General features: G+C 60.4%; 53 protein-coding genes (2 of these 53 running past the window's edge). 19 read left to right on the forward strand and 34 right to left on the reverse strand.

Annotation, left to right across the window (positions count from 1 at the left end; translation table 11 throughout):
- The 3 genes in view from dnaQ to AC13EY_RS17520 are tightly spaced (at most 2 nt apart) and all read right to left on the reverse strand, a layout consistent with a single transcriptional unit that may run on beyond the window.
- Positions 1 to 65, reverse strand: the beginning of a protein-coding gene (gene dnaQ / locus AC13EY_RS17510; protein ID WP_088276539.1) for a DNA polymerase III subunit epsilon. Its footprint begins 661 nt before the window's first position; only the first 65 of its 726 coding nucleotides appear in the window; the start codon lies at positions 63 to 65; its stop codon lies off the left edge, out of view.
- Between the two features lie 2 nt (positions 66 to 67).
- On the reverse strand, positions 68 to 520 hold the full coding sequence (rnhA, locus tag AC13EY_RS17515; RefSeq protein WP_088276540.1) for a ribonuclease HI: 453 nt from the start codon (positions 518 to 520) through the stop codon (positions 68 to 70).
- Positions 517 to 1,290: a class I SAM-dependent methyltransferase gene (locus AC13EY_RS17520; protein WP_482876968.1), complete on the reverse strand. Its 774-nt coding sequence runs from the start codon at positions 1,288 to 1,290 to the stop codon at positions 517 to 519. The genes rnhA and AC13EY_RS17520 overlap by 4 nt, the downstream gene beginning before the upstream one ends.
- 71 nt (positions 1,291 to 1,361) lie before the next feature.
- On the opposite strand from AC13EY_RS17520, the gene gloB reads away from it, so the two are divergent.
- From gloB to fabI, 8 genes are all read left to right on the forward strand, one after another.
- A complete protein-coding gene (gene gloB / locus AC13EY_RS17525; protein ID WP_482876970.1) occupies positions 1,362 to 2,141 on the forward strand; it encodes a hydroxyacylglutathione hydrolase in 780 nt (259 codons plus the stop codon).
- Between the two features lie 63 nt (positions 2,142 to 2,204).
- The gene (locus AC13EY_RS17530; protein ID WP_482876972.1) at positions 2,205 to 3,767 is read left to right on the forward strand and encodes a lytic transglycosylase; all 1,563 of its coding nucleotides are present in this window, start codon (positions 2,205 to 2,207) and stop codon (positions 3,765 to 3,767) included.
- A gap of 117 nt (positions 3,768 to 3,884) precedes the next feature.
- Positions 3,885 to 5,717, forward strand: coding sequence for an extracellular solute-binding protein (locus tag AC13EY_RS17535; protein WP_482876974.1), 1,833 nt, complete (start codon positions 3,885 to 3,887; stop codon positions 5,715 to 5,717).
- Between the two features lie 17 nt (positions 5,718 to 5,734).
- Positions 5,735 to 7,606, forward strand: coding sequence for an extracellular solute-binding protein (locus AC13EY_RS17540; protein WP_482876976.1), 1,872 nt, complete (start codon positions 5,735 to 5,737; stop codon positions 7,604 to 7,606).
- A gap of 2 nt (positions 7,607 to 7,608) precedes the next feature.
- Positions 7,609 to 8,682, forward strand: a complete 1,074-nt coding sequence (locus AC13EY_RS17545; RefSeq protein WP_088276547.1) for a microcin C ABC transporter permease YejB — start codon at positions 7,609 to 7,611, stop codon at positions 8,680 to 8,682.
- 1 nt (position 8,683) lies between these two features.
- Positions 8,684 to 9,715: an ABC transporter permease gene (locus AC13EY_RS17550; protein WP_088276548.1), complete on the forward strand. Its 1,032-nt coding sequence runs from the start codon at positions 8,684 to 8,686 to the stop codon at positions 9,713 to 9,715.
- 1 nt (position 9,716) lies between these two features.
- Positions 9,717 to 11,351, forward strand: a complete 1,635-nt coding sequence (locus tag AC13EY_RS17555) for an ABC transporter ATP-binding protein (protein ID WP_088276549.1) — start codon at positions 9,717 to 9,719, stop codon at positions 11,349 to 11,351.
- Between the two features lie 13 nt (positions 11,352 to 11,364).
- Positions 11,365 to 12,159, forward strand: coding sequence for an enoyl-ACP reductase FabI (gene fabI / locus AC13EY_RS17560; RefSeq protein ID WP_088276550.1), 795 nt, complete (start codon positions 11,365 to 11,367; stop codon positions 12,157 to 12,159).
- A 190-nt stretch (positions 12,160 to 12,349) separates the two neighbouring features.
- Here fabI and AC13EY_RS17565 read toward each other — a convergent pair whose 3' ends face one another.
- Positions 12,350 to 13,558 (reverse strand): ammonium transporter, encoded by a 1,209-nt coding sequence (locus tag AC13EY_RS17565; RefSeq protein WP_088276552.1) that lies wholly within the window; start codon positions 13,556 to 13,558, stop codon positions 12,350 to 12,352.
- 396 nt (positions 13,559 to 13,954) lie between these two features.
- Between AC13EY_RS17565 and AC13EY_RS17570 the strand changes: the two genes are divergently transcribed.
- Entirely contained in the window at positions 13,955 to 15,118 is a 1,164-nt protein-coding gene (locus AC13EY_RS17570) for an EAL domain-containing protein (protein WP_482876980.1), read from the forward strand.
- Here the strand turns inward: AC13EY_RS17570 and AC13EY_RS17575 are convergent, their stop codons facing one another.
- From AC13EY_RS17575 to AC13EY_RS17590, 4 genes are read right to left on the reverse strand one after another with little or no spacing between them, the layout of a single operon-like run.
- The gene (locus AC13EY_RS17575) at positions 15,119 to 16,432 is read right to left on the reverse strand and encodes a sensor histidine kinase (RefSeq protein ID WP_482876982.1); all 1,314 of its coding nucleotides are present in this window, start codon (positions 16,430 to 16,432) and stop codon (positions 15,119 to 15,121) included.
- Positions 16,429 to 17,100: a response regulator transcription factor gene (locus tag AC13EY_RS17580; RefSeq protein ID WP_335599055.1), complete on the reverse strand. Its 672-nt coding sequence runs from the start codon at positions 17,098 to 17,100 to the stop codon at positions 16,429 to 16,431. The genes AC13EY_RS17575 and AC13EY_RS17580 overlap by 4 nt, the downstream gene beginning before the upstream one ends.
- On the reverse strand, positions 17,100 to 17,453 hold the full coding sequence (locus AC13EY_RS17585) for a PepSY domain-containing protein (protein WP_482877047.1): 354 nt from the start codon (positions 17,451 to 17,453) through the stop codon (positions 17,100 to 17,102). The genes AC13EY_RS17580 and AC13EY_RS17585 overlap by 1 nt, the downstream gene beginning before the upstream one ends.
- Positions 17,410 to 17,721, reverse strand: coding sequence for a PepSY domain-containing protein (locus AC13EY_RS17590; RefSeq protein ID WP_088276557.1), 312 nt, complete (start codon positions 17,719 to 17,721; stop codon positions 17,410 to 17,412). The genes AC13EY_RS17585 and AC13EY_RS17590 overlap by 44 nt, the downstream gene beginning before the upstream one ends.
- A gap of 98 nt (positions 17,722 to 17,819) precedes the next feature.
- Here AC13EY_RS17590 and AC13EY_RS17595 point away from each other — a divergent pair, with 98 nt between their 5' ends.
- Positions 17,820 to 18,899, forward strand: coding sequence for a patatin-like phospholipase family protein (locus AC13EY_RS17595; RefSeq protein ID WP_088276559.1), 1,080 nt, complete (start codon positions 17,820 to 17,822; stop codon positions 18,897 to 18,899).
- On the forward strand, positions 18,896 to 19,561 hold the full coding sequence (locus AC13EY_RS17600; protein ID WP_482876985.1) for a class I SAM-dependent methyltransferase: 666 nt from the start codon (positions 18,896 to 18,898) through the stop codon (positions 19,559 to 19,561). Before AC13EY_RS17595 ends, AC13EY_RS17600 begins: the two co-directional genes overlap by 4 nt.
- Here AC13EY_RS17600 and AC13EY_RS17605 read toward each other — a convergent pair.
- The 6 genes from AC13EY_RS17605 to AC13EY_RS17630 all read right to left on the reverse strand — a co-directional run bounded on the left by AC13EY_RS17605 (position 19,548) and on the right by AC13EY_RS17630 (position 23,404).
- On the reverse strand, positions 19,548 to 19,895 hold the full coding sequence (locus AC13EY_RS17605) for a cysteine-rich CWC family protein (RefSeq protein WP_482876987.1): 348 nt from the start codon (positions 19,893 to 19,895) through the stop codon (positions 19,548 to 19,550). The genes AC13EY_RS17600 and AC13EY_RS17605 overlap by 14 nt on opposite strands.
- Positions 19,780 to 20,289: a C40 family peptidase gene (locus AC13EY_RS17610; RefSeq protein WP_482876989.1), complete on the reverse strand. Its 510-nt coding sequence runs from the start codon at positions 20,287 to 20,289 to the stop codon at positions 19,780 to 19,782. The genes AC13EY_RS17605 and AC13EY_RS17610 overlap by 116 nt, the downstream gene beginning before the upstream one ends.
- Before the next feature lie 108 nt (positions 20,290 to 20,397).
- A complete protein-coding gene (locus tag AC13EY_RS17615; protein WP_482876991.1) occupies positions 20,398 to 21,069 on the reverse strand; it encodes a DNA-3-methyladenine glycosylase I in 672 nt (223 codons plus the stop codon).
- Between the two features lie 15 nt (positions 21,070 to 21,084).
- Complete coding sequence (gene ttcA, locus AC13EY_RS17620) at positions 21,085 to 21,909, reverse strand: tRNA 2-thiocytidine(32) synthetase TtcA (RefSeq protein WP_482876993.1); 825 nt, start codon at positions 21,907 to 21,909, stop codon at positions 21,085 to 21,087.
- A gap of 142 nt (positions 21,910 to 22,051) precedes the next feature.
- Positions 22,052 to 22,651 (reverse strand): Yip1 family protein, encoded by a 600-nt coding sequence (locus tag AC13EY_RS17625; protein ID WP_088276564.1) that lies wholly within the window; start codon positions 22,649 to 22,651, stop codon positions 22,052 to 22,054.
- Positions 22,652 to 22,792: 141 nt separating this feature from the next.
- Positions 22,793 to 23,404 (reverse strand): DNA-J related domain-containing protein, encoded by a 612-nt coding sequence (locus AC13EY_RS17630; protein WP_482876995.1) that lies wholly within the window; start codon positions 23,402 to 23,404, stop codon positions 22,793 to 22,795.
- A 136-nt stretch (positions 23,405 to 23,540) separates the two neighbouring features.
- On the opposite strand from AC13EY_RS17630, the gene AC13EY_RS17635 reads away from it, so the two are divergent.
- The gene (locus AC13EY_RS17635; RefSeq protein WP_482876997.1) at positions 23,541 to 25,394 is read left to right on the forward strand and encodes a choice-of-anchor I family protein; all 1,854 of its coding nucleotides are present in this window, start codon (positions 23,541 to 23,543) and stop codon (positions 25,392 to 25,394) included.
- A gap of 51 nt (positions 25,395 to 25,445) precedes the next feature.
- Here AC13EY_RS17635 and ggpS read toward each other — a convergent pair whose 3' ends face one another.
- Together ggpS and AC13EY_RS17645 are read right to left on the reverse strand one after the other, a co-directional pair.
- Positions 25,446 to 27,722: a glucosylglycerol-phosphate synthase gene (ggpS, locus tag AC13EY_RS17640; protein WP_482877049.1), complete on the reverse strand. Its 2,277-nt coding sequence runs from the start codon at positions 27,720 to 27,722 to the stop codon at positions 25,446 to 25,448.
- Complete coding sequence (locus tag AC13EY_RS17645) at positions 27,700 to 29,031, reverse strand: MFS transporter (RefSeq protein ID WP_482876999.1); 1,332 nt, start codon at positions 29,029 to 29,031, stop codon at positions 27,700 to 27,702. Before AC13EY_RS17645 ends, ggpS begins: the two co-directional genes overlap by 23 nt.
- Positions 29,032 to 29,250: 219 nt before the next feature.
- Here AC13EY_RS17645 and AC13EY_RS17650 point away from each other — a divergent pair, with 219 nt between their 5' ends.
- Genes AC13EY_RS17650 through AC13EY_RS17660 form a run of 3 tightly spaced genes read left to right on the forward strand, consistent with a single transcriptional unit; the run spans position 29,251 to position 30,510 of the window.
- On the forward strand, positions 29,251 to 29,544 hold the full coding sequence (locus tag AC13EY_RS17650; protein WP_088276569.1) for a hypothetical protein: 294 nt from the start codon (positions 29,251 to 29,253) through the stop codon (positions 29,542 to 29,544).
- Between the two features lie 5 nt (positions 29,545 to 29,549).
- Positions 29,550 to 30,017, forward strand: a complete 468-nt coding sequence (locus AC13EY_RS17655) for a flavodoxin family protein (protein WP_228246735.1) — start codon at positions 29,550 to 29,552, stop codon at positions 30,015 to 30,017.
- 4 nt (positions 30,018 to 30,021) lie between these two features.
- On the forward strand, positions 30,022 to 30,510 hold the full coding sequence (locus tag AC13EY_RS17660; protein WP_482877001.1) for a SprT family zinc-dependent metalloprotease: 489 nt from the start codon (positions 30,022 to 30,024) through the stop codon (positions 30,508 to 30,510).
- On the opposite strand, the gene AC13EY_RS17665 is transcribed toward AC13EY_RS17660, so the two are convergent.
- On the reverse strand, positions 30,485 to 31,321 hold the full coding sequence (locus AC13EY_RS17665; protein WP_482877003.1) for a spermine/spermidine synthase domain-containing protein: 837 nt from the start codon (positions 31,319 to 31,321) through the stop codon (positions 30,485 to 30,487). The two genes, AC13EY_RS17660 and AC13EY_RS17665, sit on opposite strands and share 26 nt — an antisense overlap.
- A 563-nt stretch (positions 31,322 to 31,884) precedes the next feature.
- On the opposite strand from AC13EY_RS17665, the gene AC13EY_RS17670 reads away from it, so the two are divergent.
- The 3 genes from AC13EY_RS17670 (at position 31,885) to AC13EY_RS17680 (ending at position 36,449) form a co-directional block, all read left to right on the forward strand.
- On the forward strand, positions 31,885 to 33,750 hold the full coding sequence (locus AC13EY_RS17670; RefSeq protein WP_482877004.1) for a monovalent cation:proton antiporter-2 (CPA2) family protein: 1,866 nt from the start codon (positions 31,885 to 31,887) through the stop codon (positions 33,748 to 33,750).
- 67 nt (positions 33,751 to 33,817) lie between these two features.
- On the forward strand, positions 33,818 to 34,657 hold the full coding sequence (locus AC13EY_RS17675; protein ID WP_335599066.1) for a CvfB family protein: 840 nt from the start codon (positions 33,818 to 33,820) through the stop codon (positions 34,655 to 34,657).
- Positions 34,658 to 35,000: 343 nt separating this feature from the next.
- Positions 35,001 to 36,449, forward strand: coding sequence for an esterase-like activity of phytase family protein (locus AC13EY_RS17680; RefSeq protein WP_088276576.1), 1,449 nt, complete (start codon positions 35,001 to 35,003; stop codon positions 36,447 to 36,449).
- A 64-nt stretch (positions 36,450 to 36,513) separates the two neighbouring features.
- Here AC13EY_RS17680 and AC13EY_RS17685 read toward each other — a convergent pair whose 3' ends face one another.
- From AC13EY_RS17685 to AC13EY_RS17700, 4 genes are all read right to left on the reverse strand, one after another.
- The gene (locus AC13EY_RS17685; protein ID WP_482877007.1) at positions 36,514 to 37,317 is read right to left on the reverse strand and encodes a helix-turn-helix domain-containing protein; all 804 of its coding nucleotides are present in this window, start codon (positions 37,315 to 37,317) and stop codon (positions 36,514 to 36,516) included.
- A 16-nt stretch (positions 37,318 to 37,333) separates the two neighbouring features.
- The gene (locus AC13EY_RS17690; RefSeq protein WP_482877009.1) at positions 37,334 to 37,921 is read right to left on the reverse strand and encodes a LysE family translocator; all 588 of its coding nucleotides are present in this window, start codon (positions 37,919 to 37,921) and stop codon (positions 37,334 to 37,336) included.
- Between the two features lie 136 nt (positions 37,922 to 38,057).
- Positions 38,058 to 40,424 (reverse strand): DUF6351 family protein, encoded by a 2,367-nt coding sequence (locus AC13EY_RS17695; RefSeq protein ID WP_482877011.1) that lies wholly within the window; start codon positions 40,422 to 40,424, stop codon positions 38,058 to 38,060.
- A 121-nt stretch (positions 40,425 to 40,545) separates the two neighbouring features.
- Positions 40,546 to 41,967 carry an aminotransferase-like domain-containing protein gene (locus AC13EY_RS17700; RefSeq protein WP_482877013.1) on the reverse strand — a complete coding sequence of 474 codons (1,422 nt, stop codon included), beginning with the start codon at positions 41,965 to 41,967 and terminating at the stop codon, positions 40,546 to 40,548.
- A 359-nt stretch (positions 41,968 to 42,326) separates the two neighbouring features.
- On the opposite strand from AC13EY_RS17700, the gene AC13EY_RS17705 reads away from it, so the two are divergent.
- Complete coding sequence (locus tag AC13EY_RS17705; RefSeq protein WP_233049365.1) at positions 42,327 to 42,992, forward strand: SGNH/GDSL hydrolase family protein; 666 nt, start codon at positions 42,327 to 42,329, stop codon at positions 42,990 to 42,992.
- Between the two features lie 218 nt (positions 42,993 to 43,210).
- Here AC13EY_RS17705 and pgi read toward each other — a convergent pair whose 3' ends face one another.
- From pgi to AC13EY_RS17770, 13 genes are all read right to left on the reverse strand, one after another.
- A complete protein-coding gene (pgi, locus tag AC13EY_RS17710; RefSeq protein WP_233049364.1) occupies positions 43,211 to 44,860 on the reverse strand; it encodes a glucose-6-phosphate isomerase in 1,650 nt (549 codons plus the stop codon).
- A gap of 1 nt (position 44,861) precedes the next feature.
- On the reverse strand, positions 44,862 to 46,154 hold the full coding sequence (locus AC13EY_RS17715; protein WP_338213520.1) for a UDP-glucose dehydrogenase family protein: 1,293 nt from the start codon (positions 46,152 to 46,154) through the stop codon (positions 44,862 to 44,864).
- Between the two features lie 24 nt (positions 46,155 to 46,178).
- Positions 46,179 to 47,060, reverse strand: a complete 882-nt coding sequence (gene galU / locus AC13EY_RS17720) for a UTP--glucose-1-phosphate uridylyltransferase GalU (protein WP_335599071.1) — start codon at positions 47,058 to 47,060, stop codon at positions 46,179 to 46,181.
- Positions 47,061 to 47,353: 293 nt separating this feature from the next.
- Entirely contained in the window at positions 47,354 to 48,532 is a 1,179-nt protein-coding gene (locus tag AC13EY_RS17725; protein WP_482877017.1) for a DegT/DnrJ/EryC1/StrS family aminotransferase, read from the reverse strand.
- Between the two features lie 59 nt (positions 48,533 to 48,591).
- Positions 48,592 to 49,209, reverse strand: a complete 618-nt coding sequence (locus AC13EY_RS17730; protein ID WP_482877019.1) for an acetyltransferase — start codon at positions 49,207 to 49,209, stop codon at positions 48,592 to 48,594.
- Entirely contained in the window at positions 49,206 to 49,802 is a 597-nt protein-coding gene (locus tag AC13EY_RS17735) for a sugar transferase (protein ID WP_482877021.1), read from the reverse strand. The genes AC13EY_RS17730 and AC13EY_RS17735 overlap by 4 nt, the downstream gene beginning before the upstream one ends.
- Complete coding sequence (locus AC13EY_RS17740) at positions 49,799 to 50,926, reverse strand: glycosyltransferase family 4 protein (protein WP_285677759.1); 1,128 nt, start codon at positions 50,924 to 50,926, stop codon at positions 49,799 to 49,801. Before AC13EY_RS17740 ends, AC13EY_RS17735 begins: the two co-directional genes overlap by 4 nt.
- Positions 50,923 to 52,083, reverse strand: coding sequence for a hypothetical protein (locus AC13EY_RS17745; protein WP_482877023.1), 1,161 nt, complete (start codon positions 52,081 to 52,083; stop codon positions 50,923 to 50,925). The genes AC13EY_RS17740 and AC13EY_RS17745 overlap by 4 nt, the downstream gene beginning before the upstream one ends.
- 1 nt (position 52,084) lies before the next feature.
- Positions 52,085 to 54,013: an asparagine synthase (glutamine-hydrolyzing) gene (asnB, locus tag AC13EY_RS17750; protein WP_482877025.1), complete on the reverse strand. Its 1,929-nt coding sequence runs from the start codon at positions 54,011 to 54,013 to the stop codon at positions 52,085 to 52,087.
- A complete protein-coding gene (locus AC13EY_RS17755) occupies positions 54,013 to 55,122 on the reverse strand; it encodes a glycosyltransferase (protein WP_285677762.1) in 1,110 nt (369 codons plus the stop codon). The genes asnB and AC13EY_RS17755 overlap by 1 nt, the downstream gene beginning before the upstream one ends.
- A complete protein-coding gene (locus tag AC13EY_RS17760; protein WP_482877027.1) occupies positions 55,119 to 56,228 on the reverse strand; it encodes a glycosyltransferase in 1,110 nt (369 codons plus the stop codon). Before AC13EY_RS17760 ends, AC13EY_RS17755 begins: the two co-directional genes overlap by 4 nt.
- An 83-nt stretch (positions 56,229 to 56,311) precedes the next feature.
- A complete protein-coding gene (locus tag AC13EY_RS17765; protein WP_285677765.1) occupies positions 56,312 to 56,893 on the reverse strand; it encodes an acyltransferase in 582 nt (193 codons plus the stop codon).
- Positions 56,890 to 57,671, reverse strand: the 3' portion of a protein-coding gene (locus tag AC13EY_RS17770; RefSeq protein WP_482877029.1) for a lipopolysaccharide biosynthesis protein. 505 nt of this gene lie beyond the right edge of the window; the window shows 782 of its 1,287 coding nt (coding positions 506–1,287); its start codon lies beyond the right edge, outside the window — the gene reads right to left on this strand; it ends in the stop codon at positions 56,890 to 56,892. Before AC13EY_RS17770 ends, AC13EY_RS17765 begins: the two co-directional genes overlap by 4 nt.

Here is a 57,671-nt window from a genome sequence, read left to right on the forward strand (position 1 = left end):
ATGATCCGGTGACCTTCCTTGTGCTCGATACCCGTCGTTTCGGTATCCAGAACCACTTCACGCATGCTCAGCCCTTCCGTTCTTTCAACACGTGTTCAACACCGAGGTTGGCCAACTGGTCGGCCAGCTCGTTTTCCGGGTGGCCGGTATGACCGCGCACCCAACGCCACTCAATCTCATGCTGACTGACCAGCGCATCGAGCTGCTGCCAGAGATCCACATTCTTGACCGGCTGCTTGCTGGCGGTCTGCCAGTTGCGCTTCTTCCAGTTGGGCATCCACTCGCGGACCCCTTTCATGACGTACTGCGAGTCGGTGGTCAACACCACCGAAGCCGGACGCTTGAGCGCCTCCAGTCCGCGAATGGCAGCCGTCAGCTCCATGCGGTTATTGGTGGTCTCCGGCTCACCGCCGTACAGGCGCTTCTCGTGCGGCCCCAGCCGCAGCAGCACGCCCCAGCCGCCGGGGCCGGGATTACCCTTGCATGCCCCGTCGGTATAGATCTCGATTGCTTGACTCATCTACCTTCCCGTTTGTGCGCCCGCCGGCTGCCCGCTGCCAGAGGGGGCATCGTCAACGCCGGAAACACCCGCCCGCGCTCACGCTGCGGCGTTATTCCAAGCATCTGGCGCCGCGCCAGCAGACAATAGAAACCGCCCCCCGGCAGACAGCGACGCTGCCCCAGCGACTCCATGAAATCGAGACGTTGTAACCAGGTGGAGGATGCGAGCGGCGGACGATAGCACCCATCGATGCGTTTCTCCACCGCAAAGCCGAGCAGCTCCAGCCAATCGACCAGCCGGGCCGGACTGACGAACCCCGCCTCGCCAAACCAGCTGCGGCCAAAATAGTGCTGCCAGCCCCAGGTACTCATCGGATTGAAGCCAAAGATCAGCAGATGACCGCCGGCACGCACCGCCTGACTTGCCTCGCGCAGCAACGCCCTCGGCGACAGACTGAAATCCAGCCCGTGATGCAGCACCACCACATCCAGGGCCTGCGGCGCAAACGGCCAGCAGGCCTCATCCACCGCGATACTCTCGCCCTGGCTGAGCATATCCAGATGCCAGCAGTGACGCAGCACCTTGACCTCCGGTGCCAACAGGCCCGGGGCCAGGCCGTACTGAACCAGATGCTGCCCAAAGCAATTGGGCAGCAACTCGCGCTGCGCGCTGCACTCGGCCTGCAACAGCATGCGTCCGGCCGGCTGCTCCAGCCATTGCCGTGCCTCCTGCAGCAGACGCAACATGTCCGCCTGACTGATCGAGCGCTTGGCTTCGCTGATCTCCATTACCTCTCCACGGTACTTGCCATCGACACAATTCGCTAAGATAGCTCTACACGTTAAGGAAAAGCTGCCTCATGTCCACCTTTATCGCGCTACCCGCTTTCAATGACAACTACATCTGGCTGCTGGTCGACGAACAACGCCAACAGGTTGCCGCCGTCGATCCCGGTGACGCCAAGCCGGTCATCGCCTGGCTGGGCCGCCACCCGGAATACAGCCTGAGCCATGTACTGGTCACCCATCACCATCCTGACCACGTCGGCGGCATCAACGCACTCAAGGCCGGCACAGAATGCAAGGTCTGGGGCACCGCCGCCGAAACCATCCCCGGCCGTGATCGCGCCCTGAACGACGGCGACCGCGTTACCCTGTTCAGCCACACACTCGAGGTGATCGCTGTACCCGGCCATACCCTCGGCCACATTGCCTTCTTCTGCGACAACACAGGTGACCCCTGGCTGCTCAGTGGTGACACCCTGTTCGCGGGGGGCTGCGGCAGGCTGTTCGAGGGCACCGCCGAGCAAATGCACCAGTCGCTGTCGCGTCTCGCTGCACTGCCCGACAACACCCGCATTTACTGCGCCCATGAATACACCCAGTCCAATCTGCGCTTTGCCCGAGCGGTCGAGCCCGACAACACCGATATCAAGATTCGACTGGAGGTCGTGGATGACCTGCGCGCGGCCGGTCGCATGACACTGCCAACCGACCTGGCACTGGAAAAACGCACCAACCCCTTCCTGCGCTCTGACTGCGACGCTGTGACGCAAGCGGCCAGCCAGCAGACCGGCGCAGCCGTGGCACCCGGGGTTGAGACGTTCGCCGCAATTCGGGCCTGGAAAGACCGCTTCTGACCGAAGGCGCCTTGACCCTCCCCCGACTGGTCCATAGAATCGACCTCATTTTGGGGGTCGTTCATGCGTCGTGTGGTATCTGCCATCTTGCCCAGAGTGCTGTCAGCAGCGTCCCTCGGTGGTCTGCTGCTGATTGCCGGCTGTCAGACCACCGACCACAGCGGACTGAGCCAGAGCGAAGCCGATTACCGCTCACCGGTCACAGAACGCACAGCATCCCCATTCCGCACGCCCAGGGCACAAGCCGCGGCATCGCAAGCCGTACAGACCAAACCGCATACCCTGTGGGGGCGTATTCGAGCCGGTTTCAGCCTTGACCCGGCGACCATCGACAACCCCCGAGTCGACCAGCAGCGCATCGCCTTCGCCAACCAGTCACGCTACTTCGAGCTGACCTCCGCGCGAGCGCAGCGTTACCTCTATTACGTTGTCGAGCAGCTGGAAAGCCGCGACATGCCGCAGGAGCTGGCACTGCTGCCATTCATCGAAAGTGCCTATAATCCGCAGGCCATCTCCAGCGCCCAGGCCGCCGGCCTGTGGCAGTTCATTCCGTCCACCGGACGCAACTTCTCGCTGCGTCAGGACTGGTGGTACGACGGTCGCCGCGACGTAACCGCCTCCACCCAGGCAGCGCTTGATTACCTCAGCCTGCTGCACGACTACTTCGATGGCGACTGGCTGCTCGCACTGGCCGCCTACAACTGCGGCGAAGGCTGCGTGGGCCGTGCGATCAAGCGCAACGAAGCGCTCGGCCTGCCAACCGACTACTGGAATCTGCAGCTGCCGCGCGAAACCATGAACTACGTGCCCAAGCTGCTGGCTCTGGCGCAGATCGTCGACAGCCCGACCGCCTACGGCACCGTGCTGCCAAGCCTGGCCAACGAACCCTATTTCGCCGAGGTTACCCTCGATCAGCAGATCGACCTGCGCAAGGTCGCGGAGCTGGCCGACGTCTCCACCGACGAGCTGCTGAGCCTGAACCCCGCGTTCAACCAGCGGGTCACCGCGCCCAACGCCGAATACCAGTTGCTGATTCCGGTCGACCGGGTCGACCAGTTCACCGAAGCGCTTGCCGAGCTGCCGGACGATGAGCGCATCAATTACCGGCACTATCGCGTTCGCAGTGGCGACACCCTCTCGCAGATTGCCCGTCGTCACCAGCTGACCGTCAGCGCCATCCGCGACGTCAACGACATCAACGGCAGCCTGCTGCGCGTCGGCCAGACCCTGATGCTGCCCCAGTTCAATGATGCCCCCGTCAGCGAACCGGTCAGCAGCCAGCGTATCGCCGGCGTCGAGCAGCTGCGCTACCGGGTGAAGCCAGGCGACAACCTGTGGAGTATCGCCCGCAGCCACGGCACTACCGTGAATCGCATCAAGCGCGACAACAATCTGCAGGACAGCGCCCTGACCGTCGGTCACACCTTGATGCTGGCGTCGGCAGCACAGACGCAGGCCCAACCCGCCACAGCCAATGGACGGCGCATTGCCTATACCGTCAAATCGGGTGACTCGCTGTACACCATCGCCCAGCGCTTCAATGTCAACGTCGAGCGGATTCGCGACTGGAACCAGCTTGGCCGCTACCTGCAGCCGGGCCAGCAGTTAACCCTGTTCGTCCCCTGAGCCGTCGGGCTTCCGCCCGGCTGCATCAGCATGGTAGCGTTGGCACATTGCTGACGGCTGCCGCTGATTCAAATGCGCCAGCCGTTATCCCACGGCCCTACCACCGCGCGGAAATCCATGTCGCTGCTGTCCCGCTCACTTGTCCTGACACTGCTCCTTGCAACCGCTCTACCCAGCTGGGCCACGCTGTATCGCCAGCACGGCTACTCCCTCTACGGTCAACCCCGCTACCCTGAAAACTTCGAGCACCTCGACTATGTCAACCCGGACGCACCGAAGGGGGGCACCCTGCGGGTCATGGGCAGCGGCACCTTCGATACCCTGAACCCCTATACCCTCAAGGGCACCAGCCCGATCAACACCGGCGACTTTGCCCAGCTCGGCATCAGTGAGCTGAACGAGCCACTGATGGTCGGCAGCGGCCTGTATGACCCGTCCGGCGACGAGCCCTACTCCGCCTACGGTCTGATCGCCGAAAGCCTGGAGTTTGCCGACAATCGCAGCTGGGTAGTCTTCAACCTGCGCCCCGAGGCACGCTTTCACGACGGCCGGCAGATCACCGCCGAGGACGTAGCATTCTCCTATCGTCTGCTCAAGGAACAGGGCCACCCCAACTATCGCTCCGTACTGCAGGATGTCAGCCGCATCGACATTCTCGGCGAACGACGTATTCGCTTTGTCTTCAAGCGCCCCGGCAATTCGCTGCTGATCCTGCGCCTGGGCGAGCTGCCGGTGCTGCCGTCGCATTACTGGCAAGGCCGCGATTTTGCCAGCACAACCTTTGAGGCCGGCCTGAACAGCGGCCCGTATCGGGTGGTCAGTGTCGATCCCGGCCGCCGCGTGGTGTTCGAGCGGGTCAAGAGTTACTGGGGGCGAGACCTGCCGATCAACCGCGGCAAGTACAACTTCGATCGCATGGAGGTCGAGTTTTACCGCGACAACAACGTCGCCTTCGAGGCTTTCAAGGCCGGCGAGTTCGACCTCTACAACGACCACAAGGCCAGCAACTGGGCCAATGCCTACCAGTTTCCGGCAGTCGCGCGCGGCGACATCATCAAGCGCGAAATAACCCACCAGATTCCCAGCCCGACCCAGGCGATGTTCTTCAACACCCGGCGAACGCCCTTTGACAACCTGCCCCTGCGCAAGGCGCTCGGCATGCTGTTCGACTTCGAATGGTCCAACCGGGTGCTGTTCTACGATGCCTACCAGCGCTCGCAGAGCTACTACCCGAACAGCCCCTTCAGTGCCACCGGCATCCCGGCAGGACAGGAGTTTCTCTACCTGTCGCCGCACCGCAATCAACTGCCACCGGAACTCTTTCTTGAGCCATTCAGTCTACCTGTGACCGACGGCCGGGGAATCCCGCGCGAGACACTGCGCGAAGCGGTGGAGCTGTTTGCCGAGGCCGGCTGGAAACTGCGCAGAGGGCGCCTTGAAAATGCCGATGGTGATCCGTTGCGCTTCGAGGTACTGCTGGTCAACTCGAGTCTGGAACGGATCCTGCAGCCTTATCGAGCCAATCTTGCACGGCTGGGTATCGACATGCAGATCCGCACCGTCGACCGGGCGCAATACAAGGCCCGGCTGGATCAGTTTGATTACGACATGATTCTGACTACCCTGCCGCAGGGGCTGTCGCCCGGACTGGAGCAGATCAGCTACTTCCACTCCAGCCAGCGCAATGTCAAAGGCAGTCGCAACTATGCCGGCATCAACAATCCGGTGGTCGACGAACTGGTCGAACGCCTGGGCGCCGCCAGCAGCCGCAGTGAGCAGATCGCGGCCGCGCGCGCCCTCGACAGGGTACTGCTGTGGAATCACTATACAATTCCGAACTGGTATATAAACTACCACCGCATTGCCTATCGGAACTGGCTGCGCACCCCGGACATACCGCCGTATACGCTGGCCATCCGCAGCTGGTGGAAAGACCCGGCAAGCAACTAGAAAAACAAGGGATCTGAATGCAACACTCGCTGAAATCCTGCTGTCTGGCACTGCTGACCTGTTGGGCAGGTGCCCTTAACGCCGCACCACAGCACGCCCTGACGCTCTACGATGAAGCACCCAGGTACCCCGCCGACTTCAGCCACTTCGAGTACGTCAATCCCGATGCCCCCAAGGGCGGTACCCTGCGGCTGTCCGGCTTCGGCGGCTTTGACTCGCTCAATCCCTACATCAGCCGCGGCACCTCGGCCGACCAGCTCGGTCTGATCTACGACACCCTGACCTTCCATGCCCTGGACGAGCCCTTTACCGAATACGGCCTGGTTGCCGAAAGCATGGAAAAGGCCGATGACGGCAGCTGGGTGCGCTTCACCCTGCGCCCGGAAGCGCGCTTCCATGATGGCGTCGCCATCACCGCCGACGACGTGGTATTCACCTTCAATACCCTGATCGAACACGGTGCCCCGTTTTATCGCGCCTACTATGGCGATGTGGATCGCGTGGTCGCCGACAACCCGCAGAGCGTCACCTTCCACTTCAAGCATACCGGCAACCGCGAGCTGCCACTGGTACTCGGTCAGCTCCCGGTGCTGCCCAAACACTATTGGCAAGGCCGCGACTTCAGCAAGGGCTCGCTGGAACCGCCACTGGGCAGCGGTCCCTACCGCATCGGTCAGGTGCGCCCCGGTCGCAGCATCAGTTTTGAGCGCGTCGAAGACTACTGGGCCAAAGACCTGCCGGTGATGCGCGGCTTCTACAATTTCGACACCGTGGTGGTCGACTACTACCGCGACGGCAACGTCACCCTGGAGGCCTTCAAGGCCGGCCAGTTCGACTTCAACCAGGAAATGGCCGCCAAGAACTGGGCGACCGGCTATGCCAGCCCGGCGCTGGACGCCGGCCAGATCGTCAAGGAAGAGATCCCCAACAACAATACCCAGGGCATGCAGGGCTTTGTATTCAACCTGCGCAAACCCTACTTCCAGGACGCCCGGGTGCGCCAGGCGATCACGCTGCTGTTCGACTTTGAATGGTCCAACGCCACGTTGTTTCACAACGCCTACACCCGCACCTCCAGCTACTTTGACAACTCCGAGCTGGCTGCCCGTGGCGAGCCCGACGCCAGTGAGCTGGCACTGCTGGAACCGTTGCGCGACCAGTTGCCGGCTGCCGTATTCGGCCCGGCATGGGTGCCGCCGAAGACCGATGGCAGCGGTGCCATACGCGAGCAGCGCCGCACTGCCTACGCCCTGCTGCAGGACGCCGGCTGGCAGATCGTTGACGACCAGTTGGTCAACGCCGACGGTGAGCCCCTGCAGTTCGAGTTTCTGCTGGTGCAGCCCGAGTTTGAGCGGGTTCTGCTGCCATTCAAACGCAATCTGGCCTCGCTCGGCATTACCATGGAGTTGCGCCGGGTCGATGTCTCCCAGTACATCAATCGGCTGCGCTCACGTGAGTTCGACATGGTGGTCACCGGCTTTGGCCAGTCCAACTCGCCCGGGAACGAGCAACGCGAATACTGGCACTCCTCCAGCGCAGACAATCCCGGCAGCCGCAATCTCATGGGTCTGAAAGACCCGGCCGTTGATGCTCTGGTCGAGGGGCTGGTGCAGGCCGACTCCCGCGAATCGCTGATCACCCATACCCATGCGCTGGACCGGGCCCTGCGTTCGCTGCATCTGCTGGTGCCCAACTGGTATACCAGCGTCTATCGGGTCGCCTACTGGAACAAGTTTGGCCATCCGGCGACGCCGCCAAAGTATGATCTGGGGCTGTTCACATGGTGGGTCGACCCGGACAAGGAAGCGCGCCTGCGCGGCGAATTGGGCACCCAGCAAGACGACGGCGCCGGGCAGCAGCAAGGCGACCAGCCGGCAGGGGCTGAATAAGCATGCTGGCCTACATCGTTCGTCGACTGCTGCTGATCATCCCCACCCTGTTCGGCATTTTGCTGATCAATTTTCTGATCATTCAGGCCGCCCCCGGCGGGCCGGTCGAACAGATGATCGCCAACCTTGAAGGCTTTGAAGGCGGCGCCACCAGCCGAGTCTCCGGCGGCGGCAGCGAGGTTGCCAGCGGCGGCAGTTACCGCGGCGCACAGGGCCTCGACCCGGACATCATCGCCGAAATCGAACGCATGTACGGCTTCGACAAGCCGGCCCACGAGCGCTTCTGGCTGATGATCAAGGGTTACCTGCAATTCGACTTCGGTGACAGTTTCTTCCGCGACGCCAAGGTCACAGACCTGATCATCGAGAAGATGCCGGTCTCGATCTCGCTAGGGCTGTGGACCACCCTGCTGACCTACCTGATCTCCATTCCGCTGGGCATCCGCAAGGCGATCAAGCACGGCTCGGCCTTCGACGTCTGGACCAGTTCACTGATCATCGTCGGCTACGCCATCCCCGGCTTTCTGCTGGCCATCCTGCTGATTGTGCTGTTTGCCGGCGGCAGTTATCTGGACTGGTTCCCGCTGCGCGGGCTGACCTCCAACAACTTCGATCAGATGAGCACCGGCGAGCAGATCCTCGACTACTTCTGGCATCTGGTGCTGCCGATCTTTGCCATGGTGGTGGGCAGCTTCGCCACCCTGACCATGCTGACCAAGAACTGCTTTCTCGATGAAATCGGCAAGCAGTACGTGGTCACTGCCCGCGCCAAAGGGCTTTCAGAGCGCCGCGTACTGTATGGTCACGTGTTCCGCAACGCCATGCTGCTGATCATTGCCGGCTTCCCGTCCGCGCTGATCAGCATCTTCTTTACCGGCGCGCTGCTGATCGAGGTGATCTTCTCCCTCGACGGCCTCGGCCTGCTCGGCTTTGAAGCGGCCATCAATCGCGACTACCCGGTGATGTTCGGCACCCTGTACATCTTCACGCTGGTCGGTCTGGTGGTGAAGCTGATCGGTGACATTACCTACACCCTGGTCGATCCGCGCATTGACTTCGACAGCAGGGAGGGTTGAGATGAAATTGTTCAACCTCTCTCCGCTCAACCAGCGCCGCTTCGCCCGTTTCCGTGCCAACCGCCGTGGCTGGTGGTCACTGCACCTGTTTCTGGTGCTGTTCGTGCTCAGCCTTGGCGCCGAACTGATCGCCAACGATAAACCGCTCGCTGTCGGCTATCAGGGCGAGCTGTATTTCCCGGTCTTCAAGCGTTATCCGGAAACCGCCTTTGGCGGCGAATTCCCGATTGAAGCGGACTACCGCAGCCCCTATGTTCAGCAACTGATCACCGAGGACGGCGACGGCTGGATGCTCTGGCCGCCAATCCCGTACCACTACGACACCATCAACTACGATCTGCGCGTTCCGGCGCCGGCGCCGCCCTCGGCGGACAACTGGCTGGGTACCGACGATCAGGCCCGCGATGTGATGTCACGGGTGATTTACGGGTTCCGTATTTCGGTACTGTTCGCCCTGACCCTGACCATTCTCAGCTCCATCATCGGCGTCATCGCCGGTGCCGTGCAGGGCTTCTACGGCGGACGTATCGACCTGATCGGCCAGCGCTTTATCGAGGTCTGGTCAGGCCTGCCGGTGCTGTACCTGCTGATCATTCTGGCCAGTTTCGTTCAGCCGAACTTCTGGTGGCTGCTCGGCATCATGCTGCTGTTCTCGTGGATGGCACTGGTGGACGTGGTACGCGCCGAGTTTCTGCGCGGCCGCAACCTGGAATACGTGCGCGCCGCACGCGCCCTGGGCGCCAGCAACCAGACCATCATGTTCAGGCATATCCTGCCCAACGCCATGGTCGCCACCCTGACCTTCTTCCCGTTCATTCTGACCGGTGGCGTCATCACCCTGACCTCTCTCGACTTCCTCGGCTTCGGCCTGCCGCCGGGTGCGCCGTCGCTGGGCGAGCTGATCGCCCAGGGCAAAGCCAACCTGCAGGCACCCTGGCTCGGCATTACCGCCTTTGTCGTGCTGTCACTGATGCTCAGCTTGCTGGTGTTTATCGGCGAGGCCCTGCGCGATGCCTTCGACCCAAGGAAATGAGATGAGCGAACAACCGTTGATCAGCATCCGCAATCTCAGCGTCGCCTTCCGTCAGGGCAACGATCAGACCATGGCGGTCAAGGACGTCAGCTTTAACATCCGCCCCGGCCAGACCCTGGCACTGGTCGGCGAAAGCGGCTCGGGCAAGTCAGTGACCGCGCACTCCATCCTGCGCCTGCTGCCCTACCCGACCGCATCGCACCCGAGCGGCAGCATCGAGTTCGGCGGGCAGGACCTGCTCAAGGCCAACGAGAACACCCTGCGCAAGGTACGGGGCAACCGTATCTCCATGATCTTTCAGGAGCCAATGAGCTCGCTGAACCCATTGCACACGGTCGAACGGCAGATTGGCGAGGTACTTGCCCTGCACAAGGGACTGAACAAGCTCCAGGCGCGCGAGCGCACCCTTGAGCTACTGGAACTGGTGGGTATCCCCGAACCACGCAAACGCCTCGGTGCCTACCCGCACGAGCTGTCCGGTGGCCAGCGCCAGCGGGTAATGATCGCCATGGCGCTGGCTAACGAACCGGAACTGCTGATTGCCGACGAACCCACTACCGCGCTTGACGTCACCGTGCAGCTGAAAATCCTCGAACTGCTGCGCGAATTGCAGCAGAAACTGGGCATGGCACTGCTGCTGATCAGTCACGATCTGAATCTGGTGCGTAAAATTGCCCACCGGGTATGTGTCATGTACCGCGGTAACGTCGTCGAAGAAAACGATTGCGCCACCTTGTTCAGCTCACCGCAGCATGAATATACCCGTCAGCTGCTTGCGGCCGACCCGCGCGGCGAACCGGTCCCCGTTGATCCGGACGCCCCGGAGATTCTGCGGACAGAGCAATTGCGGGTCTGGTTTCCGATCAGGAAAGGGGTGCTGCGGCGCACCGTGGATCACGTCAAGGCAGTGACCGACATCAGCTTCAGCCTGCCCCGCGGGCAGACTCTGGGCATTGTCGGTGAAAGCGGCTCGGGCAAGACCACGCTGGGCATGGCCCTGCTCAGACTGATCGACAGCCAGGGGCTGATCGAATGCGACGGCACCCGGCTTGATGGCCTGAGCCAGCAGCAGGTTCGCCCGCTGCGCCGTGAGTTTCAGGTGGTCTTTCAGGACCCGTATGGCAGTCTGAGTCCGCGCATGTCGGTGGGCCAGATCATCAGCGAGGGGCTGGAGATTCACCGTATCGGCACTGAGGCCGAGCGCGAACAGATGGTGATTCAGGCGCTGGAAGAAGTCGGCCTGGATCCGGAGACCCGCCACCGCTACCCGCACGAGTTCTCCGGCGGCCAGCGGCAGCGGATCTCGATTGCCCGGGCACTGGTGCTCAAGCCCAAGCTGATCCTGCTCGACGAACCAACGTCGGCACTGGATCGCACCGTGCAGGGCCAGGTGGTAGAACTGCTGCGCAGTCTGCAACAGAAGTACAATTTGACGTATTTGTTTATCAGTCACGACCTGGCAGTGGTCAAGGTTCTCAGCCATCAATTGATGGTGATCCGCCAGGGCGAAGTAGTCGAACAGGGACCGGCAGGTGAAATCTTCGCTTCACCGCAGCATGACTATACTCGTCAGCTGCTGGAAGCGGCCTTTGCCCTGCCGCAAACCGATAACAGGGCCGATACGGCCATGCACTAAACAGGAAAGTACTATGGGATTTCTCAGCGGAAAGCGCGTACTCATCGTTGGCGTTGCCAGCAAACTGTCCATTGCCTCCGGCATCGCCGCGGCCATGCACCGCGAGGGCGCCGAACTGGCCTTCACCTATCAGAACGAAAAGCTGAAAGGCCGGGTTGAAGAATTCGCTGCCGGCTGGGGCTCCGGTCCTGAGCTGTGCTTCCCCTGCGATGTCGCCGATGACGCCGAGATCGAGCAGGTATTCGTCGAGCTGGCCAAGAAGTGGGACGGCCTGGACTGCATCGTTCACTCCGTTGGCTTCGCTCCGGGCGACCAGCTGGATGGCAACTTTGCCGAAGTCACCACCCGCGAAGGCTTCCGCATCGCCCACGACATCAGTGCCTACAGCTTCGTCGCCCTGGCCAAGGCCGGCCGTGAACTGATGAAAGGCCGCAACGGCAGCCTGCTGACCCTGTCGTACCTCGGCGCCGAGCGCACCATGCCGAACTACAACGTGATGGGTATGGCCAAGGCCAGTCTGGAAGCTGGCGTTCGCTACCTGGCTACCAGCCTGGGCCCGGAAGGCACCCGCGTCAACGCGATCTCTGCCGGCCCGATCCGCACCCTGGCCGCTTCCGGCATCAAGAGCTTCCGCAAGATGCTGGCCCACAACGCTGCGCAAACGCCGCTGCGTCGCAACGTTACCATCGAGGAAGTCGGCAACGTCGGCGCCTTCCTCTGCTCCGACCTGGCCTCCGGCATATCCGGTGAAATCACCTACGTTGACGGTGGCTTCAACATCACCGCCATGGGTGGTCTGGAAGAGTAAGCCGCCGCTTTTTGCGGACAATAAAAAACCGGGCCCAACCAGCCCGGTTTTTTTGTGCCCTCAGGGTCTGTACCGCGTGGCCCCGATGGCGGACACGCTTCGCTTAGTCCGCCCTACCATACCGCCCCGCCCCGCACCGCACCGTAGGGCGGACTAAGCCAAAGGCGTGTCCGCCAGCCCCCGGCGCAGCTCAGTCGACCGAGGTCGCGCCGATCTTGTGGATCGACAGGTCGGCGCCCTGATATTCCTCTTCATCTGTCAGGCGCAACCCGGCTACCGCCTTGATCACGCCGTACACCAGCAGACCACCGGCAAAGGCGATGACCACACCGGCCAGCGAGCCAATCAGCTGCGACATGAAGCTCACGCCGCCCAGACCGCCCAGCGCTTCGGTGCCAAAGATACCGGCCGCCAGACCGCCCCACACACCGCACAGGCCGTGCAGCGGCCAGACACCCAGCACGTCATCGATCTTGAAGCGGTTCTGGGTCAGGATAAAGGTCCAGACAAACAGGCCACCAGCGACCGCACCGGTCGCCAGCGCGCCCAGCGGATGCATCAGGTCGGAGCCGGCACACACCGCCACCAGCCCTGCCAACGGGCCGTTATGAATAAAGCCCGGGTCGGCACGCCCCACCAGCAGCGCCACCAGGGTGCCACCGACCATCGCCATCAGTGAGTTGACTGCCACCAGACCGCTGATGCCCTCCAGCGTCTGCGCCGACATCACATTAAAGCCGAACCAGCCAATCGTCAGAATCCATGCGCCCAGTGCCAGAAACGGGATATTGGATGGCGGCATCGCCACCACATGACCACCGCGATAGCGGCCGTTACGCGCTCCCAGCAGCAATACCGCCCCCAGCGCAATCCAGCCGCCAACGGCGTGCACAACAACCGAGCCGGCAAAGTCGTGGAAGCCGGCACCAAACTGCGCTTCCAGCCAGCCCTGAAAGCCGTAGTTGCCATTCCAGACGATACCTTCAAAGAACGGATACACCACGCCAACGATAAGCAGCGAGGCGCACAGCTGAGGCGCAAACTTGGCCCGTTCGGCAATACCACCGGAGATGATCGCCGGAATGGCTGCGGCAAAGGTCATCAGGAAGAAGAACTTCACCAGCGCGTAACCGTTGTTCTGCGACAGGGTTGCCGCATCGGCAAAGAAGGTAGCCCCATAGGCAATCCAGTAGCCGACAAAGAAATAGGCAAGACACGAAATCGCGAAATCACTGATGATTTTCGACAGCGCGTTTACCTGATTCTTTTGCCGAACCGTACCTACCTCAAGAAACGCAAAACCGGCGTGCATGGCCAGAACCATGATCGCGCCCATCAGAATAAACAGGGTGTTTGCACCGTGGATCAGGGTTTCCACAGCACTGTTCAGGTTTTCCATTCAAGCAGCCTCTATCAAGTCAGAAAATGCACCCGTTGCGTGCGCATGCGAGATGGATGAACCGTTGTAGTGCAATCAAAAAGATTCCACACAAACCACCCTGATCGGCACGCATTCCGAGAAATCTGAAATAATTTTTATTTTTCAATTATTTGCATGCTAATCCTGACCGCCACTCGGCAAAACAGGCACCAAATTGATGCGGACGGACCAGCTCACCTCACCGCCATAGTGCAATCGCCATACCAAAGAGGCAGAATCATGCACTGAAAGCGTTCGACGGGTGCCCTGACACCCGAGAGCGCATGCCCGGCACACGCAGGCAGTCGCCTGCCGGTTGCTTGGCTACAATCTTGCATAAGTTCAGCGCCCGACGTTCCGACCCCGGAGAAAGATGTGTTTACTGGACAGCCACTGCCTTACTTCCAACCCCTGATCGATACCGCCACCGGCCGCATTGCCGGGTATGAGGCGCTGGCGCGCCTGCGTGACGATGAGGGCAATATCAGCAGTGCCGGCCCACTGTTTACCGACCCTTCGGTCTCGCAGGCCGAACTGCTGGAACTGGATCGCAACATCCGCAGGCAGGCGCTGGAACGCTTTCGCGATACCCCCGAAGGCTTTATCAGCCTGAATATTTCACCGGCCTGGGTCAGCCAGCTGCAGCCGGGCAAGCCACTGCCCAGCCTGCAGCTGCTTGAGGAGCTGGGGCTGCCAACAGACCAGATCGTTTTCGAAATCACCGAACTGCAGGGCAGCATCGAGCAGCTGCGTGATGTAGTGCAGCGCTACCGTGCCGCCGGCATACGCATTGCCATCGATGATTTTGGCGCGGGATATTCGATGCTCGACCGGGTGCTGGCACTGGAACCCGACATTCTCAAGCTGGATATCCAGCTGTTCCGCCAGGCGGCAGCGGGCAACAGCAACAGCGGCGACTTTGTACGCGCGCTGGCCCTGATGGCGGAAAAGAGTGGCTGCTGGATCATCGCCGAGGGCGTGGAAACCGAACAGGAGCTGCACTTTGCACTGGAGTGCGGCGCGCGTTACGTGCAGGGCTATCTGTTCGGCCGCCCGGAGGAGAACTTCCTGCCCAGCGACGCCGTGCAGAGGCAGTTCTCGATCATGCGCGATCATTACGTACGAGCCAAACTGGCCGAGCGAGAGAAGCTGGCGACCCTGCGCAGCTCGCTGGCAGAGCTGTTTGCCGAACTGCGCCAGTGGCTGGCCCGCGGCGCACAACCGGCGCACCTGCCGGACCCGCGCAACTACCCATGGCTGCTGCGCTGCTTTCTGTGCGATGCCGAAGGCACCCAGATTTCGCCGAACTTCGAATGGCGTGGTGACGCCTGGCACACCGACCCGCGCTATCTGGACCATAACTGGTCCTGGCGGCCGTACTTCTATCAGATTCTCGCCGAGGCCGGAGAGGACAGCCGGGTCATCCTGTCGAACCGCTACCGCGATGCCACCACCAATCAGTACTGCATGACCTCGGGCCTGTTCATCGACGACAGCCGGCACCTGTTGCTGGTCGACATCGACGCGTCATTCCTCTGATCAGCGCCGCTCCCGCGGCAAACTGATGCTGACCAGCAGGCCGCCTTCGGGCGCCTGCTCGAGTGACAGTGTGCCGCCGTAGGCGGCAACCAGATCTCGCACAATGGCCAGCCCCAGGCCGTGACCCGGGGTCTGCTGATCAAGCCGCAGGCCGCGACTCAAAACCTGATCACGCGCATCACGATCAATACCGGGGCCGTCGTCTGCCACCTCAACGCAGAGGTGCTGGGCGTCCAGGCGCCAACTTAGCCTGACCAAGGCCCGCGCCCATTTGCAGGCGTTATCCAGCAGATTGCCGAGCAACTCGAGCATGTCTTCCCGGTCAAACGGCCAGCGCGTGTCCGACGCGCCGTCCAGCCTGATCTCGGGCACCGCCGGATACAGGCTGGCCAGCGTCTGCACCAGCGCCGGCAGATCGGTCGCAGGATCAAAGCGCTGTGCCCGCGACTGATCGGTTGCCAGTCTGGCACGCTGCAGCGTGCGCTCCAGCTGGTTACGCATGGCCTGCAGCTGCGCCTGCAGCTCGGTCAGTTGCTCCCCAGGCAAACTCGGTGCGAGGGCATCAAGCCGGCTCTCGATCACCGCCAGCGGTGTTTTCAGAGCGTGCCCCAGGTCGCCGGCACTGTTGCGCGCACGCAGCAGCAGCGCCTCGATCTGCGCCCCAAGATGATTGATTTCTGCCACCAGCGGCTGCAACTCCTGCGGCACCTGCTCGTTCAGATGCAGACGTTCACCGCTGCGCCATTCGGCCAGTTCCTGCTGTACCCGCCGCAGCGGCAACAACGAGCGCCGCAGCAGCCACTGCTGTATCAATACCGCCAGCAGCGTCACCAGCACAGCCAGAGCACTGATCCAGATGCTGGCCCGCCGAAACTCGGTCATCAACGGCTGATAATCGAGCGCCACGCTGATGGTCACCGGCTCCCCCGCCTTGCGGTATTCACCAGACCACACCAGCAGCTCCTGCCCCTGCGGGCCGGGCAGAAGACCGCTCTGCAAGCCATCCCCGGGCAGCGGCAGACGATTATCCCAGAGCGAACGCGAACGCCATTTCTCACGCCCCTGAACAACGAAATAGCGCCCGGAATACGGCCTGCGGTAATCCGGATCAATCTTGTCCAGATCCAGAAACAGGCCGTCTGGGCCAACCGTCAGCGCCGCCAGCAGGCTGTCGGTTTCGCGCTGCAGCAGCAGGGTCAGATAATTGCGCTGGGCGCGGTCATAGAGCCAGACACTGCCCTGCACGATCAGCAGCACACTGCACAACAGCAGCGGTACCAGCGTGGCCGCCAGCCTGCGGCTGATCGACCTCATTCGCCGCGCCCGACCAGTACATAGCCCTGGCCACGGCGTGTTTCGATCGCTTCGCGACCCAGCTTGCGGCGCAGATGATTGATCAGCACCTCGATCACATTGGAGTCGCGCTCATCCTCGTAGTCATACAGGTGCTCGGCCAGTTGCGTCTTCGACAGCACCTTGCCCGGATTGAGCATGAAGTAGCGCAACAGTTTGAATTCACTGGCCGACAGACTGAGCGGTTCGGCATCTCCGACCCGCACCTGCTGCTGCGCCTCGTCCAGCTGCAACCCGGCGACGCTGAGCAGCGCCTGGGGCACCCGACCGTGGGCGCGGCGCAGCAACGCCTGCACCCGCAGCAGCAGTTCCTCGTTGTGAAAGGGTTTGGTCAGATAATCGTCGGCCCCGGCCTGCAGCCCCTCCACACGCTCGGTCCAGCGGCTGCGGGCGGTCAGAATCAGTACCGGCAGGCTACTGCCGGCTGCACGCCAGCGCTGCAGCACCTCCAGCCCGTCCATACCGGGCAGGCCAAGATCGAGAATGGCAAGGTCGTAAGGCTCCTGCTCGCCCAGCACCACGGCATCGCGGCCATCGGTACGCCAGTCCACCGCATACCCGGCGCGTTTCAGCACGCTGCACAGGCTATCGGCCAGCGCCACATTGTCTTCCACCAGCAGCAGGCGCATCAGTCGTCCTCTTCCGCATCCAGCAGCTCGCCGCTGACAGCATCGTATTCCAGTTCCATGACCCGGCGATCACGGGTCACCAGCTCCAGTTCATAGATATAACGCCCGTCGTCAAGCTCCAGCTCGGCTTCCAGAAAGCGGCCGGGGAACCGCGTCAGCGCGTCTTCGATAAACACCGGCAGGGGCAGGATGCGCCCCTGCTCGGTTAGTGCCAGTGCTTCGTCCTGACTGAGGTCGTGTGCTGCCGCCACCCCTGGCAGCAGCACCAGCGCACCCAGCAACAGGGCCGGCAGAGGACTGCGCGACCGATCAGTCGTCGCGGCGGTGTTCGAGCACATCACCATTGGACGCATCCAGGTCAATATCCCACTCCTGCCCCTGGGCGTCGCGGATTTCGACTTCATAGATAAAACGGCCATAGTGCTTGTCCAGGTCGGTATCAGTGATGGTGCCGGGTTGCACCGCCAATGCCTTTTCGTTCAGGCTTTCCAGGGATTGAATGGTACCCTGTTCCACCAGCCCGTTGACTTCATCCATGCGAACATCGTCGTCGGCCAGCAGTGCAGAGCTGCCCAGCGCCAGGATTGCAGAACAGGAAAGAGCGAGAATGTGTTTGTACATGTTGGATTCCTCCGTTGCGTTTAGACAGTCTCAGACTATAGCGCCGAGCTGAAACCAACCTTAAAATTGGCCGCGCACTCCAAGGGACCCCTTACCGCATGACAGCTATCCAGGTTCGCGCTCCGGCATTGACGCTGCGAGCAGGGCATCGCGCCATTGAGCATATCCGCAACAACGGGTTACAGCCAGCCGACGTCCATATGATCCCCGGTGCGGCTGGCGGCCCCAAGGCGCTGGGCATTCAGGGGCTCGACCTGGCCCTGTTCGGCGAGTGGCTGCCACGCGCGCCCCAGCCGCGCAGCCTGATCGGCGCCTCGATCGGCAGTTGGCGCTTCGCCAGTGCCTGCATGCCTGACCCGGTGCATACCCTGCGCCAGCTGGGCGAACTCTATACCGCCATGCGCTTCCCCAAGGGAGTGACCATCCAGACCATCAGCGCCGCCTGCGGCCAGATGATCGACGAGCTGCTGCAGGGGCAGTTTGAGGCCATCCTCAGCAACCCCAACTACCGTCTCAATATCGTCGTGGTGAAAAGCCGCGGGCTGCTGAGGCATGACTCACGCGCGCGTCTGGCGCTGGGCCTCGGAGGCGTCATCGGCGCCAACCTGCTGGGCCGCCGCCATCTGGGACGCTTTTTCGAACGCGTCATTCTGCACGATCCGCGGCAATTGCCGGAGCTGGAAGAACTGCGCGACTTCACCAGCGCGCACGTGGAGCTGACGCCGCAGAATCTGCGCTCGGCCCTGCTGGCCTCAGGCTCGATCCCCATGGTCATGGAAGCCGTACGCGACATTCCCGGCGCCGCGCCCGGCGTTTACCGTGACGGTGGCCTGCTGGATTACCACCTCGACCTGCCTTACACCGCCCCCGGCGTGATCCTCTACCCGCACTTTATTGATCGCGTGGTGCCCGGCTGGTTCGACAAGACCATTCCCTGGCGCAAGCACAACGCAGAACAACTGCGCGACGTACTGCTGCTGGCACCCTCGCCCGAGTATCTTGAGCGCCTGCCGCATCGCAAGCTGCCCGACCGCAAGGACTTCAACCGCTACGTCTATGACAACGACGGCCGTGAAGCCTACTGGCGCAAGGCGATGAGCGAGAGCCAGCGCCTCGGCGATGAATTTCTCGAGCTGGCCGACTCCGGCCGCCTGATCGACCGCATCAAACCGCTGTGAGCGAGCAACACGAGGCACTGCCCTGCCCGCTCTGCGGCGCCGCAAGCCACTGGCTGCTGGATGATCGCAAGCGCAGCTACTGGCAGTGCGAGCAATGCCTGATGGTGCATGTACCGCCCCGCTGGCAGCTGACCGCCGAGCTGGAAAAGGCCGAGTACGACCGCCACGAAAACCACCCGGATGATCCGGGCTATCGACGCTTTCTCTCACGCCTGGCAGAGCCCCTGCTGACGCGCCTGCCGGCCGCCGGCAGCGGCCTGGATTTCGGCTGCGGCCCGGGGCCGGCGCTGGCCATGATGCTGCGCGAACACGGCCATCAGGTTGCCCTGCACGATCTCTACTATCACCCCAACCCCGAAGCCCTGCGCCAGCAATGGGATTTCATCACCGCAACCGAGGTGGTCGAGCATCTGGCCGCCCCGCGTGAGGTGCTTGAGCAGCTGTGGCAGTGCCTGAAACCGGGCGGCTGGCTCGGCCTGATGACCAAGCGGGTTACCAGTCCGGAGGCCTTCAGCCGCTGGCACTACAAGAGCGATCCGACCCACATCAGCTTTTTCAGCGAACAGAGCTTCCGCTGGCTGGCAGCAAAATGGCAGGCAGAGCTGGAACTGATCGGTGCCGATGTCGCGCTGCTGCGCAAGCCAGAGCTCAGCGCCGACTGAAACGCGCGGCAAAACCCGGCGGATCAGCCACAAACGACTGGATGCAACGCTGACAGATGCAGGCCCGGCTGCGCTGCGCCTCAGGCACCAGTGCCAGCAGCCCTTGCGGTACCGTCAGCGCAAAGCACCAGCAGCTGCCGCTGTCAGCAGCACAGGCATTGCTGCCGGCACAGAATGGACACCGCGCGGGGTCTGGCGGAGGGTTCGCCATGCGTGACTCAGAGACTGCCCAATACCCGGCGCGCGCCCTTGAAGCTGCGCTGCCAGAAGGAGGATTCGAGTTCGTCCACACGCACCACGCCACCGCTGCTGGGCGCATGCAGAAAACGCCCATCGCCGATGTAGATGCCTGCATGGTTCACCCGCCCGCCATTCATCGCAAACAGCACCAGATCACCCGGCGCGAGCGAGTGTTCCGGGGGTCTGGATACCTTCATGTTGTAGAGGTCCGAGGTGGTGCGCGGCAGACTGACACCCGCAGCTTCGCGGTAGACGTACTGAATCAGGCCGCTGCAGTCGAATCCGGTTGCCGGCGAACTGCCACCCCAGCGGTAGGGAGTGCCGACCAGACTGAACGCCTGGAACACCACATCGTGACGCTTGAGTTCATAGTCGGGGATGGACTCAACCGGGCTCGGCACGCTCACGGTGACCGGCGCCGGCGGGGCACTGGAGCAGCCTGCCAGCAGGGCAGCAATCGACAATGTCAGCAGTCCAGCGAGCCGCATCCGGCCACCTCCAACACAGGGGTTCTGATCAAAAAATGCACCGGGATCGGCGCGAGGTCAAGAATTTACTTTAACTTCATGTGCCAAGCGAGCAGCTTTTATGGAGATTCAGTGATTTACCGTGAGCGCCAGCATCATCGATAGCTGGCACAGCGGCCGGCCGCTCTCAGCCTGCCACTGATTGAAGGCGGTCTGCACTGCGGCCTGATCGCGCTGACTGGTCGGCGCCTTGTCGATGATGCCCTGCGCCTTCAGCGCGGCAATCACGTCATCGGTGGCGACCCAGGTATCCTTGCCAACCATGCGCAGCAGCCGCGGTGCCGAAAGCCCGCCCAGTTGGGCGCCGCGCTTGGCCAGCAACCGCCAGAGCCCGATGATATCGTCCACCGGCCAATCGGCGATCAGATTGCCAACCGAGCCGTATTCGGCACGCAGATCCAGCACCAGCTGGGCATTGCGCGGCACACTGCGCAGCTTGCCCAGGTGACGAATGATCCGGGTGTCGGCCATCAGCCGCTCCAGGTGCTCGGCGCTCATCAGCACCACCTTCTCCGGATCAAAGCCAAAGAACACCTCTTCAAAGGCCGGCCACTTGGCATCCACCACACTGTGCTTGAGGCCGGCGCGGAACACCCGCAGAGCGATCATCGACAGATAGCGGTCGTCGCCGATCGCGCGTAACTGCTCGGCACTCCTGACCTGAGGCAGGCGCGCTTCCAGAGCAGCAGCCGATCCGAAGCGGTTGAGACAGTACTCGTGCAGCCAGCGGTAATCCTGCATCGGCTAATCCCGGGCTCAGAGGTTCATTACGCTCAGAACGCGCGAGGCAGCCTGCTCGTCGATACGCAGACTGGCAAAATCGAACAGCGCGGTGTCGGCCAACTGCGAGGGCTGGACGTTTTTCAACGCCCGGAAGATATTTTCTACCCGCCCCGGGTTGGCCTTCTCCCAGCCCTGCAGCATTTCCTTGACTACCTTGCGCTGCAGGTTCTCCTGCGAGCCACACAGGTTACACGGGATGATCGGGAAGTTTTGCAACGTGGCATACGCTTCGATATCCACTTCGTTGCAGTAGGACAGCGGGCGAATCACCACGTTGCGGCCATCGTCGGAGCGCAGTTTGGGCGGCATCGCCTTGAGGTTGCCGCCGAAGAACATGTTGAGGAAGAAGGTCTCAACGATGTCGTCACGATGGTGACCCAGTGCCATCTTGGTCGCACCGATCTCGTCGGCGAAGGTATACAGGTTGCCGCGGCGCAGGCGCGAGCACAGCGAACAGGTCGTCTTGCCCACCGGAATCTTCTCCTTGACGATCGAATAGGTGTCGCGCTCAAGGATGTGATACGGCACGCCAATACTCTCGAGGTAGGCCGGCAGCACCTCTTCAGGGAAGCCCGGCTGCTTCTGGTCCATATTGACCGCCACCAGCTCGAACTTGATCGGCGCCACCTTCTGCAGGTACAGCAGCATGTCGAGCATGGTGTAGCTGTCCTTGCCGCCGGACAGGCAGACCATCACCTTATCGCCGTCTTCGATCATGTTGTAATCGGTCACTGCCTCGGCAGTCAGACGACGCAGACGTTTCTGCAGCTTGTTCTGGTTAACGCTCAGGTGGCTCATGGACGGGGTACCGGCTCGGCAAAAACGGGCATTCTACTGAAATCTGCTGTACATAAAAACAACAACTCCCGTCAGCAGTGCTGACGGGGGTTGTTGCTGGCTCAGGCAGGCCGGGAATGACGCCGAGGGGTCCCCAAACCACTCAGCGAAGATAAACGGGACCGACGCCGAATCCCCAGAAGATGACCGAGGTCGCAATCATCGCAACCAGCACCACCAGACCCACGGCAAGCACGGAGCTGGAGAACAGGAAGCCCTCGTCACTGGGGATGTCCATAAAGATCGGAATGCCCTGATACAGCAGGTACACCGTGTAGGAGATTGCTGCCGTGCCCACCAGCATGCCCAGCCACAGGCTCGGATACAGCGCAGCAAGGCCGGCAATGAACAGCGGCGTGGCCGTGTAGGCGGCGAAGATCACGCAATCGTTGAAGGTTGGGTTGGCATCATAGGTGCGCGCCATCCAGTGAATGAAGGCGCCCATCACGGCAACGCCGGCCAGCATGGCGATATAGGACAGCACCGTCATCTGCAGGGCGCTGGCCTGCGTCAGCTTGACCGGGTCCTCCGTGCCTATCGTCCAGCCCACCTGGGTGGTGCCGATATAGGCCGAAATGACCGGAATGGCGGCAAGCACAAGCACATGGGTGAGATACATGTGGCCAATGCTTTCGTCTTCGCCCTTGATTTCCTTCCATTCCTCATCGGGATGAGTGAATAGCCCCAGTACGTGATGGATCATGGTCTGACCTCCTGGTTATTATTCGGCTCCGCACGACAACAGCCGGCAGAGCAAGCGGACTGCGGGGTTACCCGCGCCCTGCATTGACTATAGCCAAAAAGAAAATGAAGTAAGGTGGTTTGCTTAGAGAGATTGGCGACTTCAGCTTTTGCCGTAATAGCGTTGCAGAATTAGCATGGCCTGGTTGATTTCCTGCGCACGCGCGGTGCTGCCACCCCGGTCGGGGTGATGAACGCTGAGCATGCGTCGGTACTGCCGCCGGCACGCCACGGCGTCGGCGCCCGGCTCCAGCCCCAGCACGGCCAGCGCCGCATCCACCTCTGGCGCGGACACCGGCGCGCGGCGACGCCAGAAGCTGTCGATCAGCTGCTCCACGTCATCCCGGTTGGTCGTACGCCACTGCGCCCAGTCGAGGTAATAACGCCGCAGCGGGTCATCGACCTGCAGCGCCTCAGTGCCGGAGGCGCGTGGCTGAACCTGAATATTCAGGGCATGGATCTGCAGCGTCAGGCCCTCGTCACCCAGCTGGTCGGCCAACTGGTAGAGCTGGTGAAACAGCAGAAAGTGCACCCGAAACAACAGCAACGGGTCGCGCAGCACTCCCGGTTCGGCAAACAGTGAATCAGGAAAGCGCTCGGCCAGTGCCTGCAACAGGGCATATTCGCTCAGCCCTGCCGGATGGCCGTGCAGCAGTTGCAGCAGGCCCTCATCAAAGGCGTCGGGGAGCAGCATGTCGGGTTGCACATCAATCATGTGCCCGAGTGTAACAGAGCCGCCACATACCCTCCCCTCCACGCCTGTCATCACTCTGCCATCAGACTGACAACCCCATGTCATCGCCTGTGTGTATCACTGTCATCCTTCGTGAACCCAGTACAGGCAACAGACAATGAAAAAATGGATGATGGCTGCGACCAGCGCGGCCCTGCTGGCCACCCTGGCCGGCTGCAAGAGCAGCAGCAACGACGATAACGATGCCCCCGAGGTGGTCACACCCGACAGCATCACGCTGAATTATCTCGGCCGCTACAGTGCCAACATATTCGGCGCCAGCGCCGCTGAAATTCCGGCCTTCGATCCGGTCAACCAGCGCATCTTCATCGTCAATGCGCAAAAGGGTGCCGTCGATGTGCTCAACGCCGCCGACCCGGCCAACCCGGTGCTGCTGCAGGAGTTGACAGTCGAATCCATCACCGAAGGCGCCGTGGTCAACAGTATCGCCTACAAGGGTGGCTATCTGGCCGTGGCCGTCGAAGCACCCACCAAAACCGACAACGGCTGGGTCGCCCTGTTCGACGCTACCAGCCTGGAAATGCTTGGCTATGAGCAGGTCGGGGCCCAGCCGGACATGGTCACCTTTACCCCGGATGGCGAGTATGTGCTGACAGCCAACGAAGGCGAGCCGAGCACCGACTATCAGATCGACCCGGTAGGCTCGATCAGCATTCTGGGCGTCTCGGAAGGTCAGCTCGTTGAGGTTCGCACAGCCGGATTCAGTGCCTTCAACACCCAGGCCGATGCGCTGCGCAGCGCCGGCGTGCGGATCTACGGCCCGAATGCCAGCGTCGAGCAGGATCTGGAGCCGGAATACATTGCCATCTCCAGCGACAGCAGCACTGCCTGGGTATCGCTGCAGGAGAACAACGCCCTGGCCAAGGTCGACATCGCCACGGCCACTGTCACCGACATCCTGCCGCTCGGCTACAAGGATCACGGCACCGCAGGCAATGGTCTGGATGTCAGTGATTCCGACGACGCCATCAACATCGATACCTGGACGGGCGTACTCGGCATGTACCAGCCAGACAGCATCGCCGCCTACGAGGTCGACGGCGAAACCCTGCTGGTCACCGCCAACGAGGGCGACTCCCGCGCCTGGGGTGAAGACGACCAGACTTACTGGGATGGCGATGCCAGCAAGGGCTTTGTTGAAGAATTCCGCGTCAAGCATCTGGTTCACGTCAGCGGCTTCGACCGCCGTGCCGGCGACGACCTGCCGCCGCAGCTGCGCGACCTGGCCGCCGGCGCCCTGCTCAACCCGACCACATTCGCCTACTGCGGCGCGACTGCTGCCGATCCGGGCGATTGCCGCGCCGATGAGAATCTGGGCCGCCTGACCGTGGCCTGGACCGACGGCTACCGCAAGGACGCCAACGGCGATCCGGTGCTGTTCGACGCGTCCGGCAACCAGAACCTCGCCGGTGACCGGCTGATGTACGACAACCTCTACGCCTACGGTGCTCGCTCGTTCTCGATCCGTGACGGCGACGGCCAACTGGTGTGGGATTCCGGCGACCAGCTCGAGCAGTATTTCGCCAGTGATGCGTGCATGCTCGGCGCCAACCGCAATATTCCGTGCACCGACTATTTCAACGCCACCCATGATGAAGGCGATACCTTCGACAACCGCAGCGACAACAAGGGTCCGGAACCGGAAGGCGTTACCGTCGGCCAGCTTGGCAACAAGACCTTTGCCTTCATCGGTCTGGAGCGCATTGGCGGTGTCATGGCCTGGGACATCACCGACCCGACCGCTCCAGTGCTGGTGGATTACCTCAACACCCGCGAAGACTGGACCACCGAAGACCCGTCCACCGTGCTGGCGACAGCCGGTGACCTGGGTCCGGAAGGTCTGGTATTCATTGCCCCGGAAGATTCGCCCAACGGCGAGGCGCTGCTGGTCATCGGCAACGAGGTCAGCGGTACCACTGCGGTGTATCAGATCAATCAGATCGTGAACTGATCAGCACCTGACCACACTTGCCGACCGGGTTCCCGGTCGGCAAGCCCCGCCTCAGGCAACCTCCCCCACCTCGTCAGCCTCCAGCGCGCTCGCAGCCTCACGGCGCTGGCGCACCGCCTGCAGAAACTCATCGCCCCAACGGCGAATATCGTTGTACTGCACCACGCCAAACAATTCGCGCAAGCGTGCCAGCCGCTCGGCCTTGCCCAGCGTCAGGCCGATGTAGAGGGTATCGCGCAGGTCATGGGGATCATGCGGATTGGTCAGCAGCGCCCCGTGCAGCTCGGCCGCCGCGCCGGCAAACTCCGACAGCACCAGCACCCCACTGCCCTGGCACAGCCCCTGGGTTGCGACATATTCCTTGGCGACCAGATTCAGACCGTCGCGCAGCGGGGTAATCCACATCACATCGGCCATCAGGTAATAGGCCACCAGATCCTCGAACGGCACCGCGCGATAGAAGAACTGCACCGGCGTCCAGCCGACCTTCGAGAAGCGCCCGTTGATGCGCCCGACCGCCTGTTCAATCTGACTGATCAGCTCGTCATAGACCGTCATCTCCCGCGCGGCCGGCACGCAGATGGTAATCAGCGTGACCTTGCCGATCAGCTCCGGGTGGGCATCCAGCAGCGCTTCAAAGGCCAGCAGCTTGGCATAGGTGCCCTTGGTGTAATCCAGCCGCTCGACCGACAGCACCACCCGCACCCCCTGCAGTTGCTCACGCAGCTCGCCGATCAGCTGCTGGCAGTGATCGCTGTCGATCACATTCTGCACCCGGCCGATATCCAGTCCGACCGGATGCGCGCCCAGACCGATCTCGCGGCCGTGCACACTGATGCAGCTGGTCATGCGGTCCAGCCCGACGGCGCAGCCGTAAGTCAGATAGCGCGGCGCGCAGCCCTTTTCCTCCAGCACCTCCAGCGGCGCGACGCCGCGGGCCACGTCGACAAAGTTCTCGGCCTGACGCGGTATGTGAAAGCCGATGTAATCGCACTGCAGCAGGCTGCCGATGATCTCGCGCCGCCACGGCAGCACGTTGAATACGTCAGCCGACGGGAAGTAGGTATGGTGAAAGAAGGCGATATTGAGGTCCGGCCGCAGCGAGCGCAGAAACGCCGGCACCATCCACAGGTTGTAGTCGTGCAGCCAGACTACCGCGCCCTCAGCCGCCTCTGCCGCAGTGCGCTCGGCAAACAGCCGGTTCACCTTGAGGAACACCGCCCAGTCCTCCTCGCGAAACACCGCGCGCTCCCAGAAGGTGTGCAGGGTGGGCCAGAACGCCTCCTTGGAAAAGCGCTTGTAAAACACGTCGACATCATCCTTGGTCAGGGCAACCCGCGCCGCCACCAGATTGGGGTAACGCTCGGCATCTACCTTGGTGTGCACCTCGAAGGCCTCGCGCTGGCGCGGGTCGTGAATCGACCAGGCCACCCAGGAGCCGGGCTGGTCGCCACCGAAAAAACTCAGCAGGGTTGGCAGGATGCCGTTGGGCGATGTGGGCGGACGGCGCACCAGCTTGCCGTCCTCGATCACTTCCTCGTAAGGCAAGCGGTGATACACCATCACCAGGTCCGCCTTGCCCTTGATCTGCAGATCACGCAGCTCGGAATCCACACCGAGCGGGCCAAGAAAGCCGAAGTGCGAAACCGCCTCCAGAATCCCGCCGCAGCCGCTCAGGCGCGCATGCAGCACCTTGGCCCGATCAGCCGTGGCGTCCAGCAGCCCCTGCTCCGATTCGCCAACGCACACGCCCATGAAGCCCTGCTCATACATGGACAGGTCATTCAGGGTGTCGCCGGCTACCAGCACCCGGTCCATCGACTCCCCCAGATGCTCAACCAGCCGACGCAGCGTCGAGCCCTTGTTTACTCCCTTGGGCAGGCAGTCCAGATACATGCCGGCGGAAAACAGCAGATCACAGCCCAGCTCATCCGCCGCCTTGTGTACCCGCTCGGTCACCGCACCGGGTTCGCAGAACCAGGAGCAGCGGCGCTGCTGCGGTACTTCCTGACGTTCCAGTCCGGGGAAGCCGGCCATCCGCTGGGCAACCACCTGCTCGCCCGGCCAGCGCTGCTCTATTTCGCTCTGCACCGGGTAGACCGGCTGCAGGGTGTCGCCATCAACCAGGGTCGCACCCACATCACAGATGATGTAGTCCGGTCGCGGAATGGCCGGATCGGAAAGCAATGGCACCACTACCTCCAACCCCCGTCCCGTCACGAACACCAGGGTGATACCGGGGTGTGCGTTGATCAGTTGATACAGGCGCTGCCGGTTGTCCGGATCGCCTGCCAGAAAGGTTCCATCAAGGTCGGTTGCCAACATCATGGGCGTGATCTCCATCTTGCTGCTCGAATTCATCGCGGGCGGTCTCCCGACCGTCCGCCGCGTGATTGCTGCCTGCCACCTCGTCACCACTTGCCTCTTCCAGCATCATTTCCAGTACCGCGGTCGAGGTGCGCACCATCGGGACCTGATGCGCCGCGCCATCGACAATCCGATCATCGCCCTGGCGCAGATGACGCAGGGCATAGACCGCAATCAGTGAGAACATCAGGGCAAAAAACAGCGGCAACGCCGATGCAGCCGTGATTCCCATCAGGGCACCGGCCAGCGCCGGGCCAACCGCAGCCCCAAGGCCATGCAGCATCAGCAGAGAGGCGTTGCCCGAGAGAATATCTTCCTGGTGTAAGTGATCGATCAGATGCGCCACAACCGCCGGATACACCGAGAAGGCACCCGCGCCGAAAATCGCCGCAGCCAACAGCAACCAGAGACCGAACGGGCCGAGCAACGCCATCAGCACCCCGCCTGCCGCCGCCAAACCGGCGATGATCACCAGTGCCCGGCGCCGGTCGATACTGTCGGACAGGCGCCCCATCGGCCACTGGGCCAATGCGCCAGCAAGGATCACCAACGACACAAAGCCGGCGATCTGCGCGGTATCCATTTCCATGCGCGCGGCATAGACCGCCCCCAGACCCCAGAATCCGCCCATGCCAAGGCCCGACAGCACCGCGCCGGCACAGGCCACCGGCGCCGCCTGCCAGAGCCTGGCGAGCTTCAATGGCGGGGTATCGTCAATTACCGGTTGCGGCAGGCGGGTGGCCGACACCGGCATCACCGCGAGTACGATGAAGGTCGCGGCTACGGCAAACAGGGTAAAGGTCAGCGGGCTGTCCCAGTTCAGCATCTGCTGGGCCAGCGCCAGCGCGCCGAGGTTGACTGCCATATAGCAGGCAAACACCTGGCCGCGGCGCTCGGGCGGCGCCTGGGTGTTGAGCCAGCTTTCGATCACGGTATAGATGCCCACCAGCGCCACGCCGGTGATCACCCGCAGCAACAGCCACAGGCCAGGTTGAATCCACAGCAGATGAATGAGTACACAGGCCGCTTCGGCAGCGGCGAGAAAGGTGAAGGCGCGCACATGCCCCATGCGCCGGATCAGCCGCGGGCACAGCCAGGTGCCGAGGATGAAACCGGCAAAGTAGGCCGAGCCGAGTAAACCCAGGGTCTGATCACTGAACTGCTCGGCACTGCCACGCAAGGCCAGCAGAGTATTGAGCAGTCCGGTGCCCAGCAGCAGCAACGCAATGCCGCAGAGCAGTGCCGCGATGGGCAACAAAAGCCTGATCATGGAGCCGCGTCTCCCAAACGGTGGATCGGTTCCAGGCAGGTAGGGGGTGCAAATGGGGGTCTTGGTGACCCACGGATATTTGTATTCAGCTGTAAACACCCTACCCCATCAGGTCCGCGATGACCAGCGCATGACCGGAAGCGGTCATGGCCGGTTTGCTCGGCGGAGCCGTCGGGTTACACTCGCCGAAAGGTTCCTCGCAGAGACACAGACTTCCGCATGGCCACACTCAAAGATCACGCCCGCACACTGTGCGCTCCCCTGCTCGCCCCGCTGGAACGCGGCGACGAGCCATTCCACTACGCGCCCAAAAGTCGCCTGATTCTGGTCATCATGTGCGCCCTGTTTCTGACCATCGCCATCGGCCTGGCGGTCTTGCTGCCCTCCGGCAGCGATCCGTTCTTCCTGCTGCCGGTCGCCGTGTTCGGCCTGATCGGCCTGGCAGGTTTGCTGATTGCCTGGCTGGGCAGCGACCGCGCCGTGTCGCGGCTGTGGAACAGCCGGCAAGGTTGAGCGCCATGCCTCGCAAACAGTTACTGATCGTCGCCCACGCGCCGTCGCCGAATACCCGGCGACTGGCCGAAGCGGCGCTGCGCGGTGCCAGCCATGCCGATATCGAGCAGGTAGACGCGCGCTGGGTGCCGCCGCTGGAGGCGCAACCTGACGACGTACTGGCGGCCGATGCGATTCTGCTCGGTACGACCGAGAATCTCGGCTACATGAGCGGCGCGCTGAAGGACTTTTTCGACCGCTGTTATTACCCGGTGCTGGAACAAAAGCAGGGGCTGCCCTGTGCGCTGTATATCCGCGCCGGTATGGATGGCACCGGCACTCGCCGCGCCGTCGAGTCGATCGTCACCGGGCTGCGCTGGAATTGGGTGCAGGAACCACTGACCCTGCGCGGCGACTGGCAGGACGGGTTTGAGCAGCAGGTAGAAGAATTGGGGCTGTATCTGGCTGCCGGCCTCGACAACGGGGTGTTCTGAGTCGATGGACCGCGTAATCGCCCGCACTGAGGAATGCTACCGGCTGGCAGAGCAGCACTTTCGCCGCCGTTTTCCGCGCCCCGATATTGAACTGGATCTGCGTGGCCAGCGCGCAGGGGTTGCCTATCTGGATCGCAACCTGCTGCGTTTCAACGGCCGCATGTACCGCGAGAACCAGGAGCACTTCCTGCAGCACACAGTGGCGCACGAGGTCGCGCACCTGATTGCCCATCAACTGTACGGGCATCGCATTCGCCCGCACGGCCGGGAGTGGCAGGGCCTGATGATCGGGCTGTATGGTCTGCCCGCCAACCGCTGCCACAACTACGCGGTGCCGACCCGGCGGGTCACCCGTTACCTGTACCGCTGCGCCTGCCCGGACCCGATGCCCTTTACCGCGCAACGCCACGCCCGGGTTGCCCGTGGCTCGCGTTATCTGTGTCGCCGTTGCGGCAGCCAGCTGCAGTTTACCGGCAGTCGGCAGCAGGGATAGCGTCTTCGGCTCTGCGCAGCACTTCCACATAGGGGCGCAGGCTGTACCCGAGCTGCGGCTCCAGGCTATCTGCCCAGCGGCGCATCGTATCCTGATCCAGCGGTAACTCGCCGGCCTGCGGAATGAACAGCACGATATTGCCCTCCTCGACTTCCACCTGCAGATAGCGATCACCAAACAGCTTCTGCAACCGCTCTGCCGCGTAGGGCTGCCCGGTATGGCCCAACTGCCACTGGTTCACCACCATCAGCCCGCCCGGGCGCAGCGCCGCATGGCACTGTTCGAGAAAGTCCATACGCAATTGCAGGGCGGTGATCCCGCCCTCCATGTACAGGTCGAGCAGCACCAGGTCGGCACTGGCCTGCTCGCGCTCAATGACCTTCTCGGCGCTGTCGATCAGCACGGTCAGTCGCGGATCATCCGGCAGGCCGAACCAGCGCCGGGCTACCTCCACCACACCGGGGCGCAGCTCCACGGCGGTGATCTGCTGCGGTTGCAAATGGGTCAGCACCGCGCTGACCAGCGAGCCGCCACCGAGGCCCAGCGCCAGCACCCGCTGCGTATCCTCCAGCCAGTAGCCGGCCAGCAGCATGGCGCGGGTGTAGTCGTACTCCAGCCAGGCCGGATTGCCGATCAGCCCGCAGCTTTGCTCGGTCTGCTCGCCAAAGAACAGATAGCGCAGCTCGCCAAGCTCGGTCACCCGGATCAGCCCGAAATCATCGCGCAGGCGCTCGACCTCCCGCTCCTGCTCTCCACGCGGGCGCAACCCGAGCCATTCACCGAGCTGTCTGATGCGCTGCAAAATTGCCATGTTGTGCTGGTTGACCTCTATTCTGTCTGAAATGTGGGGGCGCGGCGGACACGCTACGCTTAGTCCGCCCTACGTATTATCACCGCCGTGACCCAGCATCGTCATCGACTGCTTCGCCAAGCCCTGCGACAGGCCACCGGGGTTGAACGGCGGACACGCTGCGCCTGGTCCGCCCTACGCATTATCCCCGCCTTGGCACGGCATCGTCGTCGAGCCCTGCGACAATTCGCCTGTAGGGTGGTCAACGCACCGCGTTGGCCACCGGAGCTGAACGGCGGACACGCTGCGCTTAGTCCGCCCTACGTATTATCCCCGCTGTGGCCCGGCATCGTCATCGAGCCCTGCGACAGGTCGCCTGTAGGGTGGTCAACGCAAAGCGTTGGCCACCGGGGTCGAACGGCGGACACGCTGCGCCTGGCCCGCCCTGCGCAAGTGGACCTGCAGCGTGGCGGTTAAAAAAGCGTCTGTGGCGCATTGAGCAGCAGGCCTGCGAGGGCCTAGAATTGGCCGTCTGGCAAGCTCTTGCCACCTCCCCCAGCCAATCTCCCTTCGGGTATCTCTTCATGCATGAACCGGGCAGCATTCTGCAGGTCGTTGTCGTCCTTCTGCTCGCCACCGTCATCGCGGTGCCATTGGCCAAACGCCTGCGTCTGGGCGCTGTAATTGGTTACCTGGCGGCGGGTGTGATCATCGGCCCCGGTGCACTGGCACTGATCGCGCACCCGGAAAGCATGAGCCATGTATCCGAGCTGGGCGTTGTCCTGCTGCTGTTTATCATCGGCCTGGAACTGTCGCCCAAACGCCTGTGGGTCATGCGCCGCGCGGTGTTCGGCACCGGACTTGCTCAGGTGCTGCTGTGCGCAAGCGTGATGGCACTGCTCGCCTGGCTGGTGTTTGCCCAACCGCTGCAGACCGCGCTGATTCTCGGCCTGGGTCTGGCCCTGTCGTCCACCGCATTCGGCCTGCAGCTGCTGGCCGAACGGCGAGAGCTCAACAGCCCGCACGGCCGCCAGGCCTTTGCCGTACTGCTGTTTCAGGACATCGCAGCCATCCCGCTGATCGCACTGATTCCGCTGCTGGGAGTCCAACCGGAGGGCAGTGCTGACGGCAACCCGCTAGTGCGAACCGCCGAGGTGCTCGGCAGCATCGCCGTGATCGTAATCGGCGGACGCTATCTGCTGCGCCCGCTGTTCCGCGTGGTCGCCCGCACCGGTCTGCAGGAGGTCTCCACCGCCACCGCCTTGCTGGTGGTGATCGGCACCGCCTGGCTGATGGACATGGTTGGCGTGTCGATGGCACTGGGCGCGTTTCTGGCCGGCCTGCTGCTGGCCGATTCCGAATACCGTCACGAGCTGGAGTCGCAGATCGAGCCATTCAAGGGGCTGCTGCTGGGCCTGTTTTTCATCACCGTGGGCATGCAGGCGGACCTCTCACTGCTGGTCAGCGATAGCAGCGCAGTCGCCCTGCTGACCGCACTGGTAATCGGTCTCAAATTGCCGCTGATCTATCTGGTTGGCCGTAGCGTAGCCGGGCTCGATAGCGCCAACGCGCTGCGTCTCGGCCTGGTGCTGGCCGCCGGTGGCGAGTTCGCCTTCGTGGTCTTCCAGCTGGCTGCCGGGCACCAGCTGCTGAGCCCCTCTCTGCACGGCATGCTGGTGCTGGCGATCACCCTGTCGATGGCCATCACCCCGCTGCTGATTCTCGCCCTGTCACCGCTGCTCAGCCGGGCCGCAAACAGCATCAGGCCGGTTCCACCAGAGTACGAACAGATCGAATCCGACAGCCCCCGCGTGGTGATCTCCGGCATGGGCCGGATGGGCCAGGTGATCGCCCGCATGATGCGCGCCCAGCGTGTGCCTTACATTGCGCTGGATACCTCGGTCGACAGTATCGACATGTCGCGCAGCCTCAGCGCCGACATGCCGATCTTCTACGGCGACCCGTTGCGCCCCGAGATCCTGCGCGCGGCCCAGGTCGACAAGGCGCAGTTCTTCATCATCACCAGCAGCGACCCGGACGTGACCCTGCGCACCGCCGAAACCGTGCGTCGCCTGTACCCGGCGATCACCATCATCGCCCGCGCCCGCAACCGTCAGCACGTGCACAAGCTGATCGACCTGAATGTCCTGGCCGTGCGCGAAACCTTCCATTCCAGTCTGGAAATGAGCCGGCAGATTCTGACCGGCATGGGTCTCAGCCCGGAGCAGGCCGACTCGCGTATCGCCCGCTTCCGCCGGCACGATGAAGCGGTGCTGGCGGCCCAGCACAGGGTCTACGATGACGCCGCCGCGGTAATGCAGACAGCCCGTCAGGCCCGTGCGGAGCTGGAAACGCTGTTTGATGCCGACCGCATCGAGGTCAACAGCGTGCAGGATGCCGTAGCCGGGGCAACCCAGACACCCGACGCGGATGGCAGCCAACGGCAATAGCGACGACCCGCACTGTTATCGCAGCGCGATAGCCCCTAGAATGCGCGGCTAACTCAGGAGCAATTACATGGCCGACATCGGGCGATTCAACAAACTGCAGATCATCAAGCAGACCGGCTTCGGGCTGTACCTGGACGGCGGTGAAGACGGCGAGATCCTGCTGCCCAACCGCTATGTGCCAAAAGACCAGCCCACCGAGGTCGGTGACTGGCTGCGGGTATTTATCTACTTCGACAGCGAAGACCGGATCATCGCCACCACCACGCGCCCGCGCGCGCAGGTCGGCGAGTTCGCCAACCTCAAGGTGGTCGCGCGCAATCAGGTCGGTCTGTTCCTCGACTGGGGTCTGCCCAAGGACGTGCTGCTGCCGTTTGCCGAACTGAAGAAGCCGCTCGAAGAAGGCCAGTACTGCGTTGCCTACCTGTACCTCGACAAGCACACCAGCCGGGTACTGGCGACCACCCGACTCGACCGCTATCTGGACAAGACCCCGGCCCGCTACAAGGTCGGTGATGCGGTCAACCTGCTGCTGGTCGAGCGCACCGACCTGGGCTACAAGGCCATCATCAACAGCGAACACTGGGGCCTGCTGCACCGCAACGAAGCGTTCAGGCCGGTCAAGCTGGGCCGCAAGGAACAGGGCTACATTCGCGAAGTCCGCCCGGACGGCAAGATCAACCTCAGCCTGCAACCGGTTGGCGGCCAGGCAGCAGACCTGCTCCAGCAACAGATTATCGAACGTCTGCAGGCCAATGGCGGTCAGCTCGCCCTGAGCGACCGCAGCAGCCCCGAGGCCATCAGCGAGGCCTTCAACGTCAGCAAGAGCAACTTCAAAAAGGCGCTCGGCGGCCTGCTGAAAAAAGGCGTTATTCGGATTCATCCGGAGCATATCGAACTGGCCAACTAGGCAACGGCCCTCAAACGGCGGACACGCTACGCTTAGTCCGCCCTACGGAGCGCCGCCCGACGGAACGCCGCCCGACGTCGGGCGGAGTAAGCCAACGGCGTCTCCGCCATCGCGGCATCAGGCCTGCGCTCGTGCTGACCCACTGCACCCAACGGTGGACACGCTGCGCTTGGTCCACCCTACGCATTACCGCTCCGCCGCAGGCCATAACGCCTGAACGGCGGACTGGCCTGATCCTCAAACGGTCATCATGCGTTCGCTGTTTTGTCACCTCCCGGGGCTAGTCTGCCGATCTTCGCGCACGGCAGCCGCCAGCGCCTACTCCCGATACAAGGACGAACAGATGACCCACTGGAAAGTGCTTTCGGCCGTGCTGCTCGGCAGCGCACTGCTCACCGCCTGCAAATCCTCCAGCAACGACGACGATGCCACCGTCACCCCGGAACAGGCGCTCGCCACCAAGCTGGCAGCCTTCCCGATGGAGGGCGTCGAGCTGCCCTTCACCATCCTGCGAGATGACCTGATCGACGGCAAAACCGAAGCTCCCTTTGAAATCCGCAATGGCGGCTACGGCTCAGCCATGACCGCCCACCCGAGCCGGCTGGGCGAGTTCTACGCCATGACCGATCGCGGCCCCAACGCCGATTTCGTCGGCGGCGAATACGGCTCCGGAAAGTCCTTCCCGGTCGCCGATTACACCCCGCGTATCGGCCACTTCCGCATCACTGCCGACGGCGGCGTCGAACAGCTGGCAACCATCCTGCTGAAGCGGCCCGACGGCACCCCAATCACCGGCCTGCCCAACACCTCGGCGCTCGGCGGTACCGGTGAAACACCCTACAACCCGGATGGCACGCCGATCGTGGTCGACCCGACGCAGCCCTTTGATGCGGAAACCAACCCCATCAAGCTGGACGATTACGGTCTGGATGGCGAAGGACTGGTCGCACTGCGCGACGGCACCTTCTGGGCGAGCGACGAATACGGTCCGCACATGGTGCACTTTGATGCCGAAGGCCGCGAAATCGACCGCATCAATCCCTTTACCGCAGACACCCGCACCCGCATCAACCTGCCCGCCGAGTACGCCTATCGCCGTGCCAACCGCGGCATGGAAGGCCTTGCCATCACCCCGGACGAAAGCACCCTGGTCGGCCTGATGCAGTCCACCATGGACCTGCCGAGCAAGGCAGTGCGTTCACTGACCATCACCCGCATCGTTACAGTAAACATCGCGACCGGTGAAATCGGCCAGTATCTGTACCAGCAGGAAAAGCCCGCCAACTCCAACTCGGAAATGGTCGGTCTGAGCAGCACCGACTTCCTGGTACTCGAGCGCGACGGCAGCTTCCTGTATGGCGGCCCGAACGGCGCGGCCGGCGTGTCACCCAACGCACAGAAACAGGTCTACCGCATCGACCTGTCCACCGGCACCAACCTGGAAACCGTCGCCCTGCAACCCGGAATGGTGCAGGACCCGGATCTGGGCCTGACCATCAACGGCAAGACACTGGAAGAAGTAGTGCTGGACGGCGGCTGGGCGGCACTGGCAGCGGTCGGCATATACCCGGTAGACAAGACCCTGGTGCTGGACATGGTGGTTGAGGCCAACTATCCGCACGACAAGATGGAAGGCCTGTGGCGCATCGACGATGGCCATCTGGGCGTGCTCAACGACGATGACTTCGCCACCTGGTCTACCGGCGGCGTGCTGGAGCAGAAAATGCTCGATGAAGCCACCATCGACGCAGGCCGCCTGTATATCCGCGAAGTGGATCTATCGGTGGACTGATTCGCTGACCCGGCTGAAACACAGAACAGGCGCCCGATCCGGCGCCTGTTTTGCTTTCCAAGACTCAGGCCGCCTGATGAAAAGCCCGATACTGGCCCGGCGTCAGTGCCGTGCGCAGCTTGAAGTGACGCTGAAAGTGAGCCTGATCGGCAAACCCCAGATCCAGCGCCAGATCATTGAGGCTGACCGCGTCAGCTCTCAGTCTCGCCCGCGCCTGCTTGATCCGCTCATCCAGCTGAAACGCATGCGGTGCCTGCCCGTAAAGACGCTTGAAGCCGCGAATCAACTGGTAGCGGTTGAGCTGCGCAGCCTCCGCCAGCTCATCGAGCTGCAGATTGCAGCCAAGCCGATCCATGATCAACTCCCTCGCCCGCAGCAGTCCGCTCTGGTGCAAGGTACTAGCGCTTTCCTGCTGGCAGGCAAACAGGGGTTGCAACAGGTCTATCAGTCGACTTTCCGCCTCCAGCGCCCCGTCGCTGCGCTGCAGGCTGGCAAACAGGCCATCGAACCCGGCACTCGCGCCGGCAGCACAAACGTCAGGGAAACAGCAATAATCGGCGCTGCCGCCAAAAGCCTCACGCTGCAACGTACCCAGCCAGCTGGCATCAACAAACAGCATCCAGTAGGACCACTGACCCGCTGCCGGATTACAGGAATGCACCTCACCCGGATTTACCGTGACCAGGCTGCCCACACCAATGCGTTCAAGACGCTGACGGTTACGGTACGCCGCATGGCCCCGATCAATGACGCCAAAGGAAAACTCATCGTGGGTGTGAGCCTGATAGCAGGCACTGGAACGACTGGCCTGGCGCAGCTCAATCAGCGGCAGCGCCGGACTGCGCTGGAGAAACTGCTCTTGCAACATGCTCACCTCATACCGGTTACGGCAACAAAATCAACACGACGCTCAGCACCAGCAACAGCGCCATCAACAGGTTGAATACGCGCATCGCCCGCGTGCCTGGCAGACGCCCGCCGAGCAGATGCCCCAGCACCGCCCAGCAGCCAACCCCAAACAGGCAGACAACCAGCGACAGGATACAATAGATCGCCAGCGGCTGCGCCTGGTTGCTGACGAACATGCCGAGCCCCGACAACGAAAACAGCCAGGCCTTGGGGTTAAGCCATTGGGCCAGGGCGCCAGCCCAGAACCCCGGAATCGTGACGCCGGCAGCGCCCGACAGCCCTGGTTCGGCGCTGGCAATACGCCAGGCCAGATACAACAGATACGCCGCGCCAACCCAGGCCAGCACATCCAGCAGCGCCGGGCTCTGCGCCAGACTGCCGAGCAGGCCAAGGCCGAGCAGCAATACCAGCAGCGCATAACCAAACGATGCGCCGAACACGTAGGGCATGGCGCGCAGCAGGCCTGCCCGCGCCGCGCTGCTGACCGTCACCACACACACCGGCCCCGGCGCGACCGAACCCACCAGCGTAAAAGCCAGCATCGATAACCACAGCGACAGCATCTTGCGCCCTCACAACCATGACAGCGGCATGCTGAAGCAATCGGGCTGGTCTGTATTGAAGGAAATTGCGCACGTAAAAAAGGCGCCTTGCGGCGCCTTCCCAAAGTCCGGGCTCAGACCCGATCCCCAGGCTGCCTCAACTTTCCGGCCGCCCCTGATCGGGCTGACTGTAGTCGCACACGCCCTGCGGGAAAATCGCGTTGAGCTGGTCGATCTCGCCGCTGTCCGGCACCCAACCGCCATAAGTACCATCAACCAGCGCAGTGCTGAGCGGTTTCAGCGCGCATTTGAAGATGCTGCCTTCAATCGGTCCACCCGCCTGCATACGCGAGGTTTTATAGGTCGGGAACTGCTGGGTACAGGCGCCTGCCGGCTGCTCGTTGATGATGCCGTCCCACACCCCGTCGCCTTCGGCGATCAGGCTGCCGTCGGTGTTGAAACAGCTGTCCAGTGCGGACGCCGGACGGTTCTCACCAATACTCAGATCGGGGTTTTCGCGGATGTTGGTCAACCACTCATCCAGCACCTCCAGCGCCATCCAGGTCTGATCGAAATTACGCTGCGGCCGCGGACGATCCGGGTCCGAGGTATCAGTTGGTCTGGCATCGGTAAACCAGATCACCTGGTTATCCGCATGGCCCATGCGGTTCAAAATGCGCTGGCGGGCAGAGAAGGACTGATGGCTGTTATGCATATCCAGCACCTCCTCCAGGTAATGCCGCCAGTCGATCACTGGTATGTTGAGCTGGCCATCAAACACAATACCCTGCGCGTAGGCGGCGTTCATCGCCAGCGGATCGCCCTCGGTTCGCGGCGCCGGTGTTGTCCCGTCAACACTCAGATTCATGTTGCGGCTGCTCCACGGATCAAAGTTGCCCGGCGTATGCGGCGGCAGAAACGGGGAGCCCTCCTGAACCATTTCGCTCGGCTGCTTCCAGCCGCCAATCAGCGCATTGAGGCGCAGGAACTCGGCCGGCGTGATCTGGCCCTGGCGCAGCGGCTGAAGGCCATACTGCACCCCGACATTGTCAAACAGCGTGCGTGGCTCGCCCTGCTCGTCAACGCCGTAGACGTTGCGCAGGTCATCGAAGTGGGTCCAGTGCACGTCTGACATGATCTCCGGCGGGTACATCTGGTCCTGATAGGGCGCCTGGCCGTAATGCGGGTTCATGGTGAGAGGCGTCAATCCGCGCCAGGCAGGAATGCACTCAGTGGAGCCGGGCGCACTGGCAAACCCCAGCGCAACTTTGGTGTCATACAGCGGATCAGGGTAATCGTCAGTCGCGTTGAGGCCCACCAGCAGGCTGCGGTTCTCGGTAGTCTGCCAGCGCAGGTTGGCGCGGTCGGTTGCGTCCATAAAGTACTCGAGCAGCTCGCAATCCCCAATGTGAATCGTTTGGGTCACCATGTCCGGATAGGAATATTGCGGCACCCCGGCATCAATCAGCCCCGGGTGATTCTGCGAGTAGACGTACTGTTGAATCGCACCACCGGAGCCACCGATGGCCACCGTGTACTCCGGCACCCCGAAGCGTTTGACGAAGTGCTCCTTGGTCATCAGCGCGGTCTCGCCACCGACCTGCAGGTTGTAATGCGTACTGGCACGCGTGCCAGTGGAATAGATCACGGCATAGCCCAGCCCGAGGACCTCGGGGGTCAAGGCGTCACCACTCAGACGCCCCTGGCTGTGGCCAATACCCACTCCGCCCTCGAAATGATAGAGCAGCCGTCCGTTCCAAAGGTCGGTACTGGCGGCGTCATCCGCGTCGTTACGGTCGGCCAGGGTAGCAAAACTGTAAATAAACCGGTTCAGCGTACCGACCTCACGGCGCACCACGAAGTCGACCGTGCGGCCATCGGTTAAGGTCGTGGTAGCCATATCTGCAGGACGGCTGCGGTCCTGCGGTAATGGGGCGTAATCGCCTTCGGTGGTCATGTAGAGGAACTCTACCCGGGGCTCAATGGCGCAATCGCGGCTATAACCAACCACGGTTTCGCCTTCATAAACCGGATATCCGGCCTCCTGATTGTCGACCAGTGGCTGAATACCAACCTGTTGCACCACGCTGCAGACGAATGGGTACTGCTGCGGACCGGAGAACACCGGCCCGGTCTCGGGATACGCGGTCAAGGTCATGCTGTAGAGCTCGCCATGGGTGCTGTGGTGCAACTCAAGGCGGTTTTCACCCAGCGTCAGACCTTCGACCAGCACCTCCAGCCGACCATTGCGCTGCACCATGCGGCTGGGTTCGATCTCGGTATCGTTCAACCACAGCTCCAGGTTATCGAGCTCGGCATCAACCAGATCAATATCACCTTCGATGGTAATCAGAACGTCGTCACCGGTGACCTGATCGACCGCGCTGGAAAGCACGCCAAGGGACAGGTCCGGGCGATTTGTATCATTGGAATCGGAGCCGCCGCTGCTGCTCAAGCAACCAGACAGGGCCAACGTCAACAAACTGAGTGAAAAGACGGGTGCGAGACTGCGCAGGTGTGCCATGGATCATCCCTCTCCGGCAATGGGCTTTTTGTTTTTGGTATCACGCGCCCCATCCTAGGGCAGAGCGTTTTGTGGAAAACAGGTACAGATCTGCCAATCCCACTGATACAGATGTTGCCACTCACTGCATTTGGGCAACCAGCGCCCCCAGCCGCCGTAGTTTCTCCCGCACTTCGGGCGTCAGGCCGCTGCCAACGTTGAGTCGCATAAAATCGGAATGCCGCGGCCCGACGGAGAATACACTGCCGGGAAAAATGTGAATGCCGTCGTTCAGCGCCTGCTGGAACAGCTTGCGTGAGTCCCGGTGCTCGGGCAGTTTCACCCAGAGTACACACCCCCCTTCCGGCGGGTGCACCCAAGTCCCCGACGGGAATGACTCGCGCACCAGTTCCAACGCCTCAGTGACCTGTTGCTCAAGCGCCGCCCGAAGCTGCACCAGATGTTGGGCGTAGGCACCGCTTTCGATAAACCGGCTCATGACCAGCTGCGGCGCCGCGGCCGTAGTGATGCTGCTGATCTGTTTCAGCTCCCGCAGCCGATCATGGAAACGACCCGCCGCAACCCAGCCGAGACGCAGGCCGGGCATCAAGGATTTTGAAAACGAATTGCAGTAAATGACCATGCCAGTGTGATCGAGCGCCTTGGCCGGCTGCGCGTTGCCGGCATACACGGTGTCGCCCCATATATCGTTTTCGATCACCGGCACCTGATAGCGCGACGCCATCTCGACCAGCCGCTGCTTGCGCTCATCGGTCATGACATACCCGAGCGGGTTCTGCGCGTTGCACGACAAAATACAGGCCTTGACCTGCCCTTGCCGGAACACCTGCTCCAGCGTGTACAGGCAGATGCCATCGCGGTAATGGGTCGGAATCTCCACCGCACGGCGCTGCAGGACATCCAGCGCCAGCAGAGTCCCATAGTAGGTTGGCGACTCTACAGCCACCACGTCACCGGGCTTGGTCACCGCACGCAAAGCCAACTCCATCGCCTCCATGCAGCCATTGGTGACCAGAATGTCGTCTTCACCAATCCCTGCGTCATAACCAATGCTGCGCATGGAAAGCTGACGTCTCATCGCCGGCAGGCCGTTGGGATGACTGTAGTCCCACATCATGCGGGCATGACGACGGCTGGCATCGCGCCAAAGGCGCATGATGCGCTCAACCGGCATCAAGCCGGGGTCGGGTAGCGCAATCCCCAGGTGCAACGCCTGCTCGGAAATGTGCGGCTCCATAAAGCGCAGGATCTCTTCGCTCAGAGATATCTCGACCGGCAGCACTGGAAAATGACTGACATTGCCGTTGACCGCCGGCCTTGGCAGCGCGTGGCGCACATACGCCCCTGAGCGGTCACGCACTTCGATATAGCCGTCCATTTCCAGCTTGCGCAACGACTGAACGGTGGTGTTGATGCTGACGCCAAAGGCTTTGCTCAGCGCCCGAACCGAGGGCAGGCGTTCGCCCGGAATAAAGCCGCCGCGCCGGATATGCTCGGCGAGGCGTTCGCTTAGGGTTTCGTAGAGAAACAGCTCCTGAGACATGGCATTCCCTGCCCCGCAGCATGCTGCACCGCGGCCACTTGTATTCTTGTAGGTATGCACGGAGTGTAGCGCCCGTGTTTCGATGCGCCAACCTGGTGCACCTCTCTGGCATCTTCCCCAGTGCCGATCGGCCCGGCAAAACATCCGTTGGCTGAACATCCACCGCAGCCAGTCTGCGGCTTTTACCCTTCGACAGCTCGCTCCCCGTCACAGCGCCCCACTCGCCCGTTTGGGTGCTTGTTTACCCCGCCCCGCCGCCTAACATGCGCGATGCATATTGCGAAAATGTCTCCTTTTGTTTCAACACCTGATTCAGCCTTACTGGAGACCCGTCAGCACAACAACAAAAAGGAATGCCCATGCACACTCTGTTCAAACGCGGTCTGGCCGCACTCGCCCTCAGCACCCTGGTCAGCCTGCCGGCCATGGCCAGCAACCCCGGCATCAGCAGCCCGGACACCATGATCCTTGGCGATTCGATCTTTGCCCTGTCCGGTGATATTCACGAGAACCTGGAAGCCGATCTGGACGAGAACATCGACACCTACGCCCGCTCCGGCTGCCAACTGACCGGCGGTAACATTCTCTGTTCACGGCTGTATTCGGTAGAAAACCAGTACGCCCGGGCCGACAAGAGCGGCATTCGTACGGTGATCTTCAATGGCGGTGGTAACGACATTCAGCTCAACAGCTGCCGTCCTTCACTGAGCGCCTGCATGCCGCTGCTCAACGAGCTGGAAGATCGCATCGCCACCCTGGTGCAAAAGATGCGCAATGACGGTATCGAAGAGATCATCTTCCTCGGCTACTACAACGCCGTGGGCAGCGCCGAGGACCTGCAGGACATCAACAACTACAGCATGAACTACAAGGCTGCAGCCTACCCGGGCATGGGTGTGAAGTTCGTCGATGTGCGCGCCGACTTCGCCGGCCGCGAGTCGATTTACATCACCAGTGACGGCATTCATCCGACCGCGGCCGGCTCGCGTGTGCTGTCCAACCGCATCCTGCAGGCGCTGGACTGATCCGCACTGCTAACTCCATGGTCGCCGGGGCTAAACGGCGGACACGCTTTGCTTAGTCCGCCCTACGCATTATCCCCGCCGTGGCCTGGCATCGTCATCGGCTGCTTCGCCAAGCCCTGCGACATATCGCCTGTAGGGTGGTCAACGCACCGCGTTGGCCACCGGGGTTAAGCGGCGGACACGCTGCGCTTAGTCCGCCCTACGCGTTGCGCCGCTGATCACGCGCTACCGGCCATGATCCGCGCCAGCAGGCCGGCGGTAGAGGCATCAGCGCCCGGCAGGCGCTCGATGTCGCCGCGGATGCAGGCCAACGCATCTACGGCGATACGTTTACCCATCTCCACGCCCCACTGGTCAAACGGGTTGATTTCCCAGATCACCGACTGCACGAACACCTTGTGTTCATACAGGGCAATCAGCGCGCCCAGGCTGCAGGGCGTCAGTTCATCCAGCAACAGGGTCGAGCTGGGTTGATTACCGCGATAACGACGGTTGCGCGGCAAGGTGTCGGCATCCTCTACCGCCGCATCACCGAGTGCCAGCAGCCGCGACTGGGCCAGACAGTTCGCCAATGCCAGCTCGTGCTGGGCCCTCAGTTCGGCCACGGCAAGGCTATGCTGGGCCTCGCGGTAGCGCCGTGCCGGCACGATAAAGTCGCAGGTGACCGGCTCGGTCCCCTGATGCAGCAACTGATAGAACGCATGCTGCGCGTTAGGGCCAATGGTGCCCCAGACAATCGGGCAGGTGGCGTAATCCACCGTGTCGCCGGCCAGATTGACCGACTTGCCGTTGGACTCCATCTCCAGTTGCTCCAGGTAGTTGGGCAACTCCTTGAGGCGTCCGTCGTAGGGCAGTACCGCGTGGGCGTTGATGCCCAGCATGTTGGTGTTCCAGATGCCGATCAGCCCCAGCAGCACCGGCAGATTGTCGGCCCAGGGCGCCTGACGGAAATGCTCGTCCATCGCATGCGCACCGGCCAGCAACTCACGAAAACCCGCCATGCCGATCGACAGGGCAATCGGCAGGCCAATGGCCGACCACAACGAAAACCGCCCGCCAACCCACTCCCACAGCGCCAACTGATTGGCCGGGGCAATACCCCACTCCGTCATGCGCTCGGCCGCTGCCGACACGCCGATAAAGTGGCAGGCCAAGAGCCCCGGCAGCTCGCCCAGCTCGCGCTCCAGCCAGCCGCGGGCGGTGGCCGCATTGCTCAGGGTATCGATGGTGGAAAACGACTTGGAGGAAATGATAAACAGCGTCGCATGGGGATTCAGGCCACCCAGCAGCTGCGACACCTGGCTGCCGTCCATGGTCGAGGCAAAGTGCACCCGCAGCGGCGAATCGTTAACCGGGCGAGAATCGGTGAGCGCCTCGGTGACCATCAGCGGGCCAAGGTCCGAGCCGCCAACGCCGATATTGACCACATCGGTAATCGCCTCACCGGTGGCTCCACGCCACTGGCCGCTGCGCACCTTCTGCACGATGTCATCCATGCGTTGCAACTGAGCCTGCACCTGGGCGTTGATGTCCTCCCCGGCCAGCACGCAGCCATGCTCGGCCGGCAGGCGCAGGGCCCAGTGCATCGCGGCCCGACCCTCGCTCGGGTTGACCGCAGCACCGGAGAACAGCTCGCTCATGTGCTCGGCCAGCCCCTGCTCGGCTGCCAGATCAAACAGCAGCGGCAGCGTGCGGGCGTCCAGCCGCTGCTTGGAGAAATCAAACAGCAACGGGCCGAAGGCGCGATGCAGGCTGTCAAAACGCCCTGCATCGGCGGCAAACAACTCGGCCAGATGGCTGCTGCGCAGCTCCGCGGCATGCTGCATCAGCGCCTGCCAGGCGGGCTTGTGCGTCAATGAACTGCTCATGTCATCGCCGTCCTATGCCGTAGTAGGTAAAGCCGTTCTGCTTCATAAACGCCGGATCCCATACATTGCGGCCGTCGAGCAGCAGTGGCGCGGCCATCAGCTCGCGCAGGCGCGGCAGATCAGGGCTCCAGTAGGCTTTCCATTCGGTGACCAGCATCAACGCATCGGCACCGGCGACTGCCGCATACGGGTCCTGATGCAGCACCAGATCATCGCGCTCACCCGCCCAACGGGCCAGCGTGTCTAGCGCACGCGGGTCGTGCACATGCACCTCAACACCCTGGGCCCAGAGCGCCTCAAGCAATTTGAGCGCAGGCGCATTGTTGATGCGCGAGGTTTCCGGCTTGAACGCCACGCCCCACAGTGCCACCTTGCGGCCGCGCAGGTCGGTACCGTAATGACGCCATAGCTTGCGAAACAGCACCTCCTTCTGGCGCTCGTTGATATTCAGCACCTCATCGAGCAGCTGAGCCGCCAGGCCGCTGCCTTCGAGGGTCGAGGCCAGGCTCATCACATCGCGGGAGAAACTCAGCCCGCCGAAGCCGCAGCCGGGATACAGGTAGGCATCACCAATCCGCCGGTCAGCGCCCATGCCCTGGCGCACCTGTTCGATATCCACATCCAGGCTGTCAGCCAGATTGGCCATATCGTTCATGTAGCTCAAACGCGTGGCGAGCATGCCGGTGATCGCCAGTTTGGTGAACTCCGCCTCACGCGGGCGCATCGGCATGATGGCGTCGCGGCGGCGGTTGAATGGCCGCAGCAGCTCGGTTACCAGTTGGCGGGCCCAGTCGGCATCAGCGCCCAGCAGCCAGCTGTCGGCACGCATGAAGCTTTGCAGCGCATTACCCTCGATCAGCAGATCCGGCAGGCTGACCACCGCCCCCGGCTGCGTCGGCGGCGTATCGCAGTCGAGCAGGGTTTGTTGCAGCAACTCGCTGCTGCCCACCGCAAAGGTGGACTGGTTCACCACCAGCCAGCGCCGCGTGCAGCGCTCCGGCAACGCAGCGATCAGCGAAAGAGCCTCGGGCATACTGTCCGGGTTCAACGCCAGCCAGATCACCGCGGACGGCTGCGGCGGTGCGGCGAGCGGCGCAAGCATCAGTCTGCCGCCTTGCATCTGCTCAGCCATCAGGTCTGCCAGCCCAGCCTCCCGAAAGGGGCACTCGCCACGCTGCAACTGCTCGGCATGCGGACCGGCCGGCAGATGCAACTGCACCTGGTTACCGGTCGAAGCCAGCGCCGTTGCGCTGACCAGGGCGCACAGCGTGTCACCGTAAACATCAACCTGCATGGTGCCTGTCCTCAGCCCGCGCGCTTACTGCGCATAGCGGGCCAGCAATCCCTTGAAATCCTGCCCCAACACCGGATGCTCCAGCCCGTAGGCCAGTGTCGCTTCCAGATAACCCAGCTTGCTGCCGCAGTCGAACGAGCGGCCACGCATGCGATAGGCCTCTGCCCCGGTCTGCTGCATCAATGCCGCAATCGCATCGGTCAGCTGAATCTCGCCGCCGGCGCCCGGCTTTGTTGCTGCCAGCAGCTCGAAGATCTCACCCGGCAGCACATAGCGGCCCACAATCGCCAGATTGGAGGGTGCCGCCTCACGGGCGGGCTTTTCCACTACCTGCTGCATCAGCGCCTGCTTGCCCTGATGCAACTGCGCGCCGCCCAGATCAACCACACCGTATTGATGCACCTGCTCCCACGGCACTGGCTCAACCATCACCTGCGCCTTGCCGGTAGCGACAAAACGCTCGGTCATCGCCTGCAAATCAGACACCGCCCCCGCCTGGGCCACCAGCACATCCGGCAGCAACACCGCAAAGGGCTGATCGCCCACCACCGGGCGCGCGCAGGCCACCGCGTGACCCAGACCCAGCGCACGGCCCTGGCGCACCGCCGTAACCTTCAGCTCCGGCGGCGCAATCTCGCGCAGCACCTGCAGCAGGGCATCCTTACCGCGCCGTGCCAGCTCGGCCTCAAGCTCGTAGTTAACGTCAAAGTGATCTTCAATGGCCTTCTTGCTCGCGTGGGTCACCAGCACAATCTCGTTGATGCCCGCCGCCAGCGCTTCCTCAACCACATACTGCACCACGGGCTTGTCCACCACGGTGACCATTTCCTTCGGAATCGCTTTACTGGCCGGCAAAAACCGCGTGCCCAGCCCCGCTACGGGTAAAACAGCCTTGGTAACCTTCACGGCAACTCCTGATTATTCAAGTTCATTCATCCTGTGGGGGGCGCAACGCAGACTAGCACGCAGCCACAACCGGGCACGGCATGCCGTGTCCCTACGAGTCGACGGCGGCATTACCCACCTGCGGTGCTTCGCACACATTGCCCACGCACCAAACACACTGCACCCGTAGGGACGCGGCATGCCGCGTCCGCACAAAAACTCATAACCCAACCAAGCAAAATTGGCACCACCCCAACGGGTTCAATACGCCACCAAAGAACGTCAACCCCTCTAAAACGGCGATCCCGAAACGATCAACGATGCCCAGCTTGCGCCAGAACTTGCTCAATCACTGCACAGGATTTGGTCATCTCCGCCTCGGTCAGCGTCGGGTGCACCAGAAACATCAGGCTGGTCTCACCCAGCTCACGCGCCACCGGCAAACGCTCCGCCGGCCGCCAGCCGGTATCGTCAAACGCCTTTTCCAGATACACCTCGGAACAGGATCCCTGAAAACAGGGCACGCCTTCGGCCACAATCGCCTCGATAATACGGTCACGCGTCCAACCAGCAGCCAGCTTATCCGGCACCACCTGAACGTAACACTTGTAATGGGCATGCACACAATCGGCGGGGAATGCCGGTACGCGCACAACATCAAATGCGCGGCAGGTATTCCAGATACGCTCCGCATTGCGCGTGCGCGCCGCCGTCCAGTCGGCCATGCGCCGCAGCTGAATTCGCCCGATCACCGCCTGCAGTTCGGTCATGCGCCAGTTGGTGCCAAAGCTTTCGTGCAGCCAGCGGAACCCCGGCGGATGCTCGCGTTCATATACCGCCTCCCAGCTCTTGCCGTGATCCTTGTAAGACCACATGCGCGACCACAGTTCGCGGTCGTTGGTCGTCACCATACCGCCTTCACCGCCGGTGGTCATGATCTTGTCCTGACAGAACGACCACGCACCCACATGCCCAATGGAGCCGACCGAACGCCCCTTGTAACGGGCACCGTGCGCCTGTGCACAATCCTCAATCACGAATAGACCGTGTTTGGCCGCCAACGCCATGATCGGGTCCATATCGCACGGCCAACCCGCCAAGTGCACACAGATGATGGCTCTGGTGCGCTCGCTCAGCACCGCTGCAATGGTTTCGGCAGTGATGTTCTGCGAGTCACGGTCCACATCCGCAAACACCGGCACGGCACCTGCGGTGACAATGCTCGAAGCGGATGCCAGAAAGGTACGCGGCGTTACAATTACCTCGTCACCCGGCCCAATGCCCAGCCCCTTCAGCGCGAGGTCCAGCGCCTGCGTGCCATTGGACAGCGCAATGGCGTGACTGCAGTCGGCCCAGGCAGCAAACTCCTTCTCAAATTCGCGCCCCTCCTGCCCGGTCCAGTAATTGACCTTGTTGGACAAGAGCACCGCCTGCAGCGCGTCGGCTTCTTCTGAGGTGAACGACGGCCAGGGTGAGAAAGGGGTGTTAAGCATGGATGAAAGCCCTTAAAAGACAGACCGAGCAGCCATTACTGCTCGGCAACAATAGAGAATTAACGGGGGCGTGCTGGAACGCCAACCAAAGTCACGCCGTCAGCTGTATTAGCGACAACGGCAGCACCCGCACCAACCACAACATCACTGCCGATCTGCACCAACTGCCGAACACTGGCGCCAATGCCAACCCAGCTTCTAGCCGCGACAACAACCCCGCCAGCCAGATTGGCCCCAGGGCTGATATGCACCCCATCGGCGAGCACACAGTCATGGTCAATAGTGGCCCCCGTATTGACGATGACACCTTTGCCAAGTTCACTGTCAGCGTTAATGACTGCGCCCGCGAAAACGACTGAACCAGCACCGATACGTGCATACCGGCTGATGTAAGCCGAGGGGTGCTGCAACACAGGCACCTGCGCCCCGGCATTCAGCAGCTGATGGAGCTTGGTCAAACGGATAACATTGTTGCCGATTCCCACAAGCACACCCTGAAACTCGGCAAGACGCGCAATAAGTTCAGCGGTGCCGCCGATGACCGGCCAATGACCGTTAACGGCCAGCGCTGGCCAGCGGTCATCAAAGAAACTGACCTGATCCCAGCCGCAGACCTCGGCGCAGTCGGCAATCACCTTACCGTGACCGCTGGCACCCAGCACCGCAAGGTGCTTCACGAGTCGCTCCCAGTGAACTTCGACATGGTTGCCTCTCCTTCCGCGCTAATGCCATCACGCACCAACACTTTTTTAACGGTAAGAAACAACACCTTGATATCCAGCCACAACGAACGGTTATCCACGTACCAGACGTCCAGCTTGAACTTGTCTTCCCAGCTCAGCGTGTTACGACCATTCACCTGGGCCCAACCGGTAACACCCGGCCGCACCTCATGCCGTCGAGCCTGCTCGGCCGAGTACAGTGGTAAATACTCCATCAACAAAGGGCGTGGCCCCACCAGACTCATATCGCCTTTAAGCACATTCCACAACTCAGGCAACTCGTCCAGGCTGGAAGAGCGCAAAAACTGGCCGAAGGGCGTTAAGCGTTCGGCATCAGGCAGCGGGTTACCGGCAGCATCCAGAGCATCTTTCATGGTGCGAAACTTGATCATCTCGAACGGCTGGCCATTCAAGCCGGGGCGCACCTGTCGAAATAACACGGGTGAGCCCATCTTGCGGCTGATTTGCCAAGCAACATAGCCAATAACCGGAGCCAGCAACAACAACGCACAACCCGACGCAACAATATCGAATGCGCGCTTGATCATTGAATCCCCATTTCCTTGAGCATGACAGCATTCACTTTATGCACATCGTACTTCTCCTCCGCGATTTCACGCGAACGCTTACCCATGCGAACAGCCAGATCAGGGTCTTCAATAAATCGCGTCATAGCGTCGACCAACGCATCAACCGACTTCACAGGAACCAGAAAACCGTTCTCACCATCAATGACCGTTTCACGGCAGCCTGGCGCGTCGGTAGTAACAATAGCGCGGCCCATAGCCATGGCTTCCAGAACACTACGGGGAGTCCCCTCTCGGTAACTGGGCAAAACGAAGACGTGCGCTTGTGCGAGAACATCACGCACATCGGAAAGATGGCCGTGCCATACTAAACCTCCGGACTTGGACCACTCCGTTGCTTCCTCCTCCGATATTCCATTTGGATTTGAGTCTGAACCGCCAACGAGATGGAACTCCACGTCAGGCCGGAGAGCATGAAGGTAGCGTGCCGCAGCAACGTACTCCCGGATACCTTTATCTCCGAGCAATCTCGCAACGAGCAAAAATCGCATAGGTGGAGCGGGTAGTGGCTGGAGGACAAAATGATCTAAATCAACACCCGACCCCGCAACCAGTCTCACCGGAACCCTTGAGGGCAAGAGGCCAAGGCTATTGAACTCATTACGGTCATCTGGATTCTGAAAGAAGACCAAAGTAGATTGTCTTAAGGCAATCCAATAAAGGCTACGTGCCAGGCGACCGACAATCCGACGTACGCCGCTAGCTCCGCTGGTGAACGCATAGCCAAGACCTGTGATTAAGGCAACTCGATTCCGCACATTCACAATCCGGGCTGCTATAAGGCCCCAGACAACAGGTTTTACAGTGTAGCCGATGAACAGGTCTGGACAAATCCGGCGCATTAAACCCATAAGCGCATAAACTGTCCGGAGGTCCGCAATTGGATTAAGCCCTGAGCGTAACAAAGGCACGGCGTGGCAGTGGACCCCCCGCGACTCAAGCCAGTCTTTGGTTGGTTGGTCCAGATCAAGGCCTGGCGCCACAGCGTGAACTGTATAGCCCCTACCGCACATTTCCTCAATCAGAGCGCCCCGGAAATTGCGCAACGAAGGTGCAAATGAAGCAAGGATGAGAATCTTGGTCAATGTACAGACTCACTATTTCTAGAGTGATTCGAGCCACCTTTCCAAATCGAGAAAAGTAGGACAATTAGCATTGGCAAGAACATTGTTTTCTGCCTGATCGCGATGCCGAGATTGGCCGTTGTGCTAGCAAGCACGAACCAAGCTCCCAGAACAAAGAAAATATAAAATGCAAAGGCAAAACGATTCAGATTAGATCGTGTACGCTTCAGTCGGAAAGCAACAACCAGAAACAGCAGCAAGAGCAATAAGTTTTCGAGCGAAACAGCAAAACTCAAAAGGCTGTTCGCATCAAAAAAAAGCGGCCGAAACAAGTAAGTAAATAAGCGCATTGGCGGAGACATTCCAGCAATATCGACTGAGCTGCCCCCCTCAAGATTGTATCCTTGGCGCTCTTCAAAATAATTAGTAATATCGGCAACCCCGGTGGCATCTCCAAGGCCGGCATAACTCAGGCCAAACTGAACACCCGCGACACTTAGTGGAATTGCTGCCAACAGAAGAAGTAATTTCTTAATGGCTCCCATTTGGGAGGAAACCAGCAGAGCAAGGCATAGCGCTATAAGAAAGATACCTGCCATATGCGGCCTAGGTATCAGAAAGAGAACAGCCCCAAGCCCTATTGCCGGGAAACGTCTACCTGGATCCAAAGCAGCCCAAGTCACAAGACCTGCGGCCATGAAGGTCAGGGCGTCTTTACCTATTGCTGAACTCCAAAAACTCAAACCTGGCAGATATAAAAAGAACACGCTAAAGTTTCGAATATGACGAGAGCTGTTGCGAGTCACCTCTTGCACCCCAGAAGCAAATGCAAGAAGACCTATATAACCAAATATATTAAATACAAGAAAGGCATTTCCATACGAGAAACCCAACCCTTGTGAAAGCAAGGCAGTTATGAAGTATATCCCAGACGTACCAAAGCTGAAATCAAATTCATACTCAAGCGAATTAAGATAATACAGAGTCGAATCAGCAGTATTATTCAGCGAATACCAAATATAGAAAACACAAAAAAAACTATGCCAAAGATAAAGCGAGATAGCCCTACCATTAGAAACTTGAAAAATACGCCTTTGTGCGAAAGCAACAAACACCCCCGCAAAAAAAATAAAAAATGCAGAAATTACATGCCACGCTGTGTCTGCAAATACAAGCATCTCAAATAACCCTAGAGTTAGATTCAAGCCACGCCTGAAACATCAGCACGGTCCATAGTTGGTGATGCCACCGACGCTTCCCCGTTTGATGCTCATTCCACAACGTGCGCACCAGTCTGGTATCAAAGTACCCCCCCCTATTTAGCGCATCTTCACTCAGCAAAGTCTCTGCCCAGTCCCTAAGAGGCCCCCCAAGCCAATGTTCGATAGGGATGCCGAAGCCCATCTTTGGGCGTTCAAATAGTTCTCTGGGCACATGACGGGCAAGAACTTCACGCAATGGCCATTTCATTAGACCCTGACGATTCTTGATGTCGCACGGTAAGCGCCAAGCATACTCAACGACCCGGTGATCAAGCATTGGAACACGCGCTTCCAAACTGACAGCCATGCTGGCTCTATCGACCTTCGTCAGAATATCACCGGGGAGGTAGGTCAACGTATCGAGATACATCATGACCTCACGAAAGTCTTCAAGCTCCGGCCAGTCTTCCGCTCTGCTTAATAAAGTACCTGCTTCCGTAGCGCCCAGTAGCAGTGAGTCCGGTGCCTGAAATTGGGAAACCAAGCTTCGATAATAGGCCTTACCTTCCGAATGAGACAACACATCCCCTAGCTTTCGAAGGCGGTCACCAAGGGCAGGATATTGAAAACGCTTCGGCATGTTCTGCATAACCCGATCAATCGCATGCGATGGTGCATGCGACAGAAGTGCAGCGAATATTTTTCGCACAGGTGCGGGTAATCGACGCAAACCACGATAGAGATTGAATCCCTGACCATAACGGTTGTATCCGCAAAACAGCTCGTCCCCCCCATCGCCGGACAAGCTAACGGTGACAGATTCTCGTGTCATTTTAGACAGTAAGTATGTAGGTATCTGAGAGGAATCTGCGAATGGCTCGTCCCAGAATTCAGGTAGTAGCGGGACGACATCCAACGCATCTTGGGGGCTGACATAAAGCTCGGTGTGATCCGTGCCAAGATGTGCCGCAATAGCCTTGGCGTGTTCTGCCTCGTTGAAACCTGGGACATCAAAACCGATGGTGAAGGTTTTAATCGGCTTATGAGATTGCGCCTGCATCATAGCGACTACTACGGAAGAGTCGATGCCTCCAGACAAGAAAGCGCCCAAAGGAACGTCAGCCTCCATTCGCATACTAACCGCATTAAGAAGTAAGGACTCAAGTTCCTCAATCACCTGAGGGGTTGGCTCAGTTCTGCGCGGTAAGTTAACCGCCTCCTTCAAAGACCAGTAGGGAACTGGGCTCTTCGCAATACCGGACTCAACTTCAACCCAATGAGCCGGAGGCAGCTTAGCGATCCCCTCATAGATACATAACGGATCAGGTACGTACGCATGGCGCAAATAGGTTGCAACAACATCGCGATCAACCCTACCAGACCATTCCGGGTGCGCCGTCATAGACTTGAGTTCAGAAGAGAATAGGAACGAGTTCCCCGAACGACCATAAAACAGCGGCTTTTCACCAAGGCGATCTCTAGCCAAAGACAAAACCCGCCTAACGTTGTCCCATACAGCAAACGCAAACATACCGTTTAACCGAGGCAAAGCACCTTCTAATCCCCAGAGTTGCAAGGCAGCCAATAGCGTCTCGGTATCAGAGTGCCCCTTCCAACCAAACCTCCAACCAGCTGCATTGATAGTACGCCTCAGTTCTAAATGGTTATATATCTCGCCATTAAAAACGAGCACAAAGCGCCCATCAGCAGACAACATTGGCTGACGACCCGCGTCACTTAGATCAAGAATTGCTAACCGTCGATGCGCTAAAGCGACGCCGGCTTCCGCATCAAACCATACTCCCGCACCATCAGGGCCTCGATGGCTGATCTGATCTGCCATTCGTGTTGCGATGTGCTCGAATGCTGACGTACCGTGACTAATAAAACCCGCAATCCCGCACATCAAACTGACTCCTTAAGTACAGACCGATAGAGGGCGCTGTAACGCTCTACCACCGATGAAACCGAATAATGGTTCGCTATCCTGTCACGAGCAGCTATGCCGCGCTCTCTAAGAGTTATTGGCGCACAGGAAAGCGCCGCGTGAAGGGACGCAACTAGACCCTGAAGATCACGCGCAGGTGAAACCCATCCGGTATTCCCAACTATTTCACGCGCATCGCCAACGTCTGTTGCGACGCAAGGTACCCCCGTAGCCATCGCCTCGCCGATAACGTTTGGGAAACCTTCGGTACGTGATGAAAGACAAAAAAGATCCATTGCTCGCATCAAATCCTGTACATCCGCTCGCTGTCCCAACAACAAAGTGTTGTGGTCAGGTGGATTGAACCGATCTAGATCTCGGCCTACTGCCAGCAGCCAAGCATTCTTGTGCGTTTTGGAGATGGTTCGAAATGCCCTAAAAAGAAGCTCCGGATCTTTTTCTAAGTGACCTCGACCAACATAGCCGATCACAATGGCATCCTGCGGAATAGCAAGAGAGTTACGAACCTTTTTGCGGGTATCTTCACACGGAAACCACATTTCTGTATCAAACCCATTCGGTAAATGAACTGCTCTATCACCCTTGTAGCCATGTACAGCAAATTGAGTGCGAGAACGTGCAGAATTATAAATTATGGCGTGTGGTGCGCCTGAAAGAGCCGCCTCAAGCCGGACCAATCCACGCTTCATCCAGGATTCGTCTTTCAGAGTGTCAAGACTGGTGCGTTGGTTCCAAAGAAGGCTGGCATCTCGATCGCCGCAACGCCAAGCAAGCATTGCGGCTAAATTGCCATGGAGCATCCAACCTTGCAGTATATCTGCGGGCTCCTCAGATACCGCAGCAAGCAATCTCCGGAAAGCACCGATAGTAGGCTTACCGGGATTCATATCAAGACACGTAACTGGAACCTCTGCCTCACGCAATAACGGGCCATAATGGCCTGGCCCCATAAGCGAAATTACACGATTACAGAATTCCCCTTCGAGCCCATTTGTCAGTAAGGTATACAACGCACGCTCAGCGCCACCGACATTAAGACCGGTGATTATATGAGTGATCGACGTCATTCAGACCGCTCGCCTAAGAAGGAGGCTAGATAATTTGAGAACCTTTCAAGATTATGATTGCGCTGAATATGGTTGGCGTTTTCAATGGAAGGGCGAAGATCCTCGTTAGCTAGCCGAAGGTAAGAAATAAAGTCCTTAGCATCCCGTGATCTGACAACTGCATTTAAAGGTTCGCTCTCTGGAAGCAACAGCCTGGTATCACCCTCATCTGTCGCGATAACCTTACAGCCCATCAACATCCCCTCCATAGCAGCCTGTGATGGATAATTATCAAGCTCCTGCAATGAAAAAAAGACATTTGCCGCCTGCAAGGTCTCTGAGAAGCATTCAAAGTTGCCAAAACGCGCCACTTCGACGCCGACTTGCTTGTTTATTTGCTCCATTCGATCACGCACTTCAGTTTCCAAAACACCTTTCCCAAAAATGACTAGCTTGGTGACCGAGCCGTAGGCCTGCCAGTAATCTAAGACAATATCTAAAGCCAAAAGAGGGTTTTTATTCTTCTCAAGGGCACCACAAAAAACGGCGAGGACATCCTTACTGCCTCCGGAAAACTCACCAAGACTGTCTTTCTTAGACGGAAAACTACAGGGCGATACTGAGATCTTATCCTTCCACCGATCAAGGTCATGCCCAGGATTGAGGACATCGATAGCATCCACAGAGTCGAGCAATTCCACCCATCTTCTACGGTCTGCATCGCGTCCATAGCTGGCCATTTCTAAGGTTCTGGAAGCGAATGTACATGACGTACGGGTTCTAGAAATACGAGCCGCAAGCAGAATGGGTTTAAGCAACCGGCCGGCCCCTGCTATATGGACCTGTCGGTAGCGCCCAAAGGCAACTTTTACAAGTAGAAAGCAAAGTAAAAACCAGGATCTAAACGGAATATTCCTTTCAGTATCCTCAATCAAGTGAATTTTCGCACCTGCCTCAAAACCAAACTCATCTCCGAGACTCCGAGTCGCAAGAAGTTCAACATTAGCTCCAGACTCAATCAGCTTAGCACCAACCAAGCTAAAACGCTGTGCCATGCCACCTACTGCGCCTTTTTTCTTAAAAAGAATCGAGACGATCAAAGCTGGCTTTCTTGAAAAGTATTTCATTCGGATACCAATGGGGTAAAAAGCCGTTTCACCAAGAGCATCATAAAGACTGCCAAGGCAAACTAAATTTCACGAAGACACTACTAAACAACTTTCCTTATCACTCGCGCGGGATTCCCTGCAATGATACACCCACCTTCAGTGAAGGACTTTGTAACGACTGAGCCAGCCCCAACAATTGTTTTATCGCCAAGCGTAACCCCTGGCAAAATAACCGAATTCATACCGATCCAGCAGCCTTCACCGATAATTACATTTTCACCCTGCACATGCTGATCCAGATTAACAAGGTCATGGTTGGCCGTAATAATTCCAACGTTTGGAGCAATATAGGTTCCACGACCAATAACTATATTTCCTGAAAAGTTTTGCAAATAGATCCCCGGAGATTGGAAATTATTGAGATCATCAACATGAAAATCAATATTCATAGGATTGGATATTTTTGCCCTATGACTAATAGGAAACCTGCACACTGGCTCTAAACGCAAGATATTGCGAGTCCAAATGCAATGAAACCCCCAAATGTAACCGGAAAAACCATCTTCAAAATGGCGCCCCCTTAAGAATTCGCGATCAAAAAACGCCCCCAAGATCAGCTTCATTAACGGTTTAAGCTTCAGAGCAGCAGCCTTCACAATCCTTCTAACGATACTACTTTTCACTCGAGCTCCCTTTTTAAAGACTCGGCCTGCGAAGCATGAACAAAAACAGCACAGCATAAGGCATAGAACACCGCGGATGATACAGCAAACATTTCTACTGCGGAGATGCCTAAAGTCATCGAAAGAATGACAGCACCTATGCGAACTACCGCACCGCTAAATGTGAGGATCAACATTCCTCGTTGCCGCCCTACAACAAACATCACCATTGACACTGGCGATGCAATAAACTGAAAAGCCATCCAAGGAGCAAGCCACGCCACAATCTCTCCGGAACGAGCCCATTCAACACCAAATATCCACGGAAATAAAATGGGGGAAAGAAGGGCGGCAGCGACAAGAGGACCAGTACCTATTATCACCAGCCTCTGCATAATTGAAAAAGTAAAATACGCCAGTCTTCCCTGTCGAAATTCTTCCGGCGCCCGAGACATGTAGACTTGCGAAATTGATGCACCCAGAAGAGTCATAGGCGCCGTCATGATTTGCATAGCAAGCAGGAGAAAGCCCGCCTCACTACCTCCATATGCTGCAATGAGTAACACCGGCACTTGAATACCCGCGATATTAAATAAGGCCTCGGGCGTTGAATAAAGAGGATAACGATAGTATTTGCGTAGTGCTGCTCTCATCCTATTTGGACATATACTACGTAGGGTTCGGCGGTCGGACCGCACTGCCTGAAATGCAAGAGTCACCCCACCTGCGCCAGTATTAAGCGCGTTACCCAACAAAAGACCTAGAGGAGCCATGCCTGCCCATCCGAGCGTAAGAATGG

This window comes from Halopseudomonas sp. L-58, from assembly GCF_056859475.1.

Bases quoted from the DNA above. Each gene is read 5' to 3' on its own strand.
- AC13EY_RS17580 (WP_335599055.1), bottom strand. From the start codon at position 17,100: ATGCGCCTGCTGCTGGTGGAAGACAATGTGGCGCTGGCCGATAGCCTG.
- ggpS (WP_482877049.1), bottom strand. From the start codon at position 27,722: ATGATGTTGGCAACCGACCTTGATGGAACCTTTCTGGCAGGCGATCCG.
- AC13EY_RS17670 (WP_482877004.1), top strand. From the start codon at position 31,885: ATGCATGAACCGGGCAGCATTCTGCAGGTCGTTGTCGTCCTTCTGCTC.
- AC13EY_RS17520 (WP_482876968.1), bottom strand. From the start codon at position 1,290: ATGGAGATCAGCGAAGCCAAGCGCTCGATCAGTCAGGCGGACATGTTG.
- AC13EY_RS17685 (WP_482877007.1), bottom strand. From the start codon at position 37,317: ATGTTGCAAGAGCAGTTTCTCCAGCGCAGTCCGGCGCTGCCGCTGATT.
- AC13EY_RS17725 (WP_482877017.1), bottom strand. From the start codon at position 48,532: ATGCTTAACACCCCTTTCTCACCCTGGCCGTCGTTCACCTCAGAAGAA.
- AC13EY_RS17655 (WP_228246735.1), top strand. From the start codon at position 29,550: ATGCCTCGCAAACAGTTACTGATCGTCGCCCACGCGCCGTCGCCGAAT.
- AC13EY_RS17680 (WP_088276576.1), top strand. From the start codon at position 35,001: ATGACCCACTGGAAAGTGCTTTCGGCCGTGCTGCTCGGCAGCGCACTG.
- AC13EY_RS17635 (WP_482876997.1), top strand. From the start codon at position 23,541: ATGAAAAAATGGATGATGGCTGCGACCAGCGCGGCCCTGCTGGCCACC.
- AC13EY_RS17705 (WP_233049365.1), top strand. From the start codon at position 42,327: ATGCACACTCTGTTCAAACGCGGTCTGGCCGCACTCGCCCTCAGCACC.
- AC13EY_RS17625 (WP_088276564.1), bottom strand. From the start codon at position 22,651: ATGATCCATCACGTACTGGGGCTATTCACTCATCCCGATGAGGAATGG.
- AC13EY_RS17545 (WP_088276547.1), top strand. From the start codon at position 7,609: ATGCTGGCCTACATCGTTCGTCGACTGCTGCTGATCATCCCCACCCTG.
- AC13EY_RS17575 (WP_482876982.1), bottom strand. From the start codon at position 16,432: ATGAGGTCGATCAGCCGCAGGCTGGCGGCCACGCTGGTACCGCTGCTG.
- AC13EY_RS17675 (WP_335599066.1), top strand. From the start codon at position 33,818: ATGGCCGACATCGGGCGATTCAACAAACTGCAGATCATCAAGCAGACC.
- AC13EY_RS17585 (WP_482877047.1), bottom strand. From the start codon at position 17,453: ATGCGTCCAATGGTGATGTGCTCGAACACCGCCGCGACGACTGATCGG.
- gloB (WP_482876970.1), top strand. From the start codon at position 1,362: ATGTCCACCTTTATCGCGCTACCCGCTTTCAATGACAACTACATCTGG.
- rnhA (WP_088276540.1), bottom strand. From the start codon at position 520: ATGAGTCAAGCAATCGAGATCTATACCGACGGGGCATGCAAGGGTAAT.
- AC13EY_RS17735 (WP_482877021.1), bottom strand. From the start codon at position 49,802: ATGATCAAGCGCGCATTCGATATTGTTGCGTCGGGTTGTGCGTTGTTG.
- AC13EY_RS17650 (WP_088276569.1), top strand. From the start codon at position 29,251: ATGGCCACACTCAAAGATCACGCCCGCACACTGTGCGCTCCCCTGCTC.
- AC13EY_RS17550 (WP_088276548.1), top strand. From the start codon at position 8,684: ATGAAATTGTTCAACCTCTCTCCGCTCAACCAGCGCCGCTTCGCCCGT.
- AC13EY_RS17610 (WP_482876989.1), bottom strand. From the start codon at position 20,289: ATGCGGCTCGCTGGACTGCTGACATTGTCGATTGCTGCCCTGCTGGCA.
- AC13EY_RS17615 (WP_482876991.1), bottom strand. From the start codon at position 21,069: ATGCAGGATTACCGCTGGCTGCACGAGTACTGTCTCAACCGCTTCGGA.
- AC13EY_RS17540 (WP_482876976.1), top strand. From the start codon at position 5,735: ATGCAACACTCGCTGAAATCCTGCTGTCTGGCACTGCTGACCTGTTGG.
- AC13EY_RS17605 (WP_482876987.1), bottom strand. From the start codon at position 19,895: ATGGGCGTTTTCTGCATGCGCCCAGCAGCGGTGGCGTGGTGCGTGTGG.
- AC13EY_RS17745 (WP_482877023.1), bottom strand. From the start codon at position 52,083: ATGCTTGTATTTGCAGACACAGCGTGGCATGTAATTTCTGCATTTTTT.
- ttcA (WP_482876993.1), bottom strand. From the start codon at position 21,909: ATGAGCCACCTGAGCGTTAACCAGAACAAGCTGCAGAAACGTCTGCGT.
- AC13EY_RS17715 (WP_338213520.1), bottom strand. From the start codon at position 46,154: ATGCAGGTTGATGTTTACGGTGACACGCTGTGCGCCCTGGTCAGCGCA.
- AC13EY_RS17645 (WP_482876999.1), bottom strand. From the start codon at position 29,031: ATGATCAGGCTTTTGTTGCCCATCGCGGCACTGCTCTGCGGCATTGCG.
- AC13EY_RS17595 (WP_088276559.1), top strand. From the start codon at position 17,820: ATGACAGCTATCCAGGTTCGCGCTCCGGCATTGACGCTGCGAGCAGGG.
- pgi (WP_233049364.1), bottom strand. From the start codon at position 44,860: ATGAGCAGTTCATTGACGCACAAGCCCGCCTGGCAGGCGCTGATGCAG.
- AC13EY_RS17630 (WP_482876995.1), bottom strand. From the start codon at position 23,404: ATGATTGATGTGCAACCCGACATGCTGCTCCCCGACGCCTTTGATGAG.
- AC13EY_RS17695 (WP_482877011.1), bottom strand. From the start codon at position 40,424: ATGGCACACCTGCGCAGTCTCGCACCCGTCTTTTCACTCAGTTTGTTG.
- AC13EY_RS17590 (WP_088276557.1), bottom strand. From the start codon at position 17,721: ATGTACAAACACATTCTCGCTCTTTCCTGTTCTGCAATCCTGGCGCTG.
- AC13EY_RS17535 (WP_482876974.1), top strand. From the start codon at position 3,885: ATGTCGCTGCTGTCCCGCTCACTTGTCCTGACACTGCTCCTTGCAACC.
- AC13EY_RS17660 (WP_482877001.1), top strand. From the start codon at position 30,022: ATGGACCGCGTAATCGCCCGCACTGAGGAATGCTACCGGCTGGCAGAG.
- AC13EY_RS17690 (WP_482877009.1), bottom strand. From the start codon at position 37,921: ATGCTGTCGCTGTGGTTATCGATGCTGGCTTTTACGCTGGTGGGTTCG.
- AC13EY_RS17565 (WP_088276552.1), bottom strand. From the start codon at position 13,558: ATGGAAAACCTGAACAGTGCTGTGGAAACCCTGATCCACGGTGCAAAC.
- AC13EY_RS17755 (WP_285677762.1), bottom strand. From the start codon at position 55,122: ATGACGTCGATCACTCATATAATCACCGGTCTTAATGTCGGTGGCGCT.
- AC13EY_RS17760 (WP_482877027.1), bottom strand. From the start codon at position 56,228: ATGAAATACTTTTCAAGAAAGCCAGCTTTGATCGTCTCGATTCTTTTT.
- AC13EY_RS17665 (WP_482877003.1), bottom strand. From the start codon at position 31,321: ATGGCAATTTTGCAGCGCATCAGACAGCTCGGTGAATGGCTCGGGTTG.
- AC13EY_RS17530 (WP_482876972.1), top strand. From the start codon at position 2,205: ATGCGTCGTGTGGTATCTGCCATCTTGCCCAGAGTGCTGTCAGCAGCG.
- fabI (WP_088276550.1), top strand. From the start codon at position 11,365: ATGGGATTTCTCAGCGGAAAGCGCGTACTCATCGTTGGCGTTGCCAGC.
- asnB (WP_482877025.1), bottom strand. From the start codon at position 54,013: ATGTGCGGGATTGCGGGTTTTATTAGTCACGGTACGTCAGCATTCGAG.
- AC13EY_RS17700 (WP_482877013.1), bottom strand. From the start codon at position 41,967: ATGTCTCAGGAGCTGTTTCTCTACGAAACCCTAAGCGAACGCCTCGCC.
- AC13EY_RS17555 (WP_088276549.1), top strand. From the start codon at position 9,717: ATGAGCGAACAACCGTTGATCAGCATCCGCAATCTCAGCGTCGCCTTC.